The sequence below is a fragment of the Pseudomonas sp. genome (assembly GCF_046581935.1).
Classification (GTDB): domain Bacteria; phylum Pseudomonadota; class Gammaproteobacteria; order Pseudomonadales; family Pseudomonadaceae; genus Aquipseudomonas.
In genome coordinates, this window is sequence record NZ_JAYGFK010000023.1 from 57,672 (window position 1) to 98,630 (window position 40,959).

Annotated in this window: 49 protein-coding genes, 4 tRNA genes and 1 rRNA gene (1 of these 54 cut by a window edge); 1 reads left to right on the forward strand and 53 read right to left on the reverse strand. The window is 54.8% G+C overall.

Annotated elements, in window-relative coordinates; genetic code table 11:
* The 3 genes from VCA57_RS20190 to VCA57_RS20200 form a co-directional block, all read right to left on the reverse strand.
* Positions 1-531, reverse strand: partial view of a tyrosine-type recombinase/integrase gene (locus tag VCA57_RS20190; protein ID WP_411186999.1) — the 5' end (the start) only. It extends 708 nt beyond the left edge of the window; the window shows 531 of its 1,239 coding nt (coding positions 1-531); the start codon lies at positions 529-531; the stop codon falls past the left edge of the window.
* Between the two features lie 212 nt (positions 532-743).
* Positions 744-1,238 carry a single-stranded DNA-binding protein gene (locus VCA57_RS20195; protein WP_411187001.1) on the reverse strand — a complete coding sequence of 165 codons (495 nt, stop codon included), beginning with the start codon at positions 1,236-1,238 and terminating at the stop codon, positions 744-746.
* Between the two features lie 17 nt (positions 1,239-1,255).
* Positions 1,256-2,644: an MFS transporter gene (locus VCA57_RS20200; protein ID WP_411187003.1), complete on the reverse strand. Its 1,389-nt coding sequence runs from the start codon at positions 2,642-2,644 to the stop codon at positions 1,256-1,258.
* A 134-nt stretch (positions 2,645-2,778) separates the two neighbouring features.
* On the opposite strand from VCA57_RS20200, the gene uvrA reads away from it, so the two are divergent.
* A complete protein-coding gene (gene uvrA / locus VCA57_RS20205; RefSeq protein ID WP_411187005.1) occupies positions 2,779-5,613 on the forward strand; it encodes an excinuclease ABC subunit UvrA in 2,835 nt (944 codons plus the stop codon).
* Positions 5,614-5,671: 58 nt separating this feature from the next.
* Here the strand turns inward: uvrA and bfr are convergent, their stop codons facing one another.
* The 50 genes from bfr to rrf form a co-directional block, all read right to left on the reverse strand.
* Positions 5,672-6,136, reverse strand: a complete 465-nt coding sequence (gene bfr / locus VCA57_RS20210; protein ID WP_411187007.1) for a bacterioferritin — start codon at positions 6,134-6,136, stop codon at positions 5,672-5,674.
* A gap of 160 nt (positions 6,137-6,296) precedes the next feature.
* On the reverse strand, positions 6,297-6,683 hold the full coding sequence (gene rplQ / locus VCA57_RS20215) for a 50S ribosomal protein L17 (RefSeq protein WP_069519894.1): 387 nt from the start codon (positions 6,681-6,683) through the stop codon (positions 6,297-6,299).
* A 42-nt stretch (positions 6,684-6,725) separates the two neighbouring features.
* Complete coding sequence (locus VCA57_RS20220; RefSeq protein WP_411187009.1) at positions 6,726-7,727, reverse strand: DNA-directed RNA polymerase subunit alpha; 1,002 nt, start codon at positions 7,725-7,727, stop codon at positions 6,726-6,728.
* A 22-nt stretch (positions 7,728-7,749) separates the two neighbouring features.
* Positions 7,750-8,370, reverse strand: a complete 621-nt coding sequence (rpsD, locus tag VCA57_RS20225) for a 30S ribosomal protein S4 (RefSeq protein WP_136665574.1) — start codon at positions 8,368-8,370, stop codon at positions 7,750-7,752.
* Positions 8,371-8,387: 17 nt separating this feature from the next.
* Entirely contained in the window at positions 8,388-8,777 is a 390-nt protein-coding gene (gene rpsK / locus VCA57_RS20230) for a 30S ribosomal protein S11 (RefSeq protein WP_013789773.1), read from the reverse strand.
* Between the two features lie 30 nt (positions 8,778-8,807).
* Positions 8,808-9,164: a 30S ribosomal protein S13 gene (gene rpsM / locus VCA57_RS20235; protein ID WP_010487012.1), complete on the reverse strand. Its 357-nt coding sequence runs from the start codon at positions 9,162-9,164 to the stop codon at positions 8,808-8,810.
* Positions 9,165-9,296: 132 nt separating this feature from the next.
* On the reverse strand, positions 9,297-9,413 hold the full coding sequence (rpmJ, locus tag VCA57_RS20240; protein WP_002555468.1) for a 50S ribosomal protein L36: 117 nt from the start codon (positions 9,411-9,413) through the stop codon (positions 9,297-9,299).
* Positions 9,414-9,439: 26 nt separating this feature from the next.
* Positions 9,440-10,768: a preprotein translocase subunit SecY gene (gene secY, locus VCA57_RS20245; RefSeq protein ID WP_411187013.1), complete on the reverse strand. Its 1,329-nt coding sequence runs from the start codon at positions 10,766-10,768 to the stop codon at positions 9,440-9,442.
* Positions 10,769-11,203, reverse strand: coding sequence for a 50S ribosomal protein L15 (rplO, locus tag VCA57_RS20250; protein WP_090243121.1), 435 nt, complete (start codon positions 11,201-11,203; stop codon positions 10,769-10,771).
* Between the two features lie 3 nt (positions 11,204-11,206).
* Entirely contained in the window at positions 11,207-11,386 is a 180-nt protein-coding gene (rpmD, locus tag VCA57_RS20255) for a 50S ribosomal protein L30 (protein WP_079204534.1), read from the reverse strand.
* A gap of 2 nt (positions 11,387-11,388) precedes the next feature.
* Positions 11,389-11,889 carry a 30S ribosomal protein S5 gene (gene rpsE, locus VCA57_RS20260; RefSeq protein WP_090255789.1) on the reverse strand — a complete coding sequence of 167 codons (501 nt, stop codon included), beginning with the start codon at positions 11,887-11,889 and terminating at the stop codon, positions 11,389-11,391.
* 3 nt (positions 11,890-11,892) lie between these two features.
* A complete protein-coding gene (rplR, locus tag VCA57_RS20265) occupies positions 11,893-12,243 on the reverse strand; it encodes a 50S ribosomal protein L18 (protein WP_079204532.1) in 351 nt (116 codons plus the stop codon).
* A 10-nt stretch (positions 12,244-12,253) separates the two neighbouring features.
* Positions 12,254-12,787 carry a 50S ribosomal protein L6 gene (rplF, locus tag VCA57_RS20270; RefSeq protein WP_411187015.1) on the reverse strand — a complete coding sequence of 178 codons (534 nt, stop codon included), beginning with the start codon at positions 12,785-12,787 and terminating at the stop codon, positions 12,254-12,256.
* 13 nt (positions 12,788-12,800) lie between these two features.
* Positions 12,801-13,193, reverse strand: a complete 393-nt coding sequence (gene rpsH, locus VCA57_RS20275; RefSeq protein WP_090243103.1) for a 30S ribosomal protein S8 — start codon at positions 13,191-13,193, stop codon at positions 12,801-12,803.
* 181 nt (positions 13,194-13,374) lie between these two features.
* Positions 13,375-13,680 carry a 30S ribosomal protein S14 gene (gene rpsN, locus VCA57_RS20280; RefSeq protein WP_238042671.1) on the reverse strand — a complete coding sequence of 102 codons (306 nt, stop codon included), beginning with the start codon at positions 13,678-13,680 and terminating at the stop codon, positions 13,375-13,377.
* 13 nt (positions 13,681-13,693) lie between these two features.
* The gene (gene rplE / locus VCA57_RS20285; RefSeq protein ID WP_069519905.1) at positions 13,694-14,233 is read right to left on the reverse strand and encodes a 50S ribosomal protein L5; all 540 of its coding nucleotides are present in this window, start codon (positions 14,231-14,233) and stop codon (positions 13,694-13,696) included.
* Positions 14,234-14,253: 20 nt separating this feature from the next.
* Positions 14,254-14,568: a 50S ribosomal protein L24 gene (rplX, locus tag VCA57_RS20290; protein WP_008374158.1), complete on the reverse strand. Its 315-nt coding sequence runs from the start codon at positions 14,566-14,568 to the stop codon at positions 14,254-14,256.
* 11 nt (positions 14,569-14,579) lie between these two features.
* On the reverse strand, positions 14,580-14,948 hold the full coding sequence (gene rplN / locus VCA57_RS20295; RefSeq protein WP_014854220.1) for a 50S ribosomal protein L14: 369 nt from the start codon (positions 14,946-14,948) through the stop codon (positions 14,580-14,582).
* A gap of 22 nt (positions 14,949-14,970) precedes the next feature.
* The gene (rpsQ, locus tag VCA57_RS20300) at positions 14,971-15,237 is read right to left on the reverse strand and encodes a 30S ribosomal protein S17 (protein WP_090243097.1); all 267 of its coding nucleotides are present in this window, start codon (positions 15,235-15,237) and stop codon (positions 14,971-14,973) included.
* A gap of 2 nt (positions 15,238-15,239) precedes the next feature.
* Positions 15,240-15,431: a 50S ribosomal protein L29 gene (gene rpmC, locus VCA57_RS20305; RefSeq protein WP_002555481.1), complete on the reverse strand. Its 192-nt coding sequence runs from the start codon at positions 15,429-15,431 to the stop codon at positions 15,240-15,242.
* Positions 15,431-15,844 (reverse strand): 50S ribosomal protein L16, encoded by a 414-nt coding sequence (gene rplP / locus VCA57_RS20310; RefSeq protein ID WP_042552939.1) that lies wholly within the window; start codon positions 15,842-15,844, stop codon positions 15,431-15,433. Before rplP ends, rpmC begins: the two co-directional genes overlap by 1 nt.
* A 12-nt stretch (positions 15,845-15,856) precedes the next feature.
* Positions 15,857-16,543 carry a 30S ribosomal protein S3 gene (rpsC, locus tag VCA57_RS20315; protein WP_305624932.1) on the reverse strand — a complete coding sequence of 229 codons (687 nt, stop codon included), beginning with the start codon at positions 16,541-16,543 and terminating at the stop codon, positions 15,857-15,859.
* Positions 16,544-16,556: 13 nt separating this feature from the next.
* Positions 16,557-16,889, reverse strand: coding sequence for a 50S ribosomal protein L22 (gene rplV / locus VCA57_RS20320; protein WP_003210077.1), 333 nt, complete (start codon positions 16,887-16,889; stop codon positions 16,557-16,559).
* 11 nt (positions 16,890-16,900) lie between these two features.
* Complete coding sequence (gene rpsS / locus VCA57_RS20325; RefSeq protein ID WP_010486981.1) at positions 16,901-17,176, reverse strand: 30S ribosomal protein S19; 276 nt, start codon at positions 17,174-17,176, stop codon at positions 16,901-16,903.
* Positions 17,177-17,192: 16 nt separating this feature from the next.
* A complete protein-coding gene (rplB, locus tag VCA57_RS20330; protein WP_411187021.1) occupies positions 17,193-18,017 on the reverse strand; it encodes a 50S ribosomal protein L2 in 825 nt (274 codons plus the stop codon).
* Positions 18,018-18,031: 14 nt separating this feature from the next.
* Positions 18,032-18,331 carry a 50S ribosomal protein L23 gene (gene rplW, locus VCA57_RS20335; protein ID WP_411187023.1) on the reverse strand — a complete coding sequence of 100 codons (300 nt, stop codon included), beginning with the start codon at positions 18,329-18,331 and terminating at the stop codon, positions 18,032-18,034.
* Complete coding sequence (gene rplD, locus VCA57_RS20340; RefSeq protein ID WP_411187025.1) at positions 18,328-18,930, reverse strand: 50S ribosomal protein L4; 603 nt, start codon at positions 18,928-18,930, stop codon at positions 18,328-18,330. Before rplD ends, rplW begins: the two co-directional genes overlap by 4 nt.
* A 12-nt stretch (positions 18,931-18,942) precedes the next feature.
* On the reverse strand, positions 18,943-19,578 hold the full coding sequence (gene rplC, locus VCA57_RS20345) for a 50S ribosomal protein L3 (RefSeq protein ID WP_411187027.1): 636 nt from the start codon (positions 19,576-19,578) through the stop codon (positions 18,943-18,945).
* Between the two features lie 84 nt (positions 19,579-19,662).
* Positions 19,663-19,974: a 30S ribosomal protein S10 gene (gene rpsJ, locus VCA57_RS20350; RefSeq protein WP_013789756.1), complete on the reverse strand. Its 312-nt coding sequence runs from the start codon at positions 19,972-19,974 to the stop codon at positions 19,663-19,665.
* A 141-nt stretch (positions 19,975-20,115) separates the two neighbouring features.
* Positions 20,116-21,309, reverse strand: coding sequence for an elongation factor Tu (tuf, locus tag VCA57_RS20355; RefSeq protein ID WP_411187030.1), 1,194 nt, complete (start codon positions 21,307-21,309; stop codon positions 20,116-20,118).
* A 30-nt stretch (positions 21,310-21,339) separates the two neighbouring features.
* Positions 21,340-23,445, reverse strand: coding sequence for an elongation factor G (gene fusA, locus VCA57_RS20360; RefSeq protein WP_411187032.1), 2,106 nt, complete (start codon positions 23,443-23,445; stop codon positions 21,340-21,342).
* 30 nt (positions 23,446-23,475) lie between these two features.
* The gene (gene rpsG, locus VCA57_RS20365) at positions 23,476-23,946 is read right to left on the reverse strand and encodes a 30S ribosomal protein S7 (RefSeq protein ID WP_010490886.1); all 471 of its coding nucleotides are present in this window, start codon (positions 23,944-23,946) and stop codon (positions 23,476-23,478) included.
* 135 nt (positions 23,947-24,081) lie between these two features.
* The gene (gene rpsL, locus VCA57_RS20370; protein ID WP_003463319.1) at positions 24,082-24,453 is read right to left on the reverse strand and encodes a 30S ribosomal protein S12; all 372 of its coding nucleotides are present in this window, start codon (positions 24,451-24,453) and stop codon (positions 24,082-24,084) included.
* 153 nt (positions 24,454-24,606) lie between these two features.
* Complete coding sequence (gene rpoC, locus VCA57_RS20375; protein ID WP_411187035.1) at positions 24,607-28,806, reverse strand: DNA-directed RNA polymerase subunit beta'; 4,200 nt, start codon at positions 28,804-28,806, stop codon at positions 24,607-24,609.
* Between the two features lie 64 nt (positions 28,807-28,870).
* Positions 28,871-32,944, reverse strand: a complete 4,074-nt coding sequence (rpoB, locus tag VCA57_RS20380) for a DNA-directed RNA polymerase subunit beta (protein WP_411187037.1) — start codon at positions 32,942-32,944, stop codon at positions 28,871-28,873.
* 219 nt (positions 32,945-33,163) lie between these two features.
* The gene (gene rplL / locus VCA57_RS20385) at positions 33,164-33,529 is read right to left on the reverse strand and encodes a 50S ribosomal protein L7/L12 (protein WP_411187039.1); all 366 of its coding nucleotides are present in this window, start codon (positions 33,527-33,529) and stop codon (positions 33,164-33,166) included.
* Between the two features lie 79 nt (positions 33,530-33,608).
* Complete coding sequence (rplJ, locus tag VCA57_RS20390; protein ID WP_411187041.1) at positions 33,609-34,109, reverse strand: 50S ribosomal protein L10; 501 nt, start codon at positions 34,107-34,109, stop codon at positions 33,609-33,611.
* A gap of 200 nt (positions 34,110-34,309) precedes the next feature.
* Positions 34,310-35,005, reverse strand: a complete 696-nt coding sequence (gene rplA, locus VCA57_RS20395) for a 50S ribosomal protein L1 (RefSeq protein WP_274087698.1) — start codon at positions 35,003-35,005, stop codon at positions 34,310-34,312.
* Positions 35,005-35,436 (reverse strand): 50S ribosomal protein L11, encoded by a 432-nt coding sequence (rplK, locus tag VCA57_RS20400; RefSeq protein ID WP_069522401.1) that lies wholly within the window; start codon positions 35,434-35,436, stop codon positions 35,005-35,007. Before rplK ends, rplA begins: the two co-directional genes overlap by 1 nt.
* A 116-nt stretch (positions 35,437-35,552) precedes the next feature.
* Positions 35,553-36,086 (reverse strand): transcription termination/antitermination protein NusG, encoded by a 534-nt coding sequence (nusG, locus tag VCA57_RS20405; protein WP_411187044.1) that lies wholly within the window; start codon positions 36,084-36,086, stop codon positions 35,553-35,555.
* 9 nt (positions 36,087-36,095) lie between these two features.
* Complete coding sequence (gene secE / locus VCA57_RS20410; RefSeq protein ID WP_411187046.1) at positions 36,096-36,464, reverse strand: preprotein translocase subunit SecE; 369 nt, start codon at positions 36,462-36,464, stop codon at positions 36,096-36,098.
* A gap of 43 nt (positions 36,465-36,507) precedes the next feature.
* Positions 36,508-36,583, reverse strand: a tRNA-Trp gene (locus tag VCA57_RS20415).
* 54 nt (positions 36,584-36,637) lie between these two features.
* Entirely contained in the window at positions 36,638-37,831 is a 1,194-nt protein-coding gene (gene tuf, locus VCA57_RS20420; RefSeq protein WP_160089368.1) for an elongation factor Tu, read from the reverse strand.
* 83 nt (positions 37,832-37,914) lie between these two features.
* Positions 37,915-37,990 (reverse strand) — tRNA-Thr (locus tag VCA57_RS20425).
* A gap of 26 nt (positions 37,991-38,016) precedes the next feature.
* Positions 38,017-38,090: transfer RNA gene (locus VCA57_RS20430), tRNA-Gly, on the reverse strand.
* Between the two features lie 24 nt (positions 38,091-38,114).
* A tRNA-Tyr gene (locus VCA57_RS20435) sits at positions 38,115-38,199 on the reverse strand.
* Between the two features lie 141 nt (positions 38,200-38,340).
* On the reverse strand, positions 38,341-39,012 hold the full coding sequence (locus tag VCA57_RS20440) for an SPOR domain-containing protein (protein WP_411187049.1): 672 nt from the start codon (positions 39,010-39,012) through the stop codon (positions 38,341-38,343).
* A gap of 8 nt (positions 39,013-39,020) precedes the next feature.
* Positions 39,021-39,767: a pantothenate kinase gene (locus VCA57_RS20445; RefSeq protein ID WP_411187051.1), complete on the reverse strand. Its 747-nt coding sequence runs from the start codon at positions 39,765-39,767 to the stop codon at positions 39,021-39,023.
* Positions 39,757-40,722, reverse strand: a complete 966-nt coding sequence (gene birA, locus VCA57_RS20450; protein ID WP_411187055.1) for a bifunctional biotin--[acetyl-CoA-carboxylase] ligase/biotin operon repressor BirA — start codon at positions 40,720-40,722, stop codon at positions 39,757-39,759. Before birA ends, VCA57_RS20445 begins: the two co-directional genes overlap by 11 nt.
* A gap of 142 nt (positions 40,723-40,864) precedes the next feature.
* Positions 40,865-40,959 (reverse strand): 5S ribosomal RNA (gene rrf / locus VCA57_RS20455); the annotation flags it as partial.

Consider the following 40,959-nt stretch of genomic DNA (forward strand, 5'->3'; position numbering starts at 1 on the left):
CAGCCCTTTAGTAATAGATCTATTCTGGGGGGGATTATTGATTTCTTGATCACTGAGAACTTTATCGACGTGCTCTTTGTGTGCCTGAATTCTGAGGAGCGCGGGATCCCCGGACGCCAACGACCCAATTTTTAGTCGAAAACACCACCCCATGAATTGCCGCACAGTGATCAAGCGCAACTTATATGTCAGAGGAGACACTGCGACTTTCTTACCCTGACTTATAGAGACCACCCCCGCTTGGACGCCGGGGACCTTCACCGCTATGCGCAGGCGTTCGCAAAGGCTTCCCGCTAATTCAGCCTCGGTAAACATGCGCTCACCAGCCATGCAGGCACCAAAATCAATGCAAAGGGAATCCAGCCAAGCGAATAGAATCGCCAACTCCCTTAGATTTCTCGTGAGCGTATTAGGGCTTAGGCCTCGCCTTTGCAAGACCCACTCATTTGCAAGCGGAACCGGCAGGCCGTCATCGTCAAGGAGGATCGGCAGGTGCTGCCCGGAAGGATGTCGTACCGTTTTCACATCCATGAGCACACCATTCATTTACGTTTAGTTATATAGACTTTTATCTTTACGCTTCTTTCTTGTGTAGTCAATTTGTTGATAGCTTTACACCGGGCAAAAAAAGCCCTCTTAGCTTTACAGCGCAGAGGGCTTTGTTTTGGTCACGCAAGTCAATGAATTAGGTACTTATAACCACATACCCAATCAATCACATTTACGTTCCGCTCTTATGTAGGTTAGAACGGAATATCGTCATCAAAACTGTCGAAATCAGCTGCTGGCTGAGCCGCTTGCTGCGGTGCCGGGCGCGGAGCCGACTGTTGCTGCGGCTCACGTTGCGGCGCTGGACGCTGTTGACGTGGCGCAGAGTCGCCACCGCCATTGTCCGGGCGGCCGCCGAGCAGCTGCATCGTGCCCTGCATGTCGACAATGATTTCGGTGGTGTAACGCTTAACACCGTCTTTTTCCCACTCGCGGGTCTGCAGCTTGCCTTCGATGTACACCTGCGAACCCTTGCGCAGGTACTCGCCAGCAATCTCGGCAACCTTGCCGAACAGCGACACACGGTGCCACTCGGTTTTCTCAACCTTCTGACCGGTCTGCTTGTCGGTCCATTGCTCACTGGTCGCCAAGCTCAGGTTGGTGACAGCGTTACCGCTCGGCAAATAGCGGGTTTCTGGGTCCTGTCCGCAGGTACCGACCAGAATGACTTTGTTAACCCCACGGGCCATAACGTTCTCCTAGGCTTTCAGCACGCCCCGGGCACCGGCTCTATGAGGCGCTCGAGGGACGTGCGGTCCAATTGTTGGGTATCCACTTTGATATAGATGGCGGCTTCGTCGCGCACCACCATGGCATCCGCCACTCCGGGCACAGCCTGTAATCGCTCGGCCAACCCAGCCTCTTGCAAAGCTGCAGCGGAAAGCGGCAGACGCAGGCTGGTGACATATGGCGGTTCGCGCATAGTAACAGCAAAGCCTAGCCAGAAAAGAGCCAGCATTGCACAGCCCGCAAACACACCCGACAAGCTGTAGTGCTGATACAGCCAACCACCAAGGATGCCGCCGATGGCTGAGCCGAGAAACTGACTGGTCGAATAAACGCCCATCGCTGTGCCCTTGCCGCCGGCCGGGGCCACTTTACTGACCAACGATGGCAGCGAGGCCTCCAGCAGGTTAAAGGCGGTAAAAAATACCACCGTGCCCAATACCAGCGCACGCAAACTGCTGCCAAACCACCAGAAGAACAATTCGCAAAGCATCAGCACGGTCACCGCACCTAGCAATACGCGCTTCATCCGCCGCTTTTTCTCGGCGTAGATGATAAACGGCACCATGCCGAAGAACCCCACCAGTAGCGCGGTCAGATAGACCCACCAGTGCTGTTCTTTGGGCAGCCCGCCCTGCTCCACCAACGCCAATGGCAAGGCAATAAAGCTGGCCATCAAAATCGCGTGAAGCGCCAAAATGCCGAAGTCCAGACGTAGCAGATCGGTATTTTTCAGCGTTGGCCACAGCGCTTTCTTCGCCACTCCAGACTCGCGGTGTTGCAACGGCCCAGCGGAGCGTGGAACAAGCCCTGCGACAATCACAATACCGAGCAACGCCATGGCTGCGGTGGCCAGAAATAGCCCGGACAAGCCAAATGCACGGGTCAGCAGCGGGCCGATAACCATCGCGACAGCAAAGGAGAGACCGATGCTCATACCGATCATTGCCATCGCCTTGGTGCGATGCTGCTCGCGGGTCAGGTCGGACAACAGCGCCATCACCGCAGCGGAAATAGCCCCACCGCCTTGCAGCACACGCCCGGCAATAACCCCCCAGATAGAATCCGCATTAGCTGCCAGCAAGCTACCAGCAGCAAAAATCAACAGGCCGGCATAGATCACCGGCCGCCGACCAATGCGATCGCTGAGCATGCCGAAGGGAATCTGCAAAAAAGCCTGGGTCAGCCCGTAGGCCCCAATAGCGAGGCCAATCAAGGCCGGCGTACTACCCTGCAGGTCCATGCCATAGGTCGCCAGTACCGGCAACACCATAAACATGCCGAGCATGCGGAAGGCGAACACCAACGCCAAGCCACTGGCCGCGCGGGTCTCACTGCCACTCATGCGCTCGCTGTGCGAATCATGCATGGAAAACACCCTGTTGAAATAGGCGGCGATTCTAGCAGCACCAATGCATACGGCACAGCAGTGACGCTTTGCCGCGCCCACCTCCCGAGCCGTATACTCGGTGGTTTTCCGCCCGCCATGCGAGGCCGCTGTTCGTGGACAAGATTCTGATTCGGGGTGCACGCACCCACAACCTGAAAAACATCGACCTAACCCTGCCGCGCGACAAACTGATCGTGATCACCGGTCTATCCGGCTCTGGCAAGTCCTCACTGGCCTTCGACACCCTTTACGCCGAAGGCCAGCGTCGTTATGTCGAATCATTGTCGGCCTACGCCAGGCAATTTCTGTCGATGATGGAAAAGCCCGACGTCGACACCATCGAAGGCCTCTCGCCGGCCATTTCCATCGAACAGAAATCCACCTCGCACAACCCGCGCTCCACCGTGGGCACCATTACCGAAATCTACGACTACTTGCGCTTGCTCTATGCCCGCGCCGGTATTCCGCGCTGCCCGGACCACGACCTGCCACTGGAAGCACAAACCGTCAGCCAGATGGTCGACCAGGTTATGGCGCTGCCCGAGGGCAGCAAACTGATGCTACTCGCGCCGATTATTCGGGAACGCAAAGGCGAACACCTTGCGGTATTCGATGAGCTTCGCGCGCAAGGCTTCGTCCGTGTACGGGTCAACGGCAAGATTTACGAACTGGACGAACTGCCGAAGCTCGACAAGCAGAAGAAGCACAGCATCGATGCCGTGGTCGACCGCTTCAAGGCACGCGGCGACTTGCAACAACGCCTGGCCGAATCCTTCGAAACTGCGCTAAAACTGGCCGATGGCCTGGCCTTGATAGCCCCAATGGAAGGTGAGGAAGGCGAAGAAATCATCTTCTCCGCGCGCTTCGCCTGCCCGGTGTGCGGCCACTCGATCAGCGAGCTGGAACCCAAACTGTTCTCCTTCAACAACCCAGCCGGTGCCTGCCCGACCTGCGACGGCCTGGGCGTGAAGCAGTTCTTCGATATAAAACGTCTGGTCAATGGGGAAATGACCCTGGCCGAAGGCGCGATCCGCGGCTGGGACCGGCGCAACGTCTATTACTTCCAGATGCTAGGCTCGCTAGCCGCACATTATGGCTTCAGCTTGGAGGTGCCATTTGACGAGCTAAGCGCCGAACACCAGAAATGCATTCTGTTCGGTAGCGGCACACAGAATGTCGACTTCAAGTACCTCAACGACCGTGGCGACATCGTCAAACGTTCGCACCCCTTTGAAGGCATCGTGCCGAATCTGGAGAGGCGCTACCGGGAAACCGAATCCACCAGCGTGCGCGAGGAGCTGGCCAAGTTCCTCAGCACTCAGGCTTGCCAGGATTGCCGCGGCACCCGCCTGCGCCGCGAAGCGCGCCATGTATGGGTCGGCGAGAAAACCTTGCCAGCAGTCAGCGGGATGCCGATTGGCGACGCCACCGAGTACTTCGGCAGCCTGGCCTTACCTGGGCGACGTGGCGAAATCGCCGAGAAGATCCTCAAGGAGATTCGCGAACGCCTGCAGTTTCTGGTCAACGTCGGCCTCGACTACCTGACTCTGGACCGCAGCGCCGACACCCTGTCTGGCGGCGAAGCACAACGTATTCGCCTGGCCAGCCAAATTGGCGCGGGCCTGGTCGGCGTCATGTACATACTTGACGAACCCTCCATTGGCCTACATCAGCGCGACAACGAGCGCCTACTCAGCACCCTGCGCCACCTGCGCGACATCGGCAACACGGTGATCGTGGTCGAGCACGACGAGGACGCCATCCGCATGGCCGACTACGTGGTCGATATCGGCCCAGGAGCCGGCGTACACGGTGGGCAAATTGTCGCCCAAGGCACTGCAGCTGAAGTCATGGCACACCCCGACTCGTTGACCGGCAAGTACTTATCCGGCCGCGTTAAGATCGCAGTGCCGGCCAAGCGCACACCACGAGACAAAAAACTCTCACTGAAAATCAAGGGAGCGCGCGGCAACAACCTGCGCAATGTCGACCTGGAAATCCCGATTGGCCTGCTCACCTGCGTAACGGGCGTGTCCGGCTCGGGCAAGTCGACGCTGATCAACAACACCCTGTTCCCGCTCAGCGCTACTGCCCTGAATGGCGCCACCACGCTGGAAGCTGCAGCTCACGACAGCATTGACGGCCTGCAGCACCTGGATAAGGTGGTCGATATCGACCAAAGCCCAATCGGCCGTACGCCTCGCTCAAACCCCGCAACCTACACCGGCCTGTTCACGCCGATCCGTGAGTTGTTCGCCGGCGTACCAGAATCGCGCTCACGCGGCTACGGTCCCGGCCGATTCAGCTTCAACGTCAAAGGCGGACGCTGCGAGGCCTGCCAGGGCGACGGCCTGATCAAGGTGGAAATGCACTTCCTGCCTGACATCTACGTGCCTTGTGACGTATGCAAAAGCAAACGCTACAACCGCGAAACTCTGGAAGTGAAGTACAAGGGCAAGAGCATCACTGAAGTACTCGACATGACCATCGAAGAAGCACGGGTATTCTTCGATGCCGTACCGGCTCTCGCACGCAAACTGCAAACGCTGATGGATGTTGGCCTGTCCTATATCAAGCTAGGCCAGTCGGCGACCACCCTGTCCGGTGGCGAGGCCCAGCGGGTCAAACTGTCACGCGAGCTGAGCAAGCGCGACACCGGCAAGACCCTGTACATCCTCGATGAGCCGACCACCGGCCTACACTTCGCAGACATACAGCAACTCCTCGATGTACTGCACCGCCTGCGCGACCATGGCAACACCGTGGTCGTGATCGAACACAACCTGGACGTGATCAAAACCGCCGACTGGCTGGTTGATCTCGGCCCGGAAGGCGGCTCCAAGGGTGGCCAAATTATTGCGGTAGGCACACCCGAGGAAGTCGCAGAGATGACCCAGTCGCATACGGGCTACTTCCTCAAACCGCTACTGGAACGTGATCGAGACTAACAACGCGCAGGCAATAAAAAGCCCCGGATTTCGGGGCTTTTTATTGCCTGTTAAACGCCTACATCTGCGTTTGTAGGTAGTTTTGCAGGCCGAGCTTGTCGATCAGCCCCAGCTGAATCTCCAGCCAGTACGCATGATCTTCCTCGGTGTCTTTGAGCTGCACCAAGAGGATGTCACGAGTTTGATAATCCTGATGTTGCTCACACAGCGCAATGCCCTTACTCAAGGCTTCCCGCACGTGATACTCCAACGCCAGATCGAGCTTGAGCATCTCAGGCACTGTCTGAGCAAAGCTAAAGTGATCAGGCACCATGTCCGGCAGACCTTCAAGAAACAGGATGCGCTTGAGGATAGCGTCAGCGTGCTGTGTCTCCTCTTCCATTTCATGATTGATACGCTCGTAGAGCTTGCTGAAGCCCCAATCCTCATACAGGCGAGAATGCACAAAATATTGATCGCGAGCGGCCAATTCGCCTTTAAGCAGCAGCTTCAAATAATCGATGACTTCTACATGGCCTTTCATGGGGTACGTCCTTAGTAAGCGGCAGCATCGACTAATGCTGGCCGCACATAGCAAGGGGGTCAAGTGGCACGTATACAGCACGACCACTAAAGCAAAATAAGTAGTTATTACACCTATAAAAAAACCGGGCCAAGGCCCGGTTTTTTATACAACCTACGACTTACTCAGCGTCTACAGCTGCACCAGCGACCGGACGGTCAACCAGCTCAACATAAGCCATTGGAGCATTGTCGCCAGTGCGGAAACCGCACTTGAGGATACGCAGGTAACCGCCCTGACGGGTGGCATAGCGCTTGCCCAGGTCGTTGAACAACTTACCAACGATGGCCTTCGAACGAGTACGGTCGAACGCCAGACGACGGTTTGCAACGCTATCTTCTTTAGCCAGAGTAATCAGCGGCTCGGCAACGCGACGCAGCTCTTTGGCTTTCGGCAGAGTAGTTTTGATCAGCTCGTGCTCGAACAGCGATACCGCCATGTTTTGGAACATGGCCTTGCGGTGTGCGCTGGTGCGGCTAAGGTGACGGCCACTTTTACGATGACGCATGGTTCAATTCCTTACCAAACTCACGTTCGGTGATGATGACGATCAGGCAGTCGCCTTATCGTCTTTCTTCAGACTTGCCGGCGGCCAGTTGTCGAGGCGCATACCGAGGGACAGACCGCGAGAAGCCAGAACATCCTTGATTTCAGTCAGGGATTTCTTGCCCAGGTTCGGCGTTTTCAACAACTCTACTTCGGTGCGCTGAATCAGATCGCCGATGTAGTAGATGTTTTCTGCTTTGAGGCAGTTTGCCGAACGTACAGTCAGTTCCAGGTCATCAACCGGGCGGAGAAGGATCGGATCGATCTCATCTTCCTGCTCGATAACCACAGGCTCACTGTCACCCTTGAGGTCGACGAATGCAGCCAACTGCTGTTGCAGAATGGTTGCAGCACGACGGATAGCCTCTTCAGGATCCAGAGTACCGTTGGTCTCCAGGTCAATAACCAGCTTGTCCAGGTTAGTACGCTGCTCAACACGAGCGTTTTCCACCACATACGACACACGACGTACCGGGCTAAACGAAGCATCCAGCTGCAAGCGACCAATGCTGCGGCTTTCGTCTTCATCGCTCTGACGCGCGTCAGCTGGCTCATAGCCGCGACCACGAGCTATGGTTAGCTTCATGTTCAGCGCGCCAGTGGAAGCCAGGTTGGCGATTACGTGGTCGCCATTGACGATTTCAACATCGTGATCCAGCTGAATATCGGCAGCGGTAACTACGCCCGAGCCCTTCTTCGCCAGAGTCAACGTAACTTCGTCACGACCGTGCAGCTTGACAGCCAGACCTTTCAGGTTGAGCAGGATTTCAATTACGTCTTCCTGAACACCTTCGATGGCGCTGTACTCATGGAGTACACCGTCAATCTCGGCCTCGACTACTGCACAGCCAGGCATGGAGGACAACAGGATGCGGCGCAGCGCGTTGCCCAGGGTATGGCCAAAGCCACGCTCGAGAGGCTCGAGCGTAATCTTGGCGCGGGTCGGACTGACCACCTGCACATCAATGTGACGGGGGGTCAGGAACTCATTTACCGAAATCTGCATGGATGCACCTATTTTCTAGCCCTTACTTGGAGTAGAGCTCGACAATCAGGCTTTCGTTGATGTCAGCGGAGAGATCACTGCGAGCTGGGACGCTTTTGAACACGCCAGACTTCTTCTCAGTGTCTACTTCTACCCATTCAACGCGGCCACGCTGGGCACACAGCTCGAGAGCTTGAACAATGCGCAGCTGATTCTTCGCCTTCTCGCGAATTGCAACGACGTCGCCAGCTTTAACCTGGTAAGACGGAACGTTTACAGTGTTGCCGTTTACGCTGATCGACTTGTGCGATACCAGCTGACGGGATTCAGCGCGAGTTGAGCCGAAGCCCATGCGATAAACCACGTTATCCAGACGACACTCGAGCAGTTGCAGCAGGTTCTCACCAGTAGCGCCTTTCTTGCCGGCAGCTGCTTTGTAATAACCGCTGAATTGACGCTCAAGTACGCCGTAGATACGACGAACTTTTTGCTTCTCACGCAGCTGGGTGCCGTAGTCGGACTGACGACCACGGCGCTGACCGTGAATACCTGGGGCTGCTTCGATGTTGCACTTCGATTCCAGAGCGCGTACACCGCTTTTCAGGAAAAGATCTGTGCCTTCACGACGAGACAGTTTGCATTTGGGACCAATGTAACGAGCCATTTCTCACTGTCTCCTGATTACACGCGACGCTTCTTCGAAGGACGGCACCCGTTATGCGGGATAGGCGTCACATCGGTGATGCTGGCGATCTTATAGCCACAGCCGTTCAAAGCACGGACAGCGGATTCACGACCCGGACCGGGACCCTTGACGTTTACGTCGAGGTTCTTCAGGCCGTATTCCAGCGCAGCTTGACCAGCACGTTCTGCAGCCACCTGGGCGGCGAACGGGGTGCTTTTACGCGAGCCGCGGAAACCCGAACCACCAGAGGTAGCCCAGGACAGAGCATTGCCCTGACGGTCAGTAATGGTCACGATTGTGTTGTTGAAAGAAGCGTGGATGTGGGCGATGCCATCAACCACCGTCTTTTTGACTTTCTTACGAGTACGAGCAGCAGGTTTTGCCATGACTAGATTCCTGTCGATGCGCGAATGCGATTACTTGCGGATCGGCTTACGCGGGCCCTTACGGGTACGCGCGTTGGTCTTGGTACGCTGACCGCGAACCGGCAGACCACGACGATGACGCAGGCCGCGATAGCAACCCAGATCCATCAAGCGCTTGATTTTCATGTTCACTTCACGACGCAGATCGCCTTCGGTATTAACCTTGGCTACTTCGCCACGCAGCTGCTCGATCTGCTCGTCAGAGAGATCTTTGATTTTTGCTGCCGGATTTACACCGGTAGCTGCACAGATTTTCTGCGCAGTGGTGCGACCGACACCAAAGATGTAGGTCAGCGAGATAACAGTGTGCTTGTTATCCGGAATGTTAACGCCTGCAATACGGGCCATTCAGTGGAACTCCAATTGACAGCTACCTACGCCCCGGAAGCCAAGAAATAGGGCGCGAGATATTAGCGCTGTAGAAACAAATAATCAACCCGGTAGCGCACTAGCTACCGGGTTTGTAACGCTCAATCACACTCAGCCTTGGCGCTGTTTGTGACGCGGTTCCGCGCTGCAAATCACTCGCACAACACCTTCGCGACGAATAATTTTGCAGTTACGGCACAGCTTTTTCACCGATGCACGAACTTTCATCACCAACTCCTCGAACCTTATGGGCTTCAGCGCAGCATGCCGCTGCCGTAACCCTTCAGGTTGGCTTTCTTCATCAGGGATTCGTACTGGTGCGAAACGAGGTGCGACTGTACTTGCGACATAAAGTCCATCACAACCACTACCACGATCAGCAACGAGGTCCCGCCAAGATAGAACGGTACGTTGGCAGCCACCACCAGAAACTGGGGCAACAAGCATACGGCCGTCATGTACAGAGCACCGAACATAGTCAAGCGAGTCAACACGCCATCGATATAGCGCGCCGATTGCTCACCGGGACGGATACCCGGAATAAAGGCACCGGACTTCTTCAGGTTTTCCGCTACGTCTTTCGGGTTGAACATCAGCGCTGTATAGAAGAAGCAGAAGAAAACAATCCCCGCACTAAACAGCAAAATGTTCAACGGCTGACCAGGAGCGATAGCCTGTGAAATATCCTGCAGCCAGCCCATACCCTCAGACTGGCCAAACCAGGCACCCAGCGAAGCCGGGAATAACAGAAGGCTGCTGGCAAAAATAGCCGGGATAACCCCCGCCATGTTCACCTTCAACGGCAAGTGGCTAGTTTGCGCAGCAAAAACCTTACGGCCCTGCTGACGCTTGGCGTAATGCACCGCAATACGGCGCTGACCACGCTCAATAAACACCACAAAACCGATAATCGCTACTGCCAGCAAACCGATGGCAATCAAGGCAAAAATATTGATATCGCCCTGACGAGCAGACTCGAAAGAATGCCCAATCGCCGACGGCAGACCGGCCACGATGCCTGCAAAAATCAGCATCGAAATACCGTTGCCAACACCACGCTCGGTAATTTGCTCGCCCAACCACATCATGAACATCGCACCCGCCACAAACGTGGTGACTGCAACGAAGTGGAAGCCGAAATCAACCGAAAACGCTACGCCCTGACTAGCCAAACCAACAGACATACCGAAAGCTTGAACCAATGCCAGAACGAGGGTGCCGTAGCGGGTGTACTGGCTAATCTTGCGACGGCCAGCCTCACCTTCCTTCTTCAACTGCTCCAGCTGCGGACTAACAGCGCTCATAAGCTGCATGATGATCGATGCCGAAATATACGGCATGATCCCCAGTGCAAAAATGCTCATACGCTCCAGCGCGCCGCCGGAAAACATGTTGAACAAGCTAAGAATGGTCCCCTCATTCTGTCGAAACAGGTCCGCCAGCCGATCAGGGTTAATACCAGGAACCGGGATGTGTGCACCTATTCGATAGACGATGATCGCCATGAACAGAAAACGCAAACGAGCCCAGAGCTCGGATAACCCGCCATTGCTGAGCGCTGAGAGAGCACCTTGCTTAGCCATTTATTCCTCGAACTTACCGCCAGCTGCTTCGATAGCCGCGCGTGCACCTTTGGTGACGGCGATACCTTTAAGGGTGACCGCTTGAGTAACTTCACCGGACAGCATGACTTTCACACGCTGTACGTTTTGGTTAATCAGGTTGGCATCCTTCAGCGACTGCAGAGTAACAATGCCGCCTTCGATTTTATTCAGCTCGGAAGTACGCACTTGCGCGCGATCCATAGCCTTCAAAGATACGAAACCGAACTTAGGCAGACGGCGGTGCAGAGGCTGCTGGCCGCCTTCAAAACCCGGAGCAATCGTGCCACCGGAGCGGGAGGTCTGACCTTTGTGGCCGCGGCCACCAGTCTTACCCAAACCACTACCGATACCACGGCCCGGACGGTGCTTCTCGCGACGGGAACCCGGCGCAGGACTCAGATCGTTCAGGTACATGTATTAACCCTCGACTCGCAGCATGTAGTAAGCCTTGTTGATCATCCCGCGATTCTCGGGAGTATCCAGTACTTCTACGGTGTGACCGATGCGACGCAAACCCAAGCCCTTAACGCAGAGCTTATGGTTAGGAATGCGACCGGTCATGCTTTTGATCAGCGTGACTTTTACGGTATTAGCCATGATTAGAGAATCTCCTCGACGCTCTTGCCACGCTTAGCCGCAACAGAACCAGGCGACTGCATAGCTTTCAAACCTTTGAAAGTGGCGTAAACCACGTTCACCGGATTAGTCGAGCCGTAGCACTTAGCCAGAACGTTCTGCACACCAGCCACTTCCAGAACGGCACGCATTGCGCCACCAGCGATAATGCCGGTACCTTCAGAAGCAGGCTGCATGTACACCTTAGAGGCGCCATGAGCAGACTTCATTGCGTACTGCAGAGTGGTACCGTTCAGGTCCACCTGGATCATGTTGCGACGAGCAGCTTCCATAGCTTTCTGGATAGCAGCAGGCACTTCACGGGACTTGCCACGGCCGAAACCGACGCGACCCTTACCATCACCAACCACGGTCAACGCGGTGAAAGTGAAGATACGGCCACCCTTAACGGTTTTGGCAACACGGTTAACCTGTACCAGCTTCTCGATATAACCTTCGTCGCGCTTTTGGTCGTTATTTGCCATAACTTAGAACTCCAGCCCGCCTTCACGAGCAGCATCAGCCAGCGCCTGGACGCGGCCGTGGTACTTGAAGCCAGAACGGTCGAATGCAACCTGAGTCACACCAGCGGCTTTCGCACGCTCAGCAACCAGCTCACCAACTTTCTTGGCCGCGTCGACGTTGCCAGTGGCGCCGTCACGCAGTGCTTTGTCCAAGGTAGAGGCGCTGGCCAAAACCTTGCTGCCGTCGGCCGAAATGACCTGGGCATAGATGTGCTGCGAAGAGCGATACACGCAGAGACGCACGGCTTCGAGCTCGTGCATTTTCAGACGTGCTTTGCGAGCGCGACGCAGTCGAGTAACTTTTTTGTCGGTCATTTGCTATGCCCTACTTCTTCTTGGCTTCTTTACGGCGGACGACTTCGTCAGCGTAACGAACACCTTTGCCCTTATAAGGTTCAGGACGACGGAAGTCACGAATCTCCGCAGCGACCTGACCAACCAGTTGCTTGTCGACACCCTTAATCAGGATCTCGGTCTGGTTCGGGGTTTCAGCAACCACACCGTCCGGCAACTCATAGTCGATCGGATGGGAGTAGCCGAGAGCGAGGTTCAGCACCTGACCTTTGGCTTGCGCTTTGTAACCAACACCAACCAGCTGCAGCTTACGCTCGAAGCCAGCACTAACACCGATCACCATATTGTTGACCAGCGCACGAGTAGTACCAGCCATGGCGCGAGTCTGCTGATCACCATTGCGAGCAGCGAAACGCAACTCACCGGCTTCATGCAGAATCTCAACGGACGAGTGAACATTCAGTTCGAGAGTACCCTTGGCACCCTTTACCGAAAGCTGTTGGCCGGCGAGTTTGACCTCAACACCAGCGGGCAGCGTAACGGGGTTCTTAGCAACGCGAGACATGCTTATTCCCCCCTTAGAACACTGTGCAAAGCACTTCGCCGCCGACACCGGCAGCGCGCGCAGCGCGGTCCGTCATCACACCTTTATTGGTGGAGACGATGGAAACCCCGAGACCGCCACGAACTTTCGGCAGATCATCAGAGGATTTATATTGGCGAAGGCCTGGACGGCTTACGCGCTTAACTTCTTCGATAACCGGACGGCCTTCGAAGTATTTCAGCTCGATGGACAGCTGTGGCTTAACTTCACCACTGATCTGATAACCCGCAATATAACCTTCGTCTTTCAAAACTTTGGCTACAGCCACCTTCAACGTGGAAGACGGCATGCTTACGACGGACTTTTCAGCCATCTGGGCATTACGGATACGAGTTAGCATGTCCGCTAACGGGTCCTGCATACTCATGGGCTAGACGCTCCTGATACAAAAAGAATTAGCCTTGCGGCTACAGTCGCTGAAAACTCCGGGAATGGTTAACCCAGGCTCAGGCGAGCCGAGCATTCTAGAGACTGATCAAAAATGAATCAAGCCCCAATGGGGCCTGATTCACATATAAGACAAAGCCGGCGCTAGGCCGGCTTTGTTTTTACCAGCTGGCTTTAACCAGGCCTGGTACATCACCACGCATAGCAGCTTCACGCAGCTTGATACGCGACAGACCGAACTTGCGATAAACGCCGTGCGGTCGACCAGTAATGCGGCAGCGATTACGCAGGCGCGAAGCGCTTGCATCACGCGGTTGCTTCTGCAGTGCTACTTGAGCTTCCCAACGCGCTTCCGGACTGGCGTTCAGATCGGCGATGGTAGCTTTCAGCTCGGCACGCTTCTTAGCGTACTTGGCTACCGTTTGCTGACGCTTCAGCTCACGGTTTTTCATGCTCATTTTGGCCATGATCCAGCTCCTATCAGTTGCGGAACGGGAATTTGAAAGCACGCAGCAGGGCGCGACCTTCATCATCCGTACGGGCAGTGGTGGTCAGGGTAATATCCAGACCACGCAGAGCATCGATCTTGTCGTAGTCGATTTCCGGGAAGATGATCTGCTCTTTAACGCCCATGCTGTAGTTGCCACGACCATCGAAGGACTTGGCATTCAGGCCGCGGAAGTCGCGAACCCGAGGCAGGGAGATAGACAGCAGACGATCCAGGAACTCATACATACGCTCACGGCGCAGAGTAACTTTAACGCCGATCGGCCAGCCCTCACGAACCTTGAAGCCTGCAATCGACTTACGGGCATGAGTCACAACGACTTTCTGACCGCAGATCTTTTCCAGGTCGGCAACAGCGTGCTCGATGATTTTCTTGTCACCGATTGCTTCGCCCAGGCCCATGTTAAGGGTGATTTTGGTGATGCGCGGAACTTCCATCACGTTGGCGAGCTTAAGTTCTTCCTTAAGCTTCGGCGCAATTTCTTTCCGGTAAATCTCTTTTAGTCGTGCCATGGTCTTCTACCTAGCAGTGTTCAAGCATCAACCGCTTTTTGGGTCGACTTGAAGACACGAATTTTTTTACCTTCTTCGACTTTGAAACCAACACGGTCAGCCTTGTTGGTTTCGCCATTGAAGATGGCCACGTTAGAAGCGTGCAGAGGCGCTTCTTTCTCGACGATACCGCCCTGAACGCCCGACATCGGGTTCGGCTTGGTATGGCGCTTCACTAGGTTGATCCCACCAACGACCAAACGGTCGTCAGCGAGAACCTTGAGCACCTTGCCACGCTTACCTTTGTCTTTACCGGCGATCACGATGATCTCGTCGTCACGACGAATCTTTTGCATGTCGGATCTCCTTACAGCACTTCAGGGGCGAGCGAGACGATCTTCATGAACTTCTCATTACGAAGCTCACGAGTCACTGGCCCAAAAATACGGGTGCCGATCGGCTCTTGCTTGTTGTTCAGCAGAACAGCAGCGTTGCCATCAAAGCGAATAATGGAGCCGTCTGGACGACGAACACCGTGGCGAGTGCGGACTACAACAGCAGTCATCACTTGGCCTTTCTTCACCTTACCGCGCGGAATTGCTTCCTTAACGGTAACTTTGATGATGTCGCCGATGCCAGCATAACGACGGTGCGAACCGCCCAGCACCTTAATGCACATAACGCGACGAGCACCGCTGTTGTCAGCGACGTCGAGCATGGATTGAGTCTGAATCATATATTTCTCCGACCCTTAGCCCTTAGACTTCCACTGCGCGTTCGAGGATCTCAACCAGCGCCCAAGACTTAGTCTTGGCAACGGGACGGGTTTCGCGAATGGAAACTTTGTCACCGATTTTGCTCTGATTGGTTTCGTCGTGAGCGTGCAGCTTGGTCGAACGCTTGACATATTTACCGTAGATCGGGTGCTTAACGCGACGCTCGATCAATACGGTGATGGTCTTGTCCATCTTGTCGCTGACGACACGGCCGGTCAGCGTACGGACTGTTTTTTCGGCTTCAGCCATGATCACTTACCTGCCTGCTGGTTGAGCACAGTTTTCACACGAGCGATGTCGCGCTTAACTTGCGAGAGCAGGTGAGACTGCCCCAACTGGCCAGTTGCTTTCTGCATACGCAGATTGAACTGGTCGCGCAGCAGGCCGAGCAGTTGCTCGTTCAGCTGCTGTGCTGATTTTTCACGAAGTTCATTCGCCTTCATCACATCACCGTCCGCTTAACAAAAGTGGTGGCGAGCGGCAGCTTTGCAGCAGCCAGGGCGAAAGCCTCACGCGCCAACTCTTCGGAAACGCCTTCGATCTCATACAGGACTTTGCCTGGCTGGATCTGGGCTACCCAATACTCAACGCTACCCTTCCCTTTACCCATCCGCACTTCGAGAGGCTTCTTGGTAACTGGCTTGTCCGGGAAAACGCGAATCCAGATTTTCCCGCCACGCTTAACGTGACGAGTCAGAGCACGACGAGCGGACTCAATCTGACGGGCGGTGAGACGACCGCGGGCAACAGACTTCAGCGCGAACTCGCCGAAGCTAACTTTGCTACCGCGCTGAGCCAGACCACGGTTGTGGCCGGTCATCTGCTTACGGAACTTCGTACGCTTTGGTTGCAACATTTGGCGTACCCCTTACTTAGCAGCTTTTTTACGAGGCGCAGGTGCTTGTGGTTTCAGTTCTTCATGGCGACCACCAATTACTTCGCCTTTGAAGATCCAAACCTTGACACCGATCACACCATAAGTGGTGTGCGCTTCGTACGTGGCATAGTCGATATCGGCACGCAGGGTGTGCAACGGCACACGACCTTCGCGATACCATTCGGTACGTGCGATTTCAGCACCACCGAGACGACCGCTCACTTGGATTTTGATGCCCTTGGCACCAATACGCATGGCGTTCTGTACAGCGCGCTTCATAGCGCGACGGAACATCACACGACGCTCCAGCTGCTGAGCTACGCTCTGCGCAACCAGCATACCGTCGAGCTCCGGCTTGCGGATCTCTTCGATATTGATGTGCACAGGCACACCCATTTGCTTGGTCAGGTCCTGACGCAGTTTCTCAACATCTTCACCTTTTTTGCCAATCACGATACCGGGACGGGCGGTGTGGATGGTGATACGTGCAGTTTGAGCCGGACGAGCAATGTCGATACGGCTTACGGACGCGCTTTTTAGTTTGTCTTGGAGATACTCGCGCACCTTCAGATCAGCGAACAAATAGTCCGCATAAGTCCGACCGCTGGCGTACCAGACGGAGGTGTGCTCCTTGACGATTCCCAGGCGAATGCCAATGGGATGTACTTTCTGACCCATCTGATCGACTCCGTTACTTGTCCGCAACCTTGACAGTGATATGGCAAGACCGCTTGACGATGCGATCAGCGCGGCCTTTGGCACGCGGCATGATGCGCTTCAGCGAACGCCCTTCGTTGACGAAAACGGTGCTGACCTTCAAGTCATCAACGTCTGCGCCTTCGTTGTGCTCGGCGTTGGCTACAGCCGACTCCAGCACTTTCTTGATGATTTCCGCGGCTTTTTTACTGCTAAAAGCCAACAGGTTGAGCGCTTCGCCCACCTTCTTCCCGCGGATCTGGTCGGCGACCAAGCGGGCTTTCTGGGCGGAGATTCGAGCGCCCGACAACTTAGCGGCTACTTCCATTTCCTAACCCCTTAACGCTTGGCTTTCTTGTCAGCCACGTGCCCACGATAGGTACGAGTGCCGGCAAATTCGCCCAGTTTGTGACCGACCATGTCTTCGTTCACAAGAACTGGGACATGTTGACGACCGTTGTGTACAGCAATGGTCAGACCGACCATTTGTGGCAGGATCATCGAACGACGCGACCAGGTTTTCACTGGCTTGCGATCATTCTTTTCCACCGCCACTTCGATCTTCTTCAGTAGGTGAAGATCAATAAAAGGACCTTTTTTCAGAGAACGTGGCACTGTCGTATCCCTCTATTTACTTGCGACGACGGACGATCATGTTGTCGGTGCGTTTGTTACCACGAGTCTTCGCGCCCTTCGTCGGGAAGCCCCATGGAGACACCGGATGACGACCACCAGAGGTACGACCTTCACCACCACCATGTGGGTGGTCAACCGGGTTCATGGCAACACCACGAACGGTTGGGCGAACGCCACGCCAGCGCTTGGCACCAGCTTTACCCAGCGAACGCAGGCTGTGCTCGGAGTTCGAGACTTCACCCAGGGTCGCACGGCACTCGGCCAGTACTTTACGCATCTCACCGGAACGCAGACGCAGGGTCACGTAGACACCTTCACGCGCAATCAGCTGAGCCGAAGCACCAGCGGAACGAGCGATCTGAGCACCTTTACCCGGCTTCAGTTCGATACCGTGAACAGTGCTACCAACTGGAATATTGCGCAGTTGCAGACTGTTGCCCGGCTTGATCGGCGCCATGATGCCAGCTACCAGCTGATCGCCTGCACTCACGCCTTTAGGGGCGATGATGTAGCGACGCTCGCCGTCTGCATACATCAACAGAGCGATGTGTGCGGTACGGTTCGGATCATATTCAATACGCTCAACAGTGGCTGGAATGCCATCTTTGTCGTTGCGACGAAAATCGACCAGACGATAATGCTGCTTGTGGCCACCACCGATATGACGGGTGGTGATACGACCATTGTTGTTACGACCGCCAGTCTTCGACTTCTTCTCGAGCAGCGGAGCGTAGGGAGCGCCTTTATGAAGCTCCTTGTTGACCACCTTGACCACAAAACGGCGGCCAGGGGAAGTCGGTTTGCATTTAACGATTGCCATGATGCACCCCTTCCTTACTCAGCACTGCTGGCGAAATCGAGATCTTGGCCTGGTTCAAGCGAAATGATCGCTTTCTTCCAGTCGTTACGCTTGCCCAGACCACGAGCGGTGCGCTTAGTCTTACCGAGAACATTCACGGTATTGACAGCAGCAACGTTCACGCTGAACAGGCTTTCGACGGCCTTCTTGATTTCCAGCTTGGTTGCATCAACTGCAACTTTGAAAACGAATTGGCTTTTTTTATCAGCCAGAAGTGTTGCCTTCTCGGAGATGTGCGGGCCAAGCAGCACTTTAAATACGCGTTCCTGGTTCATCCCAGCAGCTCCTCGAATTTCTTCACGGCAGAAACGGTGACCAGCACCTTCTCGTACGCGATCAGACTGACCGGATCGGAACCCTGCACGTCGCGAACATCGACATGTGGCAGGTTACGGGCAGCCAGGTACAGATTTTCATCAACAGCATCAGACACGATCAGCACATCGGTCAGGCCCATGCCATTCAGCTTGCTCAGCAGGTCTTTAGTCTTCGGCGCGTCAACGCTGAAGTCTTCAACCACGATCAAGCGATCAGTACGCACCAGCTCAGCAAGAATCGAACGGATAGCCGCGCGATACATCTTCTTGTTCAGCTTTTGATCATGATTCTGCGGACGCGCTGCGAAGGTTACACCACCGCCACGCCAGATCGGACCACGAGTAGTACCCGCACGAGCGCGGCCAGTACCCTTTTGACGCCATGGACGCTTGCCGCCGCCAGACACGTCGGAACGAGTCTTCTGCTGCTTGCTGCCTTGACGGCCGCCAGCCATATAGGCCACGACTGCTTGATGAACCAGGGTCTCGTTGTATGCGCCGCCGAAAGTGGCTTCGGATACTTCGATGGCTTGAGCGCCATTTACATTTAATTGCATGTCAGCTTCCCCTTAACCGCGAGCCTTGGCCGCTGGACGTACAACCAGGTTGCCGCCAGTAGCGCCAGGAACAGCACCCTTGACCAACAACAGATTGCGTTCAGCGTCGACGCGCACTACTTCGAGGGACTGCACGGTCACGCGCTCAGCGCCCATATGACCGGACATTTTTTTGCCCTTGAATACGCGACCCGGAGTCTGGCACTGGCCAATGGAACCCGGTACACGGTGGGACACGGAGTTACCGTGAGTGTTGTCTTGGCCGCGGAAGTTCCAACGCTTGATGGTACCGGCAAAGCCTTTACCCTTGGACTGACCAGTCACATCGACCAGTTGACCAGCTTGGAATATTTCAGCGTTGATCAGATCGCCAGCCTGGTAATCGCCTTCTTCAAGACGGAATTCCATAACTGTACGACCTGCCGCGACATTCGCTTTCGCGAAGTGACCGGCTTGCGCCTTGCTGACACGAGAAGCGCGACGCTCACCGACAGTGACTTGCACCGCACGATAGCCATCGGACTCTTCAGTTTTGAACTGAGTGACGCGATTCGGCTCGATCTCAATGACCGTAACCGGAATGGAGACACCTTCTTCGGTGAAAATGCGGGTCATACCGCACTTACGACCGACTACACCAATAGTCATGTTGTAACCTCATGAGTGTACGGGGCTTTCACCCGCTATGGCCGCCCATTTCAGAGCGTTACACGACTAAAACCTAAAACGGTCTTAGCCGAGGCTGATCTGCACTTCCACGCCAGCCGCAAGGTCGAGCTTCATCAGCGCGTCAACGGTTTTATCCGTTGGCTGGACGATGTCCAGAACACGCTTATGAGTACGGATCTCATACTGATCACGCGCGTCTTTGTTGACGTGCGGGGAAGTCAGTACAGTGAACCGCTCTTTGCGGGTAGGCAGAGGAATCGGACCACGCACCTGAGCACCAGTACGTTTCGCGGTTTCCACGATTTCCTGGGTTGATTGATCGATCAGGCGATGGTCAAAAGCCTTCAACCGAATACGGATTTGTTGGTTTTGCATTTTGACCTCAGATTCCAAGCTGCTATTCCCAACGGACGCAATACGCCCGTTAAAAGGAGGCGTGATTCTATAGACGCTCCTAGCAGGTGTCAACCCAATAAAAAAGCCCCCGCGAGCGGAGGCTTTTTCTCAAACCATCACTTACGCGATGATTTTGGCTACGACGCCAGCGCCGACGGTACGACCGCCTTCACGAATGGCGAAACGCAGGCCTTCTTCCATTGCGATGGTTTTGATCAGAGTGACAGTCATCTGAATGTTGTCACCTGGCATTACCATCTCAACGCCTTCCGGCAGTTCGCAGTTACCAGTTACGTCAGTAGTACGGAAGTAGAACTGAGGACGGTAGCCTTTGAAGAACGGAGTATGACGACCGCCTTCTTCCTTGCTCAACACGTACACTTCTGCAGTGAAGGTAGTGTGCGGCTTAACCGAGCCTGGCTTGACCAGAACCTGGCCACGCTCTACGTCGTCACGCTTGGTGCCGCGCAGCAGAACGCCACAGTTCTCACCAGCACGACCTTCATCGAGCAGCTTGCGGAACATTTCAACACCAGTACAGGTGGTGACAGAGGTATCACGCAGACCAACGATTTCCAGCGGATCTTGAACGCGAACGATGCCGCGCTCAATACGACCGGTCACAACAGTACCGCGACCCGAGATCGAGAATACGTCTTCGATTGGCATCAAGAACGGCTTGTCGGTCAGACGAACCGGATCTGGGATGTAGCTATCCAGAGTTTCAACCAGTTTACGAACAGCAGTGGTGCCCATTTCGTTATCGTCTTTACCTTCCAGCGCCATACGCGCGGAACCAATGATGATCGGAGTGTCATCACCTGGGAAGTCGTAAGTGCTCAGCAGATCGCGCACCTCCATCTCAACCAGCTCCAGCAGCTCAGCGTCGTCTACCAGGTCAGCCTTGTTCAGGAAAACCACGATGTACGGAACGCCTACCTGACGGGACAGCAGGATGTGCTCACGAGTTTGCGGCATCGGACCATCAGCAGCCGAACAAACCAGGATCGCGCCGTCCATCTGCGCAGCACCAGTGATCATGTTCTTCACATAGTCAGCGTGACCTGGGCAGTCAACGTGAGCGTAGTGACGAATCTTCGAGTTGTACTCAACGTGCGCAGTGTTGATCGTGATACCACGAGCTTTTTCTTCTGGGGCGCTGTCGATCTTATCGAAATCAACAACGGCCGAACCGAAAACCTCGGAACAAACACGAGTCAGAGCTGCAGTCAGAGTGGTTTTACCATGGTCAACGTGACCGATAGTGCCAACGTTGACGTGCGGTAGGGAACGATCAAATTTTTCTTTAGCCACGACAATTAACTCCTTGCCTAAAGGGCTGAATCAGCCTTGTTTTTTGGTTACAGACTCGACGATGTGCGACGGAGCTGTGTTGTATTTTTTGAATTCCATAGAGTAGCTTGCGCGACCCTGAGACATGGAACGGACATCGGTTGCATAACCGAACATCTCACCCAGCGGTACTTCAGCGCGAATAACTTTGCCGGAGACCGTGTCTTCCATACCCAAGATCATGCCGCGACGGCGGTTAAGGTCGCCCATCACGTCACCCATGTAGTCCTCAGGCGTAACAACTTCCACCGCCATGATCGGCTCAAGCAACTCACCACCGCCCTTCTGGGCCAGTTGCTTGGTTGCCATGGAAGCAGCCACCTTAAACGCCATCTCGTTAGAGTCGACGTCATGGTAAGAACCATCAAACACGGTAGCCTTCAGGCCGATCAGCGGATAGCCGGCTACGACGCCGTTCTTCATCTGCTCTTCGATACCCTTCTGGATAGCCGGGATGTATTCCTTAGGAACCACACCACCCACTACTTCGTTCACGAATTGCAGACCTTCCTGACCTTCGTCAGCAGGAGCAAAACGAATCCAGCAGTGACCGAACTGACCACGACCGCCGGACTGACGAACGAACTTGCCTTCGATTTCACAGTTCTTCGTGATGCGCTCACGATACGAAACCTGCGGCTTACCGATGTTGGCTTCGACGTTAAACTCACGGCGCATCCGGTCAACAAGGATGTCCAGGTGCAGCTCGCCCATGCCAGAGATGATCGTTTGACCAGTCTCTTCATCAGTCTTAACGCGGAAAGACGGGTCTTCCTGAGCAAGCTTGCCCAGAGCGATACCCATTTTTTCCTGGTCATCCTTGGTCTTAGGCTCTACGGCAACCGAAATAACCGGCTCCGGGAAGTCCATACGAACCAGAATGATTGGCTTGTCAGCGTTGCACAGAGTCTCACCAGTGGTGACGTCCTTCATGCCGATCAAGGCCGCGATGTCACCAGCGCGCACTTCCTTGATTTCTTCACGGGCGTTTGCGTGCATTTGCACCATACGACCCACGCGCTCTTTCTTGCCTTTAACCGAGTTGATCACACCGTCGCCGGAAGCCAACACGCCCGAATAAACACGGACGAAGGTCAGAGTACCCACGAATGGGTCGGTCGCGATCTTGAACGCCAGCGCCGAAAACGGCTCGCTGTCGTCAGCGTGACGCTCCATCTCTTCTTCCTCGTTATCAGGGTTAGTACCCTTGATAGCAGGAATGTCAGTCGGAGCAGGCAGGAAGTCGATAACGGCGTCGAGAACCAGGGGAACACCCTTATTCTTGAAGGAAGAACCACAAACAGCCAAGACGATCTCGCCAGCAATAGTACGCTGACGCAGAGCGGCCTTGATTTCCACGTTGGTGAGCTCTTCACCCTCGAGGTACTTGTTCATCAGCTCTTCATTGGCTTCGGCCGCAGCCTCAACCATGTTGCCGCGCCACTTCTCGGCTTCTTCCATCAGCTCAGCTGGAATGTCTTTACGAACAGGGACCATACCCTTGTCCGAATCATTCCAGTAGACAGCTTGCATGTTGATCAGATCAATCTGACCTTGGAAGTTGTCTTCAGCACCGATAGCCAATTGAATCGGCACCGGGGTGTGACCCAAGCGTTGCTTGATCTGACCGATCACGCGCAGGAAGTCAGCACCAGCACGGTCCATCTTGTTTACGTAAACAAGACGCGGAACGCCGTACTTGTTGGCTTGACGCCATACGGTTTCCGACTGAGGTTCAACGCCCGAAGTACCGCAAAACACAACGACCGCGCCGTCGAGTACACGCAGCGAACGCTCAACTTCAATAGTGAAGTCCACGTGCCCAGGGGTATCGATTACGTTGAAGCGGTGCTCATCTTTGTACTGTTTCTCAGAACCTTTCCAGAAGGCGGTGATAGCAGCAGAAGTAATGGTAATACCACGCTCCTGCTCCTGAACCATCCAGTCTGTGGTCGCGGCGCCGTCATGCACCTCGCCCATTTTGTGACTTTTGCCAGTGTAAAAAAGGACGCGCTCAGTGGTGGTGGTTTTACCAGCATCCACGTGAGCCACGATACCAATGTTACGGTAGCGATTAATCGGTGTAGTACGAGCCATAAAGCCCTCGCAAGTTGAGTGACGCTAAAATTAGAAGCGGTAGTGCGAGAAAGCCTTGTTGGCTTCAGCCATACGGTGCACGTCTTCACGCTTCTTAACTGCAGCACCTTTGCCTTCAGCGGCATCCAGCAACTCACCAGCCAAACGCAGAGCCATAGACTTCTCGCCACGCTTACGGGCGAAGTCTACCAACCAGCGCATTGCCAGCGCGTTACGACGGGACGGGCGAACTTCAACAGGAACCTGGTAAGTAGCACCACCTACGCGGCGCGACTTCACTTCGACCAGCGGAGCGATGGCGTCGAGAGCTTTCTCGAAGATCTCCAGGGGATCACTGTTCTTACGCTCTTTAACCTTATCCAGCGCGCCATAAACGATACGCTCAGCAACGGCTTTTTTGCCGCTTTCCATCACGTGGTTCATGAACTTGGCCAGGATTTGGCTTCCGTACTTTGGATCATCAAGCACTTCGCGCTTGGCTGCTACACGACGTCTTGGCATTTGATAAGCCCTCAAACGGTCTTCAGGTTAGCCCGGGACTGCATCTCTTGAGATGGATGCCCGACCTTACTCTTATCGACTCAGATAAATAAAAAACTGCAATTCGGTGCACGCACCGGATACTTCAGACGCCTATTACTTCGGACGCTTAGTACCGTACTTCGAACGACCCTGCTTACGGTCTTTAACGCCGGAGGTATCCAGCGAACCGCGCACGGTGTGATAACGAACACCTGGCAAGTCTTTTACACGACCGCCACGAATCAGTACGACGCTGTGCTCTTGCAGGTTGTGGCCTTCACCGCCGATGTACGAGGAAACCTCGAAACCGTTGGTCAGACGCACACGGCATACTTTACGCAGTGCCGAGTTAGGTTTTTTCGGCGTAGTGGTATACACGCGAGTGCACACACCACGACGCTGCGGGCAGTTCTGCAGCGCAGGCACGTCGGATTTCTCGACGATGCGCTTACGCGGCTGACGTACCAGCTGGTTAATAGTTGCCATCTTAAGCTCCACTGTTGTCTTTCGACGCTATTGCCCTACATAAGCAAAATGGCAGAGCACGTGCCCTGCCAAATTTAGGGGTGCATGAGTCTAAAGAGACTCACCGCCCCAGTCAAGACAAAGCCCCACTAGCAAGCTAGCGGGGCTTTGTACTTAATTACCGCTGGAGTTCAGCGCTTCGGTCAGTGCAGCTTCCACTTCACTGGCGCTAACGCGGACCGGCTTGTCGGCATCACGCTTGCGCTTGCGCTCAGCATGATAAGCCAAACCGGTACCAGCCGGGATCAGGCGACCTACAACCACGTTCTCTTTCAGACCGCGCAAGAAGTCACGCTTACCGGTAACTGCCGCCTCGGTGAGCACGCGAGTGGTCTCCTGGAACGATGCCGCCGAGATGAACGACTCGGTCGACAACGATGCCTTGGTGATACCCAGCAACACGCGAGTGTACTTGGCGACAAACTTGTCATCTGCTGCCAGACGCTCGTTCTCACCCAGTACAGCGGTAAGCTCCATCTGATCACCTTTGATGAAGGTGGAATCGCCCGACTCAGCCACTTCAACCTTGCGCAACATCTGACGCAGGATGGTTTCGATGTGCTTGTCGTTGATCTTCACGCCCTGCAGACGGTACACGTCCTGGATCTCGTTGACGATGTACTTGGCCAGCGCGCTAACACCCAGCAAACGCAGGATATCGTGCGGATCGCTTGGACCGTCGGAGATAACCTCACCCTTGTTAACCTGCTCACCTTCGAACACGTTCAGGTGACGCCACTTCGGAATCAGCTCTTCATACGGATCACTACCGTCGTTCGGGGTAATAACCAAACGGCGCTTGCCTTTGGTTTCTTTACCGAACGCGATGGTGCCGCTGATTTCCGCGAGGATCGACGCTTCTTTCGGGCGACGAGCTTCGAACAAGTCAGCAACACGTGGCAGACCACCGGTGATGTCACGAGTCTTCGAGGTTTCTTGCGGGATACGAGCGATAACATCACCGATCGCGATCTTCGCACCATTCGCTACACCGACTAGGGCGTTGGCTGGCAGGAAGTACTGAGCAATAACGTCAGTGCCTGGCAGCAACAGATCCTTGCCGTTGTCATCGACCATCTTCACAGCAGGACGAATGTCCTTACCGGCAGCCGGACGATCTTTCGGATCGAGGACTTCAATGTTGGTCAAACCCGTCAATTCGTCAGTCTGACGCTTGATGGTGATGCCTTCTTCCATGCCCACGTAGGTCACGGTACCTTTCATTTCGGTAACGATCGGGTGGGTGTGCGGGTCCCACTTGGCGACGATTGCGCCAGCGTCGACCTTGTCGCCTTCCTTCACGGAAATCACAGCACCGTATGGCAGCTTGTAGCGCTCACGCTCACGACCGAACTCGTCGGCAATCGCCAGCTCGCCGGAGCGGGAAACCGCCACCAGGTTACCGTCGATCCGCTCAACGTGCTTCAGGTTGTGCAGGCGTACCGCACCGCCATTCTTCACTTGTACGCTATCAGCAGCCGAGGTCCGGCTAGCCGCACCACCGATGTGGAACGTACGCATGGTCAGCTGAGTACCCGGCTCACCAATCGATTGAGCAGCGATAACACCAACTGCTTCACCGATGTTGATCTGGTGACCACGAGCCAGGTCGCGACCGTAGCACTTGGCACAGATACCGTAGCGAGTTTCACAGGTAATCGGCGAACGCACGATGACTTCGTCGATGCTGTTCAGCTCAATGAACTCAACCCACTGCTCGTCGACCAGAGTACCGGCCGGCACGATGACTTCTTCAGTGCCTGGTTTGAACACGTCCTGAGCGATTACACGACCCAGTACACGCTCGCCCAACGGCTCAACCACGTCGCCGCCTTCAATGTGCGGCGTCATCAGCAGACCATGCTCTGTGCCGCAATCGATTGCAGTCACCACCAGATCCTGGGCCACGTCAACCAAACGACGGGTCAGGTAACCGGAGTTAGCGGTTTTCAACGCGGTATCCGCAAGACCCTTACGAGCACCGTGCGTCGAGATGAAGTACTGCAGAACCGACAGACCTTCGCGGAAGTTCGCGGTGATCGGCGTTTCGATGATCGAGCCGTCCGGCTTAGCCATCAGACCACGCATACCAGCGAGCTGACGGATCTGCGCAGCAGAACCCCGCGCACCGGAGTCGGCCATCATGTACATAGAGTTGAAGGACTCTTGGTCAACGGTCTTGCCTTCACGATCAACCACTTTCTCTTTCGAGAGGTTGGCCATCATCGCTTTGGAGACTTCATCGTTGGCCTTGGACCAAAGGTCGATCACCTTGTTGTACTTCTCGCCCTGAGTTACCAGGCCGGAGGCGTACTGCGATTCGATCTCTTTAACTTCCTCGGTGGCGGCGTCAATGATGCGCGCCTTCTCATCCGGGATAACGAAGTCGTTTACACCGATCGACACACCCGAGATGGTCGAATAGGCGAAGCCGGTGTACATCAGCTGGTCAGCGAAGATTACGGTGTCTTTCAAGCCAACGGTGCGGTAGCACTGGTTTATCAGCTTGGAGATCGCCTTCTTCTTCATCGACTGATTGACCACGTCATACGACAGGCCATCCGGAACGATTTGGAACAGCAGCGCCCGGCCGACAGTGGTGTCGACGATACGGGTGTTCTTGGTGATGGTGCCGTCGCGATCTTTGATCACTTCGTTGATGCGCACTTTTACGCGAGCATGCAGCGAGGCTTCGCCACCACGGAAAACCCGGTCAACTTCCTGCAAGTCAGCGAATACGCGGCCTTCGCCTTTGGCGTTGATCGCTTCACGGGTCATGTAGTACAGACCCAATACAACGTCCTGCGACGGAACGATGATTGGCTCACCGTTGGCTGGCGACAGAATGTTGTTGGTCGACATCATCAACGCACGCGCTTCCAGCTGGGCTTCCAGTGTCAGCGGTACGTGCACGGCCATTTGGTCGCCGTCGAAGTCGGCGTTGTACGCGGCGCAGACCAGCGGGTGCAGCTGGATAGCCTTACCTTCGATCAGTACCGGTTCAAACGCTTGGATACCCAAACGGTGAAGGGTCGGTGCACGGTTGAGGAGAACCGGGTGTTCGCGAATCACTTCGGCGAGAACGTCCCAAACCTCTGGCAGTTCGCGCTCGACCATTTTCTTGGCCGCTTTGATGGTGGTCGCGAGACCGCGCATTTCCAGCTTGCCGAAAATGAACGGTTTGAACAGCTCAAGGGCCATCTTCTTCGGCAGACCGCACTGGTGCAGACGCAGAGTCGGGCCTACGGTAATTACCGAACGACCGGAGTAGTCCACGCGCTTACCGAGCAAGTTCTGACGGAAACGACCTTGCTTACCCTTGATCATGTCAGCCAAGGATTTCAGCGGACGCTTGTTCGAGCCAGTGATGGCGCGACCACGACGACCGTTGTCGAGCAGGGCGTCGACCGCTTCTTGCAGCATGCGCTTTTCGTTGCGCACGATGATGTCCGGCGCGGACAGATCAAGCAGGCGCTTCAAGCGGTTGTTACGGTTGATCACGCGGCGATACAGATCGTTGAGATCCGACGTCGCGAAACGGCCACCGTCGAGCGGAACCAGCGGACGCAGATCTGGCGGCAGAACCGGCAGAACGGTCAACACCATCCACTCAGGCAGGTTGCCGGAACCGAGGAAGGCTTCCATCAACTTCAGACGCTTGGACAGCTTCTTGATCTTGGTTTCCGAGTTGGTTTGCGGAATCTCTTCGCGCAGACGGCCAATCTCGTGCTCCAGGTCAATGGCGTGCAGCAGTTCGCGAACGGCTTCAGCACCCATGCGGGCGTCGAAGTCATCACCGAACTCTTCGAGGGCTTCGAAGTACTGCTCGTCGTTCAGCAGCTGGCCTTTTTCAAGGGTGGTCATGCCCGGATCGATAACGACATAGCTCTCGAAGTAGAGAACGCGCTCGATATCACGCAGGGTCATGTCCATCAGCAAGCCGATACGGCTAGGCAGGGACTTCAGGAACCAAATGTGGGCAACCGGCGAGGCCAGTTCAATGTGCGCCATGCGCTCACGACGAACCTTGGCCAGTGCGACTTCAACGCCGCACTTCTCGCAGATCACGCCACGATGCTTCAGGCGCTTGTACTTACCACACAGGCACTCGTAATCCTTTACCGGGCCAAAGATTTTGGCGCAGAACAGGCCGTCACGCTCAGGTTTGAACGTACGGTAGTTGATGGTTTCCGGCTTTTTAACTTCACCGAACGACCACGAACGGATCATCTCAGGCGATGCCAATCCAATACGGATGGCGTCGAACTCTTCGACTTGACCCTGGTTTTTCAACAAATTCAGTAGGTCTTTCAAGGCCTTTCCTCCTGGCGGAGCTGGCGATGGAGCAAAGCGCTCCACCGCCGATTCGCGTCACGTGTTATTCGGTTTCCAGATCGATATCGATACCGAGCGAACGGATCTCTTTGATCAGTACGTTGAAGGACTCAGGCATGCCTGGCTCCATACGGTGATCACCGTCCACGATGTTTTTGTACATCTTGGTACGGCCGTTCACGTCGTCCGACTTCACGGTCAGCATTTCCTGCAGGGTGTAGGCGGCACCATAGGCTTCCAGTGCCCAGACCTCCATCTCCCCGAAGCGCTGACCACCGAACTGCGCCTTACCACCCAGCGGCTGCTGAGTAACCAGACTGTAGGAACCCGTGGAACGCGCGTGCATCTTGTCGTCCACCAGGTGGTTCAGTTTCAGCATGTACATGTAGCCAACGGTGGTCGGGCGCTCGAACTGGTTACCAGTACGACCGTCGATCAGGCGCATCTGGCCGCTTTCTGGCAGGTCTGCCAGTTTCAGCATGGCCTTGATTTCGCTTTCCTTGGCACCGTCGAACACCGGGGTGGCCATTGGCACACCACCTTTGAGGTTGTGCGCCAAACGCAGGATTTCCTGATCACTCAGTTCATCCAGGCTTTCTTGACGACCGCCAATCTCGTTGTAGATCTGCTGCATGAACTTACGCAGCTCGGCGACCTTACGCTGCTCTTCGAGCATACGGTTGATCTTCTCACCCAAACCTTTGGCCGCAAGGCCCAGGTGAGTTTCGAGGATCTGCCCAACGTTCATACGCGAAGGTACGCCCAGCGGGTTAAGCACGATGTCGACCGGTGTACCGTTGACGTCGTGCGGCATGTCTTCAACCGGCATGATCACCGAGACAACACCCTTGTTACCGTGACGACCAGCCATCTTGTCACCCGGCTGGATGCGACGGCGGATTGCCAGGTAAACCTTGACGATCTTCAGTACGCCTGGAGCCAGGTCATCGCCCTGCTGCAGCTTGCGCTTCTTGTCTTCAAACTTGTCGTCGAGCAACTGACGGCGATCGGAAATGTAGGCCTGAGCCTTTTCCAACTGCTCGTTCAGTGCATCGTCAGCCATACGCAGCTTGAACCACTGGCCGTGCTCAAGGCCGTCGAGGACCTCATTGGTGATCTCAGCGCCTTTCTTCAGGCCAGCACCGCCTTCGGCTTTCTTACCAACCAAAGCGGAACGTAAGCGCTCGAAAGTTGCGCCTTCAACGATACGGAACTCTTCGTTGAGGTCCTTACGGATCTCATCGAGCTGGCTCTTCTCGATCGACAGAGCACGAGCATCACGCTCAACGCCGTCACGAGTGAAGACCTGTACGTCGATAACGGTACCTTTGGTGCCAGTTGGCACACGCAGGGAGGTGTCCTTAACGTCGGACGCCTTCTCACCAAAGATCGCACGTAGCAGTTTCTCTTCTGGGGTCAGCTGGGTTTCGCCCTTCGGCGTCACTTTACCTACCAGAATGTCGCCAGGGCCGACTTCAGCGCCGACATACACGATGCCTGCTTCGTCCAGCTTGTTCAGTGCAGACTCACCGACGTTCGGGATGTCAGAAGTAATTTCTTCCGAACCGAGCTTGGTGTCACGCGCCACACAGGTGAGTTCCTGAATGTGGATCGTGGTGAAACGATCTTCTTGCACCACGCGCTCGGAGAGACAGATGGAGTCTTCGAAGTTGTAACCATTCCACGGCATAAACGCGACGCGCATGTTCTGCCCCAGAGCCAGCTCACCCATATCGGTGGACGGACCATCGGCCAGAATGTCGCTGCGCTCAACCTTGTCACCTTTGCTCACCAGCGGACGCTGGTTAATGCAGGTGTTTTGGTTGGAACGGGTGTATTTGGTCAGGTTGTAGATGTCGACACCGGCTTCGCCAGTTTCAACTTCGTCGTCATTGACGCGAACCACAACACGACTGGCATCAACCGAATCGATCACACCGCCACGGCGAGCCACGACGCAAACGCCGGAGTCACGCGCTACGTTGCGCTCCATACCAGTACCGACCAGCGGCTTATCAGCACGCAGAGTTGGTACAGCTTGACGCTGCATGTTCGAACCCATCAACGCACGGTTGGCGTCGTCGTGCTCGAGGAACGGAATCAGCGAAGCGGCAACCGAAACTACCTGCTTAGGCGAGACGTCCATCAGGGTGACGTCTTCAGGCGCTTTAACGGTGAATTCATTGAGGTGACGTACTGCCACCAACTCATCAACCAGTTGGCCGTTGTCATTCATGGTCGCCGAAGCCTGGGCGATAACGTGATCAGCCTCTTCGATGGCGGACAGGAAGACGATTTCGTCAGTCACCTGAGTGTCTTTCACCACACGGTACGGGCTCTCAAGGAAGCCGTACTGGTTGGTACGCGCATAGGCAGCCAGGGAGTTGATCAGACCGATGTTCGGACCTTCAGGAGTCTCAATCGGGCACACACGGCCGTAATGGGTCGGGTGTACGTCACGGACTTCGAAGCCAGCGCGCTCACGGGTCAGACCGCCCGGGCCAAGAGCCGAAACACGGCGCTTGTGGGTAATCTCGGAGAGCGGGTTGTTCTGGTCCATAAACTGCGAGAGCTGGCTTGAACCGAAGAACTCTTTAACGGCAGCCGCAACCGGCTTGGCGTTAATCAGGTCTTGCGGCATCAGGCCTTCACTTTCAGCCATCGACAGACGTTCTTTGACCGCACGCTCAACACGCACCAGACCAACACGGAACTGGTTTTCAGCCATTTCGCCTACGCAACGAACACGGCGGTTACCCAGGTGGTCGATGTCATCGACGATGCCTTTGCCGTTGCGGATATCAACCAGGGTCTTGAGGACCTCAACGATATCTTCCTTGCTCAGCACGCCCGAACCTTCGATCTCGGTACGACCGATACGACGGTTGAACTTCATCCGGCCGACCGCAGACAGGTCATAGCGCTCAGGGCTGAAGAACAGGTTGTTGAACAGGGTCTCGGCAGCATCCTTGGTTGGCGGCTCGCCAGGACGCATCATGCGATAGATTTCGACCAGCGCCTCCAACTGATTGGTGGTGCTGTCGATTTTCAGCGTGTCAGAGATGAACGGACCGCAATCGATGTCGTTGGTGTACAACGTTTCAATGCGTACAACCTGAGCCTTAACCACTTTGGCCAGGATCTCAACGTTCAGCTCGGTGTTGCACTCAGCGATGATTTCGCCAGTAGCCGGGTGCACGATGGCCTTAGCCGAGGTGCGACCGATCAGGTAGTCGATCGGCACTTCCAGCTCTTTAATACCAGCTTTATCCAGCTGATTGATGTGGCGCGCAGTAATACGACGGCCTTGCTCAACGATGACTTTGCCTTTCTCATCCAGGATATCGAGAACGGCAATTTCGCCACGCAGGCGATGCGGTACCAGTTCCAGGTTGAGGCTCTCACCTTTCACATGGAATACGTTGGTCGCATAGAAGGCATCCAGCACTTCTTCAGTGCTGTAACCCAGCGCACGCAGCAGCACGGAAGCTGGCAGTTTGCGACGACGGTCAATACGCACGAACACGGCGTCCTTCGGATCAAACTCGAAGTCCAGCCAAGAGCCGCGGTAAGGAATAACGCGAGCCGAGTACAGCAGCTTGCCCGAGCTATGCGTCTTGCCACGGTCGTGGTCGAAGAACACACCCGGGGAACGGTGCAACTGGGAAACGATAACGCGCTCGGTACCATTGATAACAAAGGTGCCGTTCTCAGTCATGAGCGGAATTTCGCCCATGTACACTTCTTGCTCTTTGATGTCCTTGATCGCTTTATTCGACGATTCTTTGTCGAAAATGATCAGACGGACTTTTACTCGCAGCGGCACAGCATAGGTCACGCCGCGTAGCGTACATTCCTTGACATCAAAAGCCGGCTCGCCCAAGCGATAACCGACATATTCCAGAGCAGCATTGCCGGAATAGCTGATAATCGGGAAAACAGACTTGAAGGCCGCATGCAGGCCAATGTCGCGGAACTGATCCTTGGTCGCTCCTGCCTGCAGGAATTCGCGATACGAATCCAGCTGGATGGCCAGGAGATAAGGCACATCCATGACATCCGGCAACTTGCTAAAGTCCTTGCGGATACGTTTTTTCTCAGTATATGAGTAAGCCATCAGCGTTCCCCAGCTTGGTCACCTGCTTATTTGGCCCCTCCGACGGGAGTTGCCAGAAACTCTTGCAAACCCTAAGTTTGCACCGCCACATTGGGCGGGGTTTTCACGCTCCAGATCAGCCAACGATTCGCCGACCTAGAACGGAAAAAGGCCGGTGGCAAAAGCCACCAGCCATCAGCCTTACGCGAGTCGCTCGGGCTGTAGACGCAAGGTCGTCGCTTACTTAAGCTCGACTTTGGCGCCAGCTTCTTCCAAGGTAGCCTTGGCTTTGTCAGCTGCGTCTTTCGCAACAGCTTCCAGAACCATGGCAGGAGCGCCGTCAACTACAGCCTTGGCTTCTTTCAGGCCCAGACCAGTCAGTTCACGAACTGCCTTGATGACGTTAACTTTCTTCTCGCCAGCTTCAGTCAGCATGACGTTGAATTCAGTTTGCTCTTCAACAACAGCGGCAGCAGCAGCTGGGCCAGCGGCGGCAACAGCAGCAGTAACGCCGAAGGTTTCTTCCATTGCTTTGATCAGCTCAACAACTTCCAGAACAGTTTTCTGGCCGATTGCTTCGATGATTTGTTCGTTAGTCAGAGACATGACTTTAAATCCTGTATTGGGGTGACAGCCTACGCAGCCATCAAATTAAACATATGATTTTGAAAGAATTTACGATGCCTTAGGCAGCAGTAGCTTCTTTCTGGTCGCGAATGGCCGCCAGAGTACGAGCCAGCTTGCTGGTAGCGCCTTGGATCACGCTCATCAGCTTCGCAATAGCTTCGTCGCGAGTCGGCAGCGAAGCCAACACGTCGATCTCGTTTGCTGCGAGGTACTTGCCCTCAAACGCAGCTGCCTTGATCTCGAACTTGTCCTGACCCTTGGCGAACTCTTTGAAAATACGAGCAGCAGCGCCCGGATGTTCCTTGGAGAATGCAATCAGGGTCGGGCCTTTGAACACGTCGTTGAGGACAGCATAATCTGTGCCTTCAACTGCGCGCTTGAGCAGGGTATTACGTACAACACGCACGTATACGCCAGCTTCGCGGGCCTCTTTACGGAGTCCGGTCATAGCGCCTACAGTCACACCGCGGGCATCAGCCACAACAGCGGACAGGGCGACTTTGGCAGCCTCGTTGACTTCAGCGACGATGGCCTTCTTGTCTTCGAGTTTAATTGCCACGGGTTTAACTCCTGCTTGTTACCGTTTCATCCCCACGGAGGCGGATGTCGTTTTGGTGTCTGATTCGGTAAGGAACCGGGAGCACCATCTGCGTAGGCTGTTAATTTAAGACTCACGCCACCTACGGTCTTGGATAGCCCCCGCCAGGCAGGGACCCCAAAGTTTCGAAGCAGCGCAATCGCTTGCGCCACCTCTATGTATTACGCGTCGAGCGAACCCTGATCAATGATCAGACCTGGGCCCATAGTGGTGCTCAAGGTTACGCGCTTGACGTAGATGCCTTTCGAAGTCGATGGCTTCAGACGCTTAAGGTCCGAAATCAGCGCTTCAACGTTCTGCTTCAGCTTCTCGGCGTCAAAACCAACCTTGCCGACGGAGCCGTGGATGATGCCGTTCTTGTCAGTACGGAAACGCACTTGACCAGCTTTGGCATTCTTCACAGCAGTAGCAACGTCAGGAGTAACGGTGCCGACTTTCGGGTTAGGCATCAGGCCGCGCGGGCCGAGCACTTGACCCAACTGACCAACAACGCGCATTGCATCCGGGGAAGCAATAACTACGTCATAGTTCAGGTCGCCACCTTTCATTTCGGCAGCCAGATCATCCATGCCTACGCGGTCAGCGCCGGCAGCCAGAGCAGCTTCAGCAGCTGGCCCCTGAGTGAACACAGCAACGCGAACGCTTTTGCCCGAGCCATTCGGCAGCACGGTAGCGCCACGAACAACCTGGTCGGATTTACGCGGGTCAACACCAAGGTTGACGGCGATATCTACCGACTCAGAGAACTTGACAGCGGACAGTTCAGCCAGCAGAGCGGCCGCTTCAACAAAGTTGTAAGCCTTACCAGCTTCAACTTTCTCAGCGATTGCCTTTTGACGCTTGGTCAACTTAGCCATTACACACCCTCCACGTTGAGGCCCATGCTACGAGCGGAGCCGGCGATAGTACGCACAGCTGCATCCATATCAGCTGCAGTCAGATCAGCCTGTTTAGTTTTGGCGATCTCTTCCAGCTGAGCACGAGTCACAGTGCCAACCTTAACGGTGTTCGGACGAGCCGAACCGCTGGTCAGGCCTGCAGCCTTCTTCAGCAGAACCGAAGCAGGGGTGCTTTTAGTTTCAAAGGTAAAGCTACGGTCACTATATACAGTGATAATCACTGGAGTCGGCAGACCAGGCTCCATGCCCTGGGTACGGGCGTTGAAGGCCTTGCAGAATTCCATGATATTCACGCCGTGCTGACCCAGAGCCGGGCCGACAGGTGGCGACGGGTTGGCTTGTGCAGCCTTTACTTGCAGCTTGATATAAGCCGTGATTTTCTTAGCCATGAGCTACTCCAGTTTTGGGTTCTAGCGCCTTACGGCTCCCCAGTTATTACCTATTTATCCCAGTGACGAAAAAACCCCGCAGCCCAAGGCTGCGGGGTAAGGGATGCGTATGTCAGCTATGCCTTTTCGACCTGACTGAACTCCAGCTCGACCGGTGTAGAGCGACCAAAAATAGTCACAGCCACCTGAATTCGGCTCTTTTCGTAATTAACTTCTTCAACAACGCCACTGAAATCAGCAAACGGACCATCGGTCACGCGCACCATTTCACCTGGCTCAAACAATGTTTTGGGCTTCGGCTTGTCACCGCTATCAGCGACACGACGCAAAATGGCATCAGCTTCTTTTTCGGTGATTGGCGCAGGCTTATCTGCAGTACCACCAATAAAGCCCATGACGCGAGGAGTATCCTTGATCAAGTGCCAAGTAGCCTCACTCATCTCCATCTGCACCAGGACGTAACCTGGAAAGAATTTACGCTCGCTCTTGCGCTTCTGGCCGTTCCGCATCTCTACCACTTCTTCAGTAGGGACCAGAATCTCACCAAAAACATCTTCCATACCAGCGAGCTTCACACGCTCGACCAACGAGCGCATAACATGCTTCTCGTAACCCGAGTAAGCATGCACAACGTACCAACGCTTAGCCACGGGACACCTTTAACCGACAATCAACGAAACAATCCAACCCAACAGCGAATCAACGCCCCACAAAAGAAGCGACATAACCAGTACAACAGCAACAACAATTAGCGTTGTCTGCGTGGTTTCTTGACGGGTTGGCCAAACGACCTTACGAATTTCAACGCGGGCTTCTTTCGCCAACACCCAAAAGGCCTTGCCCTTTGATGTTTGCAACGCAATTACACCTGCCAATGCCGCAACAACCAGCAAAGCAAGCACACGATACAGAATTGGCTCAGCAGAGAAATACTGATTACCAACTACGCCTAAGACCACCAGAGTAGCAACTAAGAGCCACTTAAGCAGATCAAAGCGAGAGTCTTTGGCTTCAGCCTTAACATTCATCTACTAATATCCTGTAAAAAGACGCGCCAAATTCTAGAGAATATGGCAGGTCAGGAGGGAATCGAACCCCCAACCTACGGTTTTGGAGACCGTCGCTCTGCCAATTGAGCTACTGACCTAAAAACTGAATCTGGCCGACCATTATGCCGGCCAAATCAAAACAGATCAATCAATTACGCGATGATCTTGGCTACAACGCCAGCGCCGACGGTACGACCGCCTTCACGAATGGCGAAACGCAGACCTTCTTCCATTGCGATGGTCTTGATCAGAGTGACAGTCATCTGAATGTTGTCACCTGGCATTACCATCTCAACGCCTTCCGGCAGTTCGCAGTTACCAGTTACGTCAGTAGTACGGAAGTAGAACTGAGGACGGTAGCCTTTGAAGAACGGAGTGTGACGACCGCCTTCTTCTTTGCTCAACACGTACACTTCTGCAGTGAAAGTGGTGTGCGGCTTAACCGAACCCGGCTTGACCAGAACCTGGCCACGCTCTACGTCGTCACGCTTGGTGCCGCGCAGCAGAACGCCGCAGTTCTCACCAGCACGACCTTCGTCGAGCAGCTTGCGGAACATCTCAACACCGGTACAGGTGGTCTTGGTGGTATCACGCAGACCAACGATCTCGATTTCTTCCTGGATCTTGACGATACCGCGCTCGATACGGCCAGTTACCACGGTGCCACGACCGGAGATCGAGAATACGTCTTCGATTGGCATCAGGAACGGCTTGTCGATAGCACGAACCGGCTCAGGGATGTAGCTGTCCAGAGTCTCAACCAACTTCTTGACGGCAGTGGTGCCCATCTCGTTGTCGTCTTGACCGTTCAGAGCCATCAGAGCGGAACCAATGATGATCGGAGTGTCGTCACCTGGGAAATCGTAAGTGCTAAGCAGGTCACGCACTTCCATTTCAACCAGCTCCAGCAGCTCAGCGTCGTCAACCATGTCAGCCTTGTTCAGGAAGACAACGATGTACGGAACGCCGACCTGGCGGGACAGCAGGATGTGCTCACGGGTTTGCGGCATCGGACCATCAGCGGCCGAGCAAACCAGAATAGCGCCGTCCATCTGCGCAGCACCGGTGATCATGTTTTTTACGTAGTCGGCGTGACCTGGGCAGTCAACGTGTGCATAGTGACGCACGGACGAATCGTATTCAACGTGAGCGGTGTTGATGGTGATACCGCGAGCTTTTTCTTCTGGGGCACTGTCGATCTTGTCGAAGTCAACCTTGGCCGAACCGAACACCTCGGAGCAGACGCGGGTCAGAGCAGCGGTCAGAGTGGTTTTACCATGGTCAACGTGACCGATAGTACCAACGTTGACGTGCGGCTTGTTACGCTCAAACTTTTCTTTAGCCATTTTGACTGCCTCCCAGAGAAGAATTGACCCAGCATCACCGCCATAAAACAAAGGCAGATACTTGCATATCTGCCTTTATTATATGGAGCTCATGAGCGGACTCGAACCGCTGACCTCACCCTTACCAAGGGTGTGCTCTACCAACTGAGCTACATGAGCAAAACACATTGCAAGAGCAGCAATACTGGAGCGGGTAGCGGGAATCGAACCCGCATCATCAGCTTGGAAGGCTGAGGTTCTACCACTGAACTATACCCGCGGAGCCTGCAGCTCTCGCTTAATCTGGTGGAGGGAGAAGGATTCGAACCTTCGAAGTCGATGACGTCAGATTTACAGTCTGATCCCTTTGGCCACTCGGGAATCCCTCCAAACGGGGCGGCATTCTGTTTCCATGCCGACCTACTGTCAAGCAATTTCTCATTAAAAAACCTGAGGTTAGCTACATTGACAGCAACCTCGCAGAACACTTGTTAGCGCCAGCCTGCGAAGCGGGCGCCATTCTATGCATTCTATTGCGTGCTTGCAACCCCCTCGCAAGGCATTAATTGCTGCTCTAACCCCTTGAAGTCAAATGCTAAACGCTGGAGCAAGGAATCATCCGCAAGACGCCGACTTTGCGGAGCTATGCGCACCCAAAAACTACGATGCGCACGCGTTAACTCTCGCAGTGACGGCTCGTAACCCGCATCACGCAAACGCTGCATAACACTCTGCGCAGAATCACTACGCGGAAAGATGCCAAGGGAAATACCGTTGGCCAAATCTCCCTGAGTAATGATGTAACTGTCGATCTTGCGAGCCTGTAACTCCCGCAACTGACGCAGTGAAGCCTGCCGCGACGCCAAAGGAGGCAGATAAACCCAGTAATCAACGCCGGACGCCGCATCCATGCTCTGCACCCGTGACTGAACATCCAAACTAAGCAAGCGCTGCTCGACTGCTGACGCATCCGCCTTCAATTCAAAGCTACCGAGGAACAGACACACCGCCTCAGCAGGCGGCACCACAACCACTTCTCGCCGCGGCGTCGCACTCGATTCGCTAAGGAGACGGATATCACGTTTACTATCTTGCGCCATATTTAAAGGCGCAATTTCAGTAACCCGTAACGGTGCCTGCTGCTGATGCCAAACGTAATAAAACAAATTCAGCACAATTAACCACAAGAACATCCAGCGCATGCGTGACCTCAGTCGATAGGGCAAGCGATCGCCAATCCGATAAACACCAAATCAGGCACAACACGCGCCCCTGGAACAACACCTACAACCAAGGGTGCGTCCCCCCCAGTGAGGAAAATATCAAAATCGTCACCCAGCATTTCAGCAGCCATAGCCACCTGACCACCGACAAAGCCACGCAACATTAATAAGCACCCACGCTCAACCGCCTCCGCAGTAGCACGCCCCGGCAGCAACCTCGCCAATGCCCGCGCAGCCTCATCACCGTCATAACGAGTTCGCCGGGTATGAGTGCGCAACTGCGTGCGCATTAAAGGCACGCCCGGACAAATAAAGCCCCCAAGATGCTCACCGTTAGCCATAACAAAGTCCGAAGTCACCGCAGTACCAAGGTCAATAACCAGTGCAGCCTTGCGCGATATTTGATGTGCACCCACCACAGCAAGCCAGCGATCCAACCCTAGACGCTGATACTCGTCGTACCCATTACGCACACCGGACAACGCGACCGCAGACTGGGCAACGCGACACTCAACAGCAAAGCTTCGTTCAAGCATAGAGACGAGCAACATAGTCTCTTCATCGCTGCGCACACTTACTAGACGGCAGGCGCGCAAATACACGCATCGCTCGCGAACAGCATCAATCAGCGCCTGATCAGACTCAACCACTCCGCCCGCACTTGGCGCCAGCTTGTCATCACTGAGTAAGCGCCACTTTATTAAGGTATTACCGCAGTCGAGCTCAAGAATCATCACGCAACCTCAGGCTGAGTTCACCACCACTAAAGCTTCTCTCAACCCCATCAACACGAAGACGAATGGCTCCAGAACGATCCACCCCTAAAACCACACCCTCAACAGGCTCTCCACCCGCGGTTAAGGCGACGGAACAGCCCTGCCAAAGGTTGTTAGCCTGCCACTCATCCTGCAACGCAATAAAACCATCCCGTAACTGTATGTCCAGATAACGGCTTAATTGTCGATTTAGCTCTATCACAAGCTCATTTCGATTTAACTGACAACCTAACTCAGCACGCATTGAAGTCCACGGCTGACCAATAACCCCCTGATCAACTGCAAGCATGTTCACATTCAAACCAATACCGATCACTACATGGCACACATCCGCGGGATCCCCGGACAACTCCAACAAGATGCCCGCCAGCTTACGCTCTCCAACCAGCAGGTCATTGGGCCATTTCAATCCCGCCTCAACCACACCAAAATGACGCACAACCTGAAGTAGGGCTAACCCAACGGCCAAGCTCATGCCCTCAAGCTGACGCATCCCACCTTCTATACGCAAAACCAGGCTGTAATATAGGTTTTCGCCGAACGGGCTGACCCAGCTCCGCCCCCGCCGCCCCCGCCCACCAGTCTGCCGCTCAGCGAGCACATAGAAAGGCAGAGACTCAGCCATCGGCAAAAGCCGAAACGCCTCTGCGTTGGTCGAATCCACACTCGGCACAACGCAAGCAAGCCACTGCGGCGCATCCAACTGGGCATTTAACCAATCCGCATCAAGCAGCCGCATTGGCGCAGCAAGTCGATAGCCACGACCTCGCACCTTGTGCAGCGGTAAAGACAGCTCAGCCTGCAGCACCTGCAACTGCTTCCACACAGCCGAACGGCTAACGCCCAAAGCCGCACCTAGTGCCTCACCGGAGTGGAATTTCCCGTCTTGAAGAAGCTTCAATAATGCAAGCATAAAAGTCCCGCCCAGCAACAAGGCACGCATGATAACGACGCACGGTTTAGTTGCCTATCAAGGCCAGCGCGCGAACTGTGGATTTTTACTGCACAAAGTAAAACCCCCGACCGTTTTCACGATCGGGGGTTTTGGTATAGGTGCTTGACGATGACCTACTCTCACATGGGGAAACCCCACACTACCATCGGCGATGCATCGTTTCACTACTGAGTTCGGGAAGGGATCAGGTGGTTC

Excerpts from the sequence above, each read along its gene's own strand:
- VCA57_RS20195 (WP_411187001.1), bottom strand. The coding sequence starts at position 1,238 with ATGGCCCGTGGGGTTAACAAAGTCATTCTGGTCGGTACCTGCGGACAG.
- VCA57_RS20200 (WP_411187003.1), bottom strand. The coding sequence starts at position 2,644 with ATGCATGATTCGCACAGCGAGCGCATGAGTGGCAGTGAGACCCGCGCG.
- bfr (WP_411187007.1), bottom strand. The coding sequence starts at position 6,136 with ATGAAAGGCCATGTAGAAGTCATCGATTATTTGAAGCTGCTGCTTAAA.
- rplQ (WP_069519894.1), bottom strand. The coding sequence starts at position 6,683 with ATGCGTCATCGTAAAAGTGGCCGTCACCTTAGCCGCACCAGCGCACAC.
- VCA57_RS20220 (WP_411187009.1), bottom strand. The coding sequence starts at position 7,727 with ATGCAGATTTCGGTAAATGAGTTCCTGACCCCCCGTCACATTGATGTG.
- rpsD (WP_136665574.1), bottom strand. The coding sequence starts at position 8,370 with ATGGCTCGTTACATTGGTCCCAAATGCAAACTGTCTCGTCGTGAAGGC.
- rpsK (WP_013789773.1), bottom strand. The coding sequence starts at position 8,777 with ATGGCAAAACCTGCTGCTCGTACTCGTAAGAAAGTCAAAAAGACGGTG.
- rpsM (WP_010487012.1), bottom strand. The coding sequence starts at position 9,164 with ATGGCCCGTATTGCAGGCGTTAACATTCCGGATAACAAGCACACTGTT.
- rpmJ (WP_002555468.1), bottom strand. The coding sequence starts at position 9,413 with ATGAAAGTTCGTGCATCGGTGAAAAAGCTGTGCCGTAACTGCAAAATT.
- secY (WP_411187013.1), bottom strand. The coding sequence starts at position 10,768 with ATGGCTAAGCAAGGTGCTCTCTCAGCGCTCAGCAATGGCGGGTTATCC.
- rplO (WP_090243121.1), bottom strand. The coding sequence starts at position 11,203 with ATGTACCTGAACGATCTGAGTCCTGCGCCGGGTTCCCGTCGCGAGAAG.
- rpmD (WP_079204534.1), bottom strand. The coding sequence starts at position 11,386 with ATGGCTAATACCGTAAAAGTCACGCTGATCAAAAGCATGACCGGTCGC.
- rpsE (WP_090255789.1), bottom strand. The coding sequence starts at position 11,889 with ATGGCAAATAACGACCAAAAGCGCGACGAAGGTTATATCGAGAAGCTG.
- rplR (WP_079204532.1), bottom strand. The coding sequence starts at position 12,243 with ATGACCGACAAAAAAGTTACTCGACTGCGTCGCGCTCGCAAAGCACGT.
- rplF (WP_411187015.1), bottom strand. The coding sequence starts at position 12,787 with ATGTCTCGCGTTGCTAAGAACCCCGTTACGCTGCCCGCTGGTGTTGAG.
- rpsH (WP_090243103.1), bottom strand. The coding sequence starts at position 13,193 with ATGAGTATGCAGGACCCGTTAGCGGACATGCTAACTCGTATCCGTAAT.
- rpsN (WP_238042671.1), bottom strand. The coding sequence starts at position 13,680 with ATGGCCAAAATGAGCATGAAAAACCGTGAGCTGAAGCGTCAGCAAACG.
- rplE (WP_069519905.1), bottom strand. The coding sequence starts at position 14,233 with ATGGCACGACTAAAAGAGATTTACCGGAAAGAAATTGCGCCGAAGCTT.
- rplX (WP_008374158.1), bottom strand. The coding sequence starts at position 14,568 with ATGCAAAAGATTCGTCGTGACGACGAGATCATCGTGATCGCCGGTAAA.
- rplN (WP_014854220.1), bottom strand. The coding sequence starts at position 14,948 with ATGATTCAGACTCAATCCATGCTCGACGTCGCTGACAACAGCGGTGCT.
- rpsQ (WP_090243097.1), bottom strand. The coding sequence starts at position 15,237 with ATGGCTGAAGCCGAAAAAACAGTCCGTACGCTGACCGGCCGTGTCGTC.
- rpmC (WP_002555481.1), bottom strand. The coding sequence starts at position 15,431 with ATGAAGGCGAATGAACTTCGTGAAAAATCAGCACAGCAGCTGAACGAG.
- rplP (WP_042552939.1), bottom strand. The coding sequence starts at position 15,844 with ATGTTGCAACCAAAGCGTACGAAGTTCCGTAAGCAGATGACCGGCCAC.
- rpsC (WP_305624932.1), bottom strand. The coding sequence starts at position 16,543 with ATGGGTCAGAAAGTACATCCCATTGGCATTCGCCTGGGAATCGTCAAG.
- rplV (WP_003210077.1), bottom strand. The coding sequence starts at position 16,889 with ATGGAAGTAGCCGCTAAGTTGTCGGGCGCTCGAATCTCCGCCCAGAAA.
- rplB (WP_411187021.1), bottom strand. The coding sequence starts at position 18,017 with ATGGCAATCGTTAAATGCAAACCGACTTCCCCTGGCCGCCGTTTTGTG.
- rplW (WP_411187023.1), bottom strand. The coding sequence starts at position 18,331 with ATGAACCAGGAACGCGTATTTAAAGTGCTGCTTGGCCCGCACATCTCC.
- rplD (WP_411187025.1), bottom strand. The coding sequence starts at position 18,930 with ATGCAATTAAATGTAAATGGCGCTCAAGCCATCGAAGTATCCGAAGCC.
- rplC (WP_411187027.1), bottom strand. The coding sequence starts at position 19,578 with ATGACTATTGGTGTAGTCGGTCGTAAGTGCGGTATGACCCGCATTTTC.
- rpsJ (WP_013789756.1), bottom strand. The coding sequence starts at position 19,974 with ATGCAAAACCAACAAATCCGTATTCGGTTGAAGGCTTTTGACCATCGC.
- fusA (WP_411187032.1), bottom strand. The coding sequence starts at position 23,445 with ATGGCTCGTACTACACCGATTAATCGCTACCGTAACATTGGTATCGTG.
- rpsG (WP_010490886.1), bottom strand. The coding sequence starts at position 23,946 with ATGCCAAGACGTCGTGTAGCAGCCAAGCGCGAAGTGCTTGATGATCCA.
- rpsL (WP_003463319.1), bottom strand. The coding sequence starts at position 24,453 with ATGGCAACTATTAACCAGCTGGTACGTCAGCCGCGTAAGCGCATCGTC.
- rpoB (WP_411187037.1), bottom strand. The coding sequence starts at position 32,944 with ATGGCTTACTCATATACTGAGAAAAAACGTATCCGCAAGGACTTTAGC.
- rplL (WP_411187039.1), bottom strand. The coding sequence starts at position 33,529 with ATGTCTCTGACTAACGAACAAATCATCGAAGCAATCGGCCAGAAAACT.
- rplA (WP_274087698.1), bottom strand. The coding sequence starts at position 35,005 with ATGGCTAAGTTGACCAAGCGTCAAAAGGCAATCGCTGAGAAAGTTGAA.
- rplK (WP_069522401.1), bottom strand. The coding sequence starts at position 35,436 with ATGGCTAAGAAAATCACGGCTTATATCAAGCTGCAAGTAAAGGCTGCA.
- secE (WP_411187046.1), bottom strand. The coding sequence starts at position 36,464 with ATGAATGTTAAGGCTGAAGCCAAAGACTCTCGCTTTGATCTGCTTAAG.
- tuf (WP_160089368.1), bottom strand. The coding sequence starts at position 37,831 with ATGGCTAAAGAAAAGTTTGAGCGTAACAAGCCGCACGTCAACGTTGGT.
- VCA57_RS20440 (WP_411187049.1), bottom strand. The coding sequence starts at position 39,012 with ATGCGCTGGATGTTCTTGTGGTTAATTGTGCTGAATTTGTTTTATTAC.
- VCA57_RS20445 (WP_411187051.1), bottom strand. The coding sequence starts at position 39,767 with ATGATTCTTGAGCTCGACTGCGGTAATACCTTAATAAAGTGGCGCTTA.
- birA (WP_411187055.1), bottom strand. The coding sequence starts at position 40,722 with ATGCTTGCATTATTGAAGCTTCTTCAAGACGGGAAATTCCACTCCGGT.